We start from the raw sequence: 55,832 nt of genomic DNA, 5'->3' as shown, positions 1-55,832 counted from the left end.
ACATGCAGGACATCGGACACCCTGTAGTAGGCGATAAGAAATATGGTTCGAAAACGAAGGAAATTGGCCGTCTCGGACTTCATGCGCGTGTACTTGCCTTTTTGCATCCGACAACAGGTGAGCTGCTGCGTTTTGAGACGAACATTCCGAAGCTGTTTATGAACCCTTTCCGTGAATTGCCCGCAAAAAAATAAGCCATTAGGAGATCTCACAAAATGCGAATTGTTGTGCTTGACGGGTATACGTTAAATCCTGGCGATTTGAGTTGGGATGGTTTACACGCTCTTGGAGAGGTTATTGTCTATGAGCGCACCGCTGAATCACAGATTGTCGATCGCGCGACTGGCGCCGACATCGTGTTAACGAACAAGACTCCGCTTTCTGCTGCGACATTGCAGCAGTTGCCGAATCTTCGCTACATTGGCGTCCTTGCAACGGGCTATAACATCATTGACATACAAGCAGCTAAGGAGCACAACATTCTTGTGACCAATGTTCCCGCTTACAGCACGCAATCTGTTGCTCAGTTGGTTTTTGCTCTATTGCTGGAGTTTTGCCACCGAGTGCAGCAGCATAGCGACAGTGTTGTAAAAGGAGATTGGTCCGGCTCGATCGACTTCTGCTACACGGTATCTCCCCTCATGGAGCTTAGCGGCAAAACGATTGGGCTCATCGGCTTAGGTCAAATCGGCAAACAAACAGCCCTCATCGCACAGGCCATGGGCATGAACGTAGTTGCAACTGGCAGTGGTAGGCGTACTCCTGAGCCAGTCGATGGTCTTACTTGGGTACCGCTGGAAGAGCTTCTGCAGCAGTCCGATGTCATCTCTCTCCACTGTCCGTTGACCCCGGAGACCAAAGAGCTTATTAATACAGAGCGAATTGCACTTATGAAGCCTACGGCTATTCTCATAAATACGGCAAGAGGCGGTCTTCTGAATGAAGCCGATGTTGCGCAGGCCTTGAATCAAAGGCGTCTGGCAGGTGCCGGTCTCGACGTGTTGACTGTAGAGCCGCCAACATCGGATAATCCCTTGCTGCTTGCGCGAAATGTGCTTATTACGCCGCATATTGCTTGGGCCACCAAAGAAGCGCGTGCTCGGCTGATGACGACAGCCGTTAGTAATGTGCGTGCCTTCGTTGACGGGCAGCCACGGAATTTGATTGGGTGATAGATTCAAGGAATATGAAAAGAGGGCCGAGATTCCAAGGTTGTTGGAATTTCGGCCCTCTTTTTGGTGATGGTGCTGCCTGCGTGCATTGAAGGAACTACAGGGCGTTATTTGACGTGAACAGCTGGAAATAGCTGACTTGGCGGAACTGCAGGGCGCTATTTCCGTTCTCAAGGTTGATTTTCTCCGAGAACCGGGAGAATAGCGGACTCCAGTTCCCTTTGCTGCCGGGAATGGTGGCATAGGTGACTGTAGTTCCCCTATTAGGTACGGCGGGTGGTGCAGGGCAGAGCCAAGGTGAGGCAGAGATGAGCTAGGGTAAGGCTGGCAAGGCATAACCGAGCTGAGGCAAGCATAGATGAGCCTACTTCAGCAGTGCCGCATAATCCATCTGCGGCACAATGCCCGCCTCTGCTGCGCGCTGAAGCAAGGTCAACACAGCGCCATAACCGTCATCGCCAAGATTAGCGGTGAACTCGTTCACGTACAGGTCAATATGCGCCTGAGCGACCTGCGGGTCCATCTCCTGCGCGTGCTGCATGACGTAGTCGCGCGAAGCTTCCGGATGCGCCCACGCGTATTCCACAGAGGCGCGGGCCCAGCCCGCAAGCGCCTCAAGATCCATCGTGCGCCGCGCTACAATGGCGCCGAGCGGGATCGGCAAGTTGGTATCTTCTTCCCACCAACTGCCCAGATCTTTGAGAAGCGCTAACCCGTACGACGGGTAAGTAAAGCGCGCTTCATGAATCACTAGGCCGGCGTCAATCTGGCCGTCCCGTACGGCAGGCATGATCTCGTGGAACGGCATGACCACGATTTCACCCACGCCGCCGGGAACGTTCTGTTCAGCCCAGAGGCGGAACAGCAAATACGCGGTCGAGCGCTCGCTTGGCACTGCGACCCGGCGGCCGCTAAGCTGTGCCGGGTCAGGATCTGCTGCGCCGGACTGCGTCAGCACGAGCGGGCCGCAGCCTCTGCCCAAGGCACCGCCGCAGGGCAGCAGGGCGTACTCTTTCAGCACCCATGGGAGTGCTGCGTAAGAGATTTTGAGCACGTCGGGGCCAGTGCCTTCGGCAGCCAGCTTGTTCGTAATGTCGATGTCGGCATATAAGACATCCAGCTCTGGAGCGCCGGGGATTAAGCCGTGCGCCCACGCATGGAAAACAAAAGTATCATTGGGACAAGGTGAATACGCAATTTTCATTTTAAAGCACCTCCGCTAAGACTGAACTTGCTGCTTCTAAAGCTTGTAGAGCGTCGCCGATGCGCCAGGCATCGCGGTCACGTGGACCGACCGCGTTGGAAATCGCGCGGATTTCAATCACAGGCACGCCGCGCAGTGCGGCGGCCGTGGCAATGCCGAAGCCTTCCATGGCTTCGGCAGCAGCTCCGGGCACGCGCGCCGCTAGCAGGGCTGCGGTAGCCGCCGTCCCGGTGGCTGTCGCTACCGTGAGTACCGGCGCAGTGCGCGCGCTAAGACCGGCGGCGGTGAGCGCCGCCGTTAATCGCTCGGCCGTGCCCGTCGCAACGCTGATACGCGTTGTGCCGAAGCCGAGGTCGTCGAGGGAGCTGAAGCCGTCCAGCAGCTCCACACCAAGATCTGCGGCGATGATTTCGCTCGCGACTACAAGCGATCCGATCTCCGCTTGTCCGGGAAATCCGCCGGCAATACCCGCGATAACAACCAAATCATATTGTGCTGCGGCAAGCACCATTGCGCCATTAACGGCTGCTGCTGCAAGACCTACGCCGGCCAAAGCGAATTCAAACCTGCTGTCATGGCCAAGCCCCCGCTGCACAGCATCCCTTTCAGGCGCTACTGCCGTCATAATAAGTACACGCATTATTAGGCCAATCCCCTTTTTAATCAAAAACCATGATGATTATTTTATAGATTATTTTACATGACTAGGACCAAATAAGAAACTTTTGAACACTTCCGCTACAGCCGTCTTGACTTCCATAACTAATTTAATTATTATCTAATTAGATATTTGATAAATTAGTTTTGAATAGGAAGGTGCCCCTGCCATGCAGTTAGATAAAATTATCACCTACCACAAAGCGCTGTCCGACGCGACGCGTATTCGCATGCTCATTTTGCTCAGAGACGGGGAATTGAACGGTCAAGTGCTAGCGGAGAAATTAGGCGTTACACCCGCTACAATTACTCATCATGCTGCCAAACTTCGCGAAGCCAGCCTCATTCACGAACGCAGAGACAAGAATACGATTTACTTCGCGTTAAACGAATATTTTATCCGCAGCAACGCCAGCGCGACAGCTGACCTCATTTTCAAAAATCAGAAAGGAGAATCAGCATCCATGCAGACGGAAGACACGCGTCAGAACCTGAAGCAGTCCATTATTCGCAATTTCTTCACCCACGATGGTAAGCTCAAGCATATCCCTTCTCAACTTAAAAAGAAGCTAATCGTACTGGGGCATCTCATCGACCAGCTCGAAAAGGGACGCACGTATACAGAGAAAGAGCTTAACGAGTGGATTAAGCAGTACCATCCCGATTTTGCAACGATTCGCCGGGAGTTTATCATGCATCAGTTTATGTTCCGGGAAAACGAGATCTATGAGATGAATCCGCCCGAAATGTGGGCCAAATGGGAAACCTTATCCTGATCGGCTCCGCACCGCAACGTTAAATGGACACGTCCCCAAATAAAAATGATAAATATGGACATTCATCCATACACCCTCTAGATGAATGACATATAGTAATTTTGTGAAGGGAGGGATAGACATGAGTTGCGGATGCGGAACAACCTACAATGGAGCTGCTGTAGTCCTCGTTTTATTCATCCTCTTGGTTATCGTTCTAAGTACCTTCGGATTTGGTTGGTAATGACTTTTAAAAGCGGCTGGGACGATGAATTCGTCTCGGCCGCTTACTTTTTTGTGAGCTTTTACGTTATAATGGAAGCCTGTATCGTTCTTATTACCTACTCAGGATGGAGACGAGGAATTGTGGCTACTCCGATTTTAACCATTGTGGTCCCTTGCTATAACGAAGAAGAAGTCCTTCCGGAAACGGTATTCCGGCTCAGCGGCGTAATCGACGCCCTCATCACAGATCATCTAATCGCAAGCACGAGCACTATGCTCTTGGTTGATGATGGCAGCAAGGACGCAACGTGGTCGCTTATCGAGCGTTTTCACGCCTCAAACTCCTTTGTTACCGGGCTTAAACTGGCCCGAAATGCAGGGCATCAAAGCGCCTTGCTTTCCGGTCTCATGCATGCCAAAGCTTATTCCGATTGCGTCGTATCCATCGATGCGGATCTACAGGATGACACGGATGTTATCCGAGAATTCGTCCTCAAATTCCGTGATGGCTACGATATCGTATACGGTATCCGGCAGGATCGATCTGCAGATACTTTTTTCAAACGGGCAACGGCGCAAGGTTTTTATAAACTAATGACTTCCCTTGGTGTGAAAATACATTACAACCACGCGGATTTTCGCTTAATGAGCAAACGTACTCTCGATAATTTGGAGAAATTCCAAGAGGTTAATTTATTCCTGCGTGGGATGGTGCCGCTTCTTGGCTTCCCGTCTACTCAGGTGTACTACGACCGTAAAGAGCGTTTCGCCGGAGAGTCGAAGTATCCGCTGCGCAAAATGCTTGCCTTCGCTTTCGACGGCATCACGTCTTTCAGCGTAACACCGATCCGTTTCGTTACATTAATGGGTTTCGTCCTGTTCCTTCTCAGTGTCTTTGCTGGCTTATACGCCATTATCGGCAAACTGCTGGGAGCCAATGTGACTGGCTGGACTTCACTGGTCTTGTCGGTTTGGTTCATTGGGGGCGTACAACTGCTCGCGCTTGGTCTAATTGGCGAATACATAGGAAAAATATATAAAGAAGTGAAGCAGAGGCCGCTTTTTGTCATTGAAAAGGTATTGAAAGCAAGCTCTCAGGAACAGGATGAGTTACAGGTAAACCCTCCATCCGTCCCGGCTGCTTCGAACCGTCGCTAACATGATACAACAACGATTATTGAGATTGTTATCAAGCAGTTTCTTACGATTTTTACTTGTCGGTGTATTCAATACATTAGTTGGCCTTTCCGCCAGCTTCGCTTTCTTCAATTTGCTGCAAATGAACTATTGGCTCTCGACATTCGCGGGAAATACGCTAGGCGCTATCGTCAGCTATACGCTAAATCGTACATTTACGTTCCGTTCGAATGCCAGTGTAGGCAGCAGTTGGTGGAAATTTGCGATCGTTATATTAAGCTGCTACGGCTTGTCCTATAGCTGCGGTCTGCTGCTCTCTGAAGCCGCAGGCGCACTGTGGCCGGACTTGCAGGTAAACTGGCTGCACAATGTCGCTATTTTGGTTGGAAATGGCTTCTACACCATTGGTAATTATTTGGGACATAAATATTTTACATTTCGGGCTAATGGTCGCACCACCAGCGGGGTATCCTAATCACCAAGAGGTGATGCCTAATGGCACGTAGAAGAAGCAACCGGGCCATCGTGCCCGGATCCGAACACGGACTCGGAATTCTTAAAGCACAAGTCATGCGAAATCAAGGTTATAATGTGAATCCAGAGCGGCCTGATTTGGTCAAATATGAGGTCGCCAGAACGTTGGGTGTTCCCCTGCAGCAGGGTTACAACGGCCAATTGAGCTCGGAAGACGCGGGCAGGATCGGCGGTCCGATTGGCGGCGCAATGGTGAAGGAACTCGTTCGTATGGCGCAGCAGAAATTAGCGGAGCAGCGGCCCCCGCAATGATCCGCTTCACAGTAGATGCCATAATCCGCCGCGGCTATACATAAACTAATAGCAAGCTGCTTGCAGCGCTATTTTCTATGCAAAAGTCAGGTGATGATGGTCGATGAATCCTCCAGGCAACCGTCCGCCAAAGCCCGATTGGAAAGGGCTCACGGCGCAAGCCGGCGATGTGCTGGGCCCTGAATTCTGGCAGGACATTGCCAGTATCATCCCGTTAACCGGGCCAAGAATCGATATGTATGAAACACCGCAGGAGCTCGTTGTCGTCGCGGAGGTTCCCGGGTTGTCCGCCCCCGAGCAGATTCAACTATCTTTCCGCGATCAATCGCTGTTAATCCGAGGGCATCTTGTTCGGCCTTATCAAGTACTTGATGAGCAAATGAGACTGTCCGAGCGTTTCTTCGGGGCCTTTGAGCGTACCATTCGCTTACCAGGAAGAGCGTTGACTGAGCAGATGCGGGCGCAGTATCATAACGGTCTGCTTATCATCCGCATTCCTTTGGCACCACCCGATGGGGAGAAAGTTATTCCTATTCAGTTCACATAACGTTCAGCCACCCTAAGCTTGCCGGAGACACCGTCACCTGCCTGCAGTAGGATCAAGGTTGAGCGTTATTTGTTTTGAGATTTTTGGAAAAGAGAAATGAATCTTCGTTTGTCCCCATATAATGAAAAGAGAACATTCGGAAAAGCGGATATGGAGGGGATTATTGTGGTACGCATCCAATTTCAATCAATTCATATCGACAGCCTAGCGGCATCATCCAGTGTGAACAAAGGAACGAATCGGATCGTCGGCAGACGGCATTCCGCGAAGACCAATCAGGGACTCGGAGAAGTGAATGGCGAGGGGAATGTTGTGATCGGCGGTAAGCATCTCGTTAACGACGGGGACCTCTTTGATTTTAAACCATTTATCCGAAAGAGCTGAGAAACAACCATGTGGTTTCAAAAGAAAAAATCACCGCCTCCCAAACCGCAAGGAGCGAATACTGTGGCACCATCACAAGTCGGGGCAGCCGCTCCCAATAGACATGAGCCTGGCTCAGTCTCTGCATCTGCCTCTGCTCCCTCTTCCCTTACCGTTCAGCAATTAGAAAAGCGCATGAAGAAATTAGAAGAAGAGTTATCCAACCTGACCGCCAAGCATCCGCAGATTCATATAGATACCCTGCATGTTCATCAGCCAGTCTTAGAAAATCTAACCTTTCGTTTGGATCACTTGGATATTAAAGAACTGAGCGGCTCCTTAAATTTGGGGAACAACTTCGGGGCTAAGCCGAATGAGAAAAAAGGCCCTCTCGATGAGGCTTTTCAGCGTGCTCAAGTGTCAAAAGAGCCGCCTGCGGCAACTTCCCGACCAGCGCCCACTAAAGCCCCTAAGGGAGAGTCCCCCGCGCAGGCGGAGTCAGGCACCGACGGCGCGGCGTCATCGACAGCGCGAACCTCCACTGGCTACAAGTACACGCCGCCGCAATCCAAAACGAAATGAGGTGTTCCCCCTTGTCATCCTTCATGTCACCGACTTTTATCATCGGCTCGATCCGAATCGGATCGGTTGAAAGTGCTTCTTGTATCAATATGGGCAACAATTGGCCCACAGATTTCCAGAGCAATCAGAAGACTGTACAAGGCTTTGGCGCTGTAGAAGGCGACAACAATCAATTAGTTGGAACACGCTCCATGCTCAACGACTCCGACTTCCTCGATATGCTCAATGTCGGCGATAATGAAACACCTGACTGGCTCCAGGAGATGATAACTGCACAGGCGGAAGCCTCCGGCTACACGCCACCTTCAGGTGCCAAAAAGCCGGAAGAGTCCGTTAGCACGCCGCAAACACCAGACTGAAGGCGTGTTGAAGCTGTCTTTTATATCCGGCCAATAACGAGATCCCCTTTGGTGTAAGGCGCGTCGATAATGTCGTTATCGTGAACCGTGTTAATATTATTCACTACATAATTGTTCTCACCGCTTACTTCGCCAAGGCCGGAATTCGACTTCCCGCTTGTTGTCCAGTACACTTGCGTATTCGTCCCGATAAAAATACCGGAACCATCCGATATCGCATTCACATGAATAGAATCAAACTGAATGAGCGGCGGGTCTAGAGGAATGGCGGAAAGAGGTGCTCTCTGCATACGACTCACCTCACTCTATTAGACTTGATTCGTAACTGCTGGTTTGAAATCCTGATCATTAATTGGGGCATCAATAAAGTCATTATCATAGATGAAATTCACAATATTGGCGGATATCGAATTACCGATGAACTCACCGGTTCCGTAATTGTTTTTACTGTGCGAATCCCAGCTAGACTGTGCATTCTCACCGATCCCGATGGTTGCATTGGTGTTCTGATTGTTAATATTGATCATGTTAAAAACGATAGAACTCGGCATACTGCTCACTCCTATCATGGGTTGACAAGGCTATGGGATGAATCCTGTATGCTAGCCTATTCACTCGTCAACCAATTGGTGTACGAATAACATATACGCAAAAAAAGGGCTGCACCATTTCGGCACAGCCCTTACTTTTTAGCTTACTACCAAAAGCCGCCAAAGCCACCAAAGCCTGGGCCGAAGCCACCACCAAAGCCACCGAAACCAGGGCCAAAGCCTCCTCCAAAGCCTGGGCCAAAGCCACCATAACCAAAGCCGCCACCGTATGCATAAGGTGCAGTACCAATTGCTAATAGGTCAAACAGTACCAAAGGGATAATCGCTTTAACTTGAACTTTTTTACCTTTTTGTGGAGCAACGATCAACGTGTTTCCACTGATTCTTACCAATTTACCGGACACGCTTGTTCCGTCTTTCTTAAGAGCCACAATTTGTTTGCCGACCAATTTACGAACATCTGATTTACGAATTTGGGATGCCACGAACGTCCACCTCCTTTTAGCCACCAGGGATACATTGCTCTACAGTGTACTCCTGTGTAGGTAACATCGCTTGGATAGCTGTCCACCCAACCTGAAAAATAGTCGTTCGCCTATAAAAAATGCCGCTTTTCCAGGTCATACGCCTAGAAAAACAGCATTTTATCAATAAGTGCCTATCCCTTACGAATCTTTCCAAGCTCTGTTGTTATAGCATCGATCTCGCTGATACTGAATCTATCTTTACTTGCGACCATGTCGTACAAGTCTTTCAGATCCTCATACACTTCCTCTTTCACGTTAGAGGCCTTAATGGAGCCCCCCGTAGCCATGCGAAGCTTCTTCTTTATTTCTTCAAACATAAATTCCACATTTTCTTCCGACCAATTATTTAAATCCATGTTAGACCCTCATCCTTCCCAGCTGTTCTTTTCCCTATATTAATGCACATGAGGGCTAATGTAAAATACAAGCTTCACACGCGGCAAAAAAAAAAGAAGAAAGACCATCGTCCCTCTTCCTTAACTAGTTATATGGCATTGGTGATTGGCAAATGCGGTCCCACCATTTTGACAAGCGGGCGCTGCTGCTCATGAGAATCTAGGTCCAAGCTTACACAAATAAGACGAATGTGCTCATCAGCCAGCCTGCGGGCTTCTTCATAAGTAATTTTGAACTGGATGCAATACGATATGAGGCCGTGTAGAGACATAAACAAATTCCAAGGAAGAGTAAATCTTTTGCTTTCGAAGCCAGGCTGGTCCGTTACAACCTGACGAACGACGATGGAGAACATTTCGAGGCATTGCGCTTGTTCGGTACGGGAATACTGCTGCAGTTCAGGTTCATTCAGCATGAACATCATTTCATAGTGGTTCGGATTGGTAAGGCCAAACCAGACGAACTCCATCATTAACTTTTGAAGCAAATTCACGCTAAATCCATGTTCACGTACGATCATTTCCCGTTGACGCTGCATCAGCAAGGAGAAATCGTCTTTAATTAACGCGTAGAATAGTTCTGCTTTCTCTGTAAAATGGTAATATAATGCCCCATGACTGTACCCCATTGCTTTTGCGATGCTGCGCATCGTTAAAGCGCGATAGCCGAAAGTGGCGAATAATTCCCGAGCCTCGGTAAGTATCCGTTCTCTGCTAAGCTCTTGCGCGACTGCTTTCCTAGCCATTCCTATCCCTCCGCATCCTTAGCCTATTTAATTTTGTTTAGTCTTGAACCTGCCTATACGGGCAGGTTCTTGTGAACGATGTACTCGTTCTCTCCAGCGATAATAATACCTTGACCTTGCGTAAAATCTGTTGCCCAATTGATAAATGCATCCGCAGCTCCTGCTAAAGGATAGCAACTTACTGTTACTTTATCAGTAAAATCAATATCCCCGAGAAGCATTCCCTGATTTCTCAGTTCATTCTCGATTTTGCCATACCACGTATAATCAACCTCAATCATCACCCTCTGATGATTTACTTTGTAAACGGGTTGTGCAGCTTCAATGCCCACCACGGCTCCATCCGTATAAGCCCGAATGAGTCCGCCCGCGCCGAGCATGATGCCGCCGTAATAACGGGTTACGACGATAGCGATATTCTTGAGCCCTTGATGCTTAATCACTTCCAGAATCGGCTTACCTGCCGTGCCGCTCGGTTCTCCGTCATCAGACTGCTTCTGAATCTGGTCCCTGTCTCCGATGACGTACGCACTGCAGTTATGTGTAGCCGTCTTGTGTTCCTTCTTGATCGCTTCAATAAAGTGGGCAGCCTCTTCTTCTGACTCCACAGGCTTGGCATGACCGATGAAACGCGACTTCTTGATGATGATTTCCGACGATCCGTACGATTGGATTGTTTTGAAATTTGCTAGCATAGCCGACCTTTCTTGGTAGAAGGAAACAACTGTTTCATTACATTCTACACACTAGTTTTGACTTCGACAATATTGTAAGAAAATTTACCACATAAATAATGGTAATTTTCCATGAAAAAAACGATCTATCCGGTTGGATGGATCGTTTTTGTTCCTTACTTTCGTAAATTACTTCTCTAAACGTGCTTCCAGCTCCGCTTTTTCTTTCTCGTAACCCGGTTTGCCTAGAAGCGCAAACATATTCTTCTTGTAAGCTTCAACGCCTGGTTGGTCAAAAGGATTCACACCCATCAGATAACCGCTGATACCGCAAGCTTTCTCAAAGAAATATACCATATACCCGAAGGAATAAGGCGTCATGTCTGGCAGCGTAACGATTAGGTTCGGTACGTGTCCGTCCGTGTGAGCAAGCATCGTGCCTTGGAAGGCCTTTTTGTTCACGAAATCCATCGTTTTCCCGCTCAAGAAGTTAAGTCCATCTAAATCATCAGCATCTGTACCGATCGTAATATGATCAGCCACTTGGTCAACTTGAATCACCGTTTCAAACAAGATGCGGTTGCCGTCTTGAACGAATTGGCCCATGGAGTGAAGATCTGTAGAGAAATCTACAGAAGCCGGGTAGATACCTTTGTAGTCTTTCCCTTCGCTTTCGCCGAACAGTTGCTTCCACCATTCCGAGACGAAGTGCAAAGATGGCTCGTAGTTAACGAGAATTTCGATCGTTTTGCCTTTGCGGTAAAGCGCGTTACGAACAGCTGCATATTGGTAAGCTTGGTTCTCGCTAAGCTTCGGATTCGCGTACTCGCGCTGAGCATCCGCAGCACCTTTCATGATCGCTTCTACATCAATACCAGCTGTCGCGATTGGCAGCAAGCCAACAGCAGTCAGAACGGAATACCGTCCGCCTACATCATCAGGAATTACGAAAGATTCATAGCCTTCTTCATTGGCTAGTGTTTTCAAAGCTCCTCTAGCTTGATCCGTTGTTGCATAGATACGTTTGCGAGCGGCTTCTTTACCATATTTCTTCTCGAGCAGTTCACGGAAAATACGGAAAGCAATCGCTGGCTCTGTCGTTGTTCCGGACTTCGAAATTACGTTCACGGAGAAATCTTTGCCTTCCAACAATTGAAGAAGGTGTGTTACATATGTAGAGGAGATGTTATTTCCAACGAAATAAATCTCTGGCGTTTTTCTTTTATCTTTAGGCAAAATATTATAGAACGAATGAGACAGCATTTCAAGCGCAGCGCGCGCTCCCAAATAAGAACCGCCGATTCCAATAACAACAAGCGCTTCAGAGTCAGACCCAATTTGTTTAGCCGCCGCTTGAATGCGAGCAAATTCCTCACGATCATACTTCTCAGGCAGTTCCACCCACCCTAAATAGTCAGAGCCGGCACCTGTTTTGTTATGCAGCTGATCATGCGCCAGTTCTACCTGCCCAGACAAATAATCAACCTCATGTTGGGATAAAAAGGACAATGCCTTGCTGTAGTCAAATTGTAGCTTAGAGCTCAATATGCTCGCCTCCATCTCTATTTTTTTCCTTTTCCTAGCATACTTATTTGCTTGTACAAAAGCAAGTAAAGAAGGCATTCACAGGTTAGATTTCCCATGATAAAATGATTCCAGAGGTGAATGATCATGAAACGTATCGGCTTTATCGGACTTGGCACAATGGGCAAACCCATGGCTGCTAACCTTATTCAAAAAGGTTTTATGGTAACCGTTTATAACCGTACTCCTGAAAAAGCGGACGAGCTGGCTCGTCTTGGCGCTGAAGTGGCTTCAACACCTGCCGATGCTGCCCGTCATTCGGATGTACTGTTCACCATGCTTAGCAATGATGCCGCTTTGTTGGATATATTTTACAGCGAAGAAGGCGTTCTAAGCGGTATTCATCCCGCTCTTACGATTATTGATTCCAGCACCGTTTCTCCACAAACAAGCCAAAAGCTGGCTGAGGAGCTTGCAGCCCATTTCGTCGACTTCCTCGACGCGCCTGTCACAGGCAGTAAGCCTGCAGCCGAAGAAGGCTCGCTTACGTTCATGGTCGGCGGTAGTCAGGAAGTGTTCGATGAACATGAGCAGCTCTTCCTTGCAATGGGCCGTAAAGCCCTTTACCTAGGCCCTTCCGGCTCCGGTTCCTATGCCAAGCTTGCCAATAACACCATGGTGGGCATTAACTTGCTTGGGTTTGCCGAAGGCTTATCTATCGCATCCAAAGCAGGGGTTAACCTTGAGAAGTTTCTAGAAATCATCCGCTCTGGCGGAGCAAACAGCAAAATAGTCGACCTCAAAGGCGATAAAATATTGAACCGCGATTTCAGCAATCAATTCTCATTAAAGCTGATGCTCAAGGATCTCTTGCTTGCTCAAGGACTGGCAAGTAATTTCCAATTGCCGGTTCCCCTGCTGCAAACAACGGCAGGCTTGTTCCAAATGGGATTAAGCAAGGGCCTTGGCGATGAGGATTTGAGCTCGGTCATCCAATGCTACGAAGACTGGATGGGGCAACAAATCGCAAGAACTAGCGAGCCTGTTGTCGCTCAAGAGAAGCCGGCATCGCCGCTTTCAGGTCGTGAGCGCCGTCGTAACACACGTGTGAAGCTGGACATCAACTTGAAATTGTCCATCTATCAATGGGAGCAGGAAGGTTCCTTCTCCGGCCAAAACATCGACGGCACACTCTTCGACCTGTCGGAGAGCGGACTGCAGATCACAACTGCTGCACCACTTGCGCCGGACATGTTCATCGTCATCCACTTCCCGCAGGAAGCGGAGCTCCCACCAATCACCGCTCGCGTGATTCGGATCGAGACGGATGGCGATAAGTTCCGCTATGGCTGTATGCTATCTGGCTTGCCGCCTTATGTGCGGATCAAGCTCGAGAAGTATATTGATGAGCATATTGAGAACGCTTTGTAGCGGTTATTGGAAGTACTTGAAAATATGAAAATGTAAATACAAGGATACATGTAAACTCATTGATGCGTGAAGAACACCGTCTTTCCTATTGGGAGAGGCGGTTTATTTTGTTTGGAGGGGATTGGCTTGAGCTTTGATTTGGAGTATGAAGCTTTAATAAACTCCCATAGAGGGAAACGCTCAGGAGAACGGATGCGTAGATTGCTAGAAGGACACGGACATGCGGAAACATTATTTTTGCGGCAGGTGTGGTGGACAGCTATCGGACACTTTCGTCAACTGCATCCCGAATATGAAGTAAAAGATTTTCAAGACGGCACTCGTTTCATCGATTTCGCCTATCTTCGCCCGCCGTACCGAGTAGCCATTGAAATTGATGGCTTTGGTCCTCATGCCAGAGACATTGACCGCTCCCGCTTTGGAGATAATCTCATGCGTCAAAACCAACTCGTCCTGGACGGATGGAAAGTGCTCCGCTTTTCCTACGATGACATCACTCACAAGCAGCGACGCTGTCAGCAAATGATCTTGCACTTTATGGGACGTTGGTATGGAGATGAACAGTCACCTTCCTTGTCGCTTGCTCATCGGGAAAAGGAGATCGTTCGCCTAGCAGCCAGCTCCACGTCTCCTCTTAAGCCACGTGACGTGGCGGAGCAACTTGGCATTCGCGTTGAGCATGCTCGCAGATGGCTGCATTCGCTGCACCAGAAGGGGATTATTCGACCGGCGAGCGGAGAGAAGCGGATTCGCTCCTATGTGTGGGATGCTGCTGGAAAGAATTTGTTTCTGTAGGGTGAGACGGAACCTTTGCTCGTTGCTCCCCTGATGGATATCAAATTGGAATAAGAGTCTTTGGAGACTCTTATTCCTTTTCTATTGTGGTTTTGGGTAGAGATAAGAGTCTCTAGGGACTCTTATCTTCTAAAAACTGCTCCCTAGACGGGTGTTTTGTAACGAATAAGAGTCCTTGAAGACTTCTATTTTTATACATTTTAGCTTAAATGCAAGAATAAGAGTCGGTAGAGACTCTTATTCTTGCATGCTCCTCACAGTTGTCCAGATGCTTTTCTGAGTTCGTTGGCCAAGCGATGAAACTCAGCTCTAGCTTCCGCAACCTCAGTGCTTGTCCAGGCGGCGGATAGGAATGTGATTATTTTATTCGCGTCATCGGTGCTCATGATATACTCCCCTTTCTCTTTGGTTGAATCAAACCTCGTGAGATCGCTCCCTTCAATAATACGAATTAGTTTGTCCGCATACAGCGGATCGGTTGCGTATCCTGCGTGCTGCAACTTTTGGCAGGCCAATCGGTAGTCCAGCTCGTTCAATACGTTGGCATACCTGGAATTTTGGGAGAGAAAATACGAATGATCACGAATACTTTCGTACCAACTGTCGTAAACACAGAAGCCATCTACAATTTGAAGCCATCTGCCATTAATAAACTCCTGAGTAACTAACAGTTGCCCGCTCCCCTTGATGCCAAACAGATTGTTGCCTGGTGCATGGCTTCCCCAACCGCTTTCTAAAATAGCCTGTGCCAATGTCACACTTGCCAGAGTGCCAAACTCCCGCATATTCGCTTGCGCAGCTGGTGCTATTTGCGCGATAAAACTATCCTTGTTCATAATCCTTCACTCTTGTTGCGAAGCACTTGAATCATTTGTTTCAAAAAGCTAGGCAGTGGCAGTCCTAACCGACCGTAATTTTCAGTGATCGATATAAACTCATTTGCCAAGTAAAAATAAATCGCCCCCGTCATCATGAGATTCGTGTTTAATAGAAGATCCATGCGGTGAGCCAGCATAATGACAAGCAGCATCATGCCTTTGCGGGTTAACCCCCAGAAGCCAACTTGGCTATTTAGACCGCGCTGTTCCTTCATGGAGGCGGCAATGCCTGTGACATAATCAACGGCGATTGCCATCAAGAATAGGCCCATCAATTCACTCACCCCGCCGAAGGCATAGGTTACACACGCGCTAAGCGCGGCCAAAATCGAGCTGAACATAATTTGATTCATCGGTTTCGCTCCTTTCTTTTGAGATGGGAGTAAGAATGGTTGTGTTATCAAAATATTTACCATGATATAGATGCCACACCCTCCATACTGTTTGCTGCAGTAACTGTTGTTTTTAACTCCCAATACTTGTTGATGTTGGTCGTTTTGTGCGTGAGACTGTCTGTGAACAGTGACTTGAATTGTTCAATCGTATGCGGCTGGAGCATGTTGCTAGCTTTCCAAATGATAGGTTCAGAGACTAGACCAGCTATCATTGCGTTTAGCATCGTGTTGAGATTCGTTTGCGCCTCGTAGTCGAAGTCGTAGGTATGGTTTGCGCCCAATGCGTTGGAGGTAAAGCCTGATAGTATTGCTGCGTTGCAAGCTGTGTCGAGTTCGGTGATTTTTGAGAGTTTCTCACTGGAGATTAAGGATTCAGGTGTTGGCTGCATAGCTACCCATGCGGTTTGCAATTCTTCCTCAGTTGGTTGGGCGGCTTCGAGGTTCCATTGGGCGATGTAGGGCCCGCTGCCATCTGAATCGTCTTGGACGATGAAATCCATCATAGGATTGGCTTGCGGTAATAGGTGAATAATTGCTTGTGCTATGTTCATGGGGATTTCCTCCTTTATGCGATTCTTGTAATTGAAAGGAAATTGCTTCCCGTTGCAATTGTTGAGGCTGTGGCTGTATTTACGTAAACTTCCAAGTAGTCCCCTGCGTTAAGTTTAATTTGACCACTGCCGATTAGTACTGTCGCGTTTGTGTTTGTTGGCTGATAGTTCAAATACTGATCTGCAGAACCATTTTTGTATAGAAGTAAACTCATGCTGCCTGTAGTGTTTGCCGAAAACGACAAAGTTACGTTAACCTGATACACACCCGCTTGTATAGCTGTGAATCTACTTGCTACTGTTGAAAACTCAGCTAAATTGTCATGAATTATAGTGTTCCAAGTTGTTTTACTATTAGTAGCCGCACCAATTGATTGCCCTGCTGAGTTTAACACCCTGAATGAACTTCGGGACGCTGTAGTGTTATCTCCCCATGGGTTAAGCACATTGCCGTTTTGCCGCTGAATATCATATGTCCGTCTCGCGACGATCTCATTGGCTCTTACTCGCGCATCAATGTCCGCCTGATTTGTTACTAGCGCATCAACAACGGTTTTCAAGTTACTTGGGACTTCTCCAGAAATACTTGTTATTGGAGCAGACAATAGATACTGATCCGTTGCAATGTATGAGACTTCATACGCTGCTGATGGGTCAAATCCACTTTTGTGTAAAACAGGCTTAACAATACCTCTAGTAACTGCATCAAAGTAATTCAATGTCCACAATGAGTCACTTGATAGAGAACTTCTATTTGACTGAGAATCAAGTTTACTATTTTTAAAAACATTGATTATTTTAGATATTGGGCTTTTTAAATAAGTAGTTGTATCCCTTGTATCATTTAAAGTGTAATATATGCCATCAACACTTTTTAATGGCATTTTCTCCCGCAAAACAAACCCTTGCCCCACTTCAATTTGGTTCAAACCCTCATGAAGTGACATGCTGCCGTCGGCTTGAATTTCCTCGAACGTAGGTATAGCTAGTTGATAAGTGAGTTTATAAGGCGAAAATACTCCCGTATTAGGTGCGGGTGACGTTGGAAGTATAGCTACCACCGGCCATAGTACTCGCGGTAGGCGCACCATTATATGCAGTTAATCTGTAGCACCACCCCTTTATACCCGCCCCATTATTTTTATTTGCCGGATTGCCCACCGAAATATCGTACATGACCCAACCGTTGAAATAAGCTTGAATCTCTTGTGAAGTCGGGGAGTAATCTTCGCCCCAACCACTGTCTGTGTTGGCAATCCCGCTAAACAATATTTTATTGCTAGTATCTGCCCACATTACGTCAGGCGCGTTTACGTTTTTTGCTAATATTTTTCCGTCGTACTTTATACCTATCGGATATATTTCAGCAATATTAGGTAGTGATAAAGCAACCGTTTTACATCCAGTCATGCCAGATCCAATAGTCCAATTCAAACTTCCATCAAGCACCATGTCCTTATACCGTCCCTCAACAAAATACCTTCCATCACGTTTAAACAACGTTTCATAAACCGTTCCATCTATACTTGACGCAAGTTGTGTGTTAGGGAATGCCAAAATATCATCATTGCGTGACTTGAAAGACTTAGCTGTTGAGCCAAGGGTTAGCATTGGGTTTGATACAGTGCCACTTCCAAATCCATTAATAAAAACACATATACTTGAGTTGTTACCTGTATTAAATGTTCTTTCATTTGTGGAATATGCTGATATAGCTGTAGAAGATGTAGCATCAAAAACGGCAACAGTTAATCCCGTTGGTGTAAATGATAAGAAATAGTCTTCATTCGGTATTACAGGGATGTTTATGTTAAGCCAAGCTCCTGACGGGATTGTTGCAGGCTGATTATAAACATAAGGTGAAACAACCATTGTCGTGGAATTAACTGTTCACTCATTAAAAGACGGTAGTAGGTTTTCACCATATTTAATTACATAAGGTGCATTAACATGTTTTATATCGTCTACGTACGGGTATTTAGCTGCCACCTGCGCGTCTGTCATTGCGTCAAATTCGTTATATTCTGTTTGAGAAACTTCGTACACTCGAATGCCATCAAAGTATGAATTTTCCCCTGTTGCCGTAAACACATCGGCATTTGTTGAATTTATAAGTTGCAGTCGTATTTGAGCGCTTATCTCTGTTGAACTTGTAGCAAATTTTAATCGTGTAATACTAAATTTGGTCGTGTTCGAGATTATATTGGAATAAGGTGTCTTAACGGTTGCGCTTGAGGAAGTGTACGTTACAAGACGTAAAGCAGCTTTACCTAAAACTGGTTTAACGTTCCCTATCAATACATAGTATTTAAAGCAGCAACCGATGCCTGAATGCCCGTATCTGTTACGCCGTCCAGCGCAAGCACATGGAATTCCTGCGTCTCCAATGCGCTCAAAGCATTCAAGTAATCTGCTGAGGCAACCCCGCTGATACCAGAGCTGCCGCCAGTAATGCACTGCCTGATACGGGGCAGCCAGGGTACCATTGCCTGGAGCAAGAACAGTCGCTGTTAGCTAAATATTTCCACTATCTTGATTTAGAGCATCCGCAGCTGCCTGAACGGAGCTACCCGAGAATGTAAATGTCTTCAGAACTGCGGAGCCTTCAAGCAGCTTCAAATCCTTTTTCGACGCATCTACCGGATTCGTCTGAATAATGACCGAGAAGCCATTGCCTCGTGCACCTTCGTACTTCGCTTCTAGCTTCAGTACATTGGCAGAAGCCGAATCCTTCAGTGTTAAGGCAGCTTTGGCTGCTGTTGCATCCGCAATACGGTAAGCAAGCACCTTCTTCGGCTTGCCGAGCAATGCCAGTTTCAAGATCGCTTGCGCAGAAGCCGAGCCGCTTTGATCGCGACCGAAAGCATCGTAGATACCTTGCTCACTCGTAATTTCAACAAACTGTCTCATAGCTCCCCAATTTGCTTTCACCGGGACGGCTACAACGCCTTGACTTCCAGGCAAGATCGCACTTAACGCCGCAGCCTCAAAATTCATATAAAATCCCGGTAATACCGGTCGATCCGTTCCACTCCAAGTTCCACCCGCCATTATTCCTGCACCTTCCTTTGTAAAAAGTTTTGAATTGCTTGATTAACGTATGCGATCGAAAACATCGTTTCAGAATCGACCTGCAAGGCACCAACAAGCACTTCCGGGGTACAATCAAAAAGCGTTTTTGAATTCGCCATTAGTTCTTCTTTGTCATACAACACGATGTCTTCATCCGCATTACCGTTTGCTTGAGTTTTGCTCTGTCTCAAATCAGTCACCTCATTCTTAAATTTTTGTTTCTGTGTGAACGCCAGCTATCAATGGTGTTGAACCTTGCGCTGCCCCAGCAGCACCTGTCAACGTCACCGTCAGCACGCCCGTAGACAAATCGCCTGAGCGAATCGCAGCTTGAGCATCCAGCACCGTTAACCATCTGCCGCCCAATCCACCAAGTGGCAATTTGGCCTGTTCAGCCAAGCCAAGCATTAGCACTTGCGCTGCCAGCTGGTATTCACTTGCCGACCTAGCAGCTATATGGCCAACGAATTGCTTGGACAGCTGTTGAACGCCTCTCGAGGCTGCTGCGCTATGCCAACCCGTGCACTGCCATGAGACTGCCGGTCGACAGGTTCCATTGAAACCGCGATAGACACGCCATTGCCCGCCAAGTGCGGTTTCCGTGAACTGGGAGATAGCTTCCAGCCACGATTCGACGACAGGCTTGATTTGCTTAAGCAGGAAGACAGCTTTCATAGCGTATCTGCCTTCTGCATCCAAAGCCTGTACAGCTGGCAGCGACGTAATTTGCGCCGTAAACTGCCCGCCGTCCACCTGAATGGTGCCTTCCTCCGGTTCTAGCATCCGACCAATGATGCGCCAGATTCTCTCCTGCGCGCCCTCAGTGGTTGCACTTCTGACCAGCAGGCTCAACTTGCGCCAACTGCCAGGCGCATCCAGTTTGAATTCAGCGCTGCCTCCGACATGGCAGATTGTAACTGCCTCATCGGGGTTCTGAGATTCGCTATCCACGAACAGGTCAGTGCCGAGCGTTCCCTCTCCTTTCGCTTGTAAAAACAGCGCCAATTGTTTGGCCATGTTATTCATTCATTCTCTCACCTCTCTTCGGTTATTTGTTTTGAAATTCAAAACATTTTTTTCTTTACAACAACCACTTCCTCGCTTCTGCTCCCGCTAAGCCTTGCTTAAAGGCCTTAAGAGCTTAATCACTTCAATCTTCTTCAGCAGCATCACCGCCTTCTTGGTCTACACATCGATCTTACCATGCCTCCAATCGAATGCATTGCCAACAAGCGGCCAACAAACAACCACACTAACCAAGCGTTCGGAGCACCTCTGCCCGCAGCATGTAAGCCAGCTTCTCCATCGCGCGTGCCTTCACCCTTCGATAGGTACGCTCGCTCAAATTCACCTCGTAACATAGTAAGTAATCTAACATTTTCTCCTTCTGCAAATAACGTCTACGTATAATCTCTTCCTCTTGCTCATCCAGTCGCGACAGCGCCTGCTCAACCTCAGCAAGCAAGAGCGCTGCCTGCTCCTCTGACGCGAAAGCCACGTTATATTCAGCAGGCTCCTCCGCCACTTTTGGCGCATAATGCCTGCCGTTATCTTTACGCACGCCTCCAAGTGTCTGGTACAAACGAACCGTCTCAAGCAGGCTCTCCACCTTTTTCCGTGTAGCCCGCTTGTCCACCTGATCTTGATCTATATGTAATATTTGTTCCAACATCCTCATCATCTCCCAAAATTTGTCGTTTTGAAATTATAAACAAATCATACGCTAATCTTGTTTATAATTTCAACACAAAAGTTTTGAGAAACGAAAAAAACGCTTGTTTTTTGTACCTCAAACCATTTACAATAAGTAGCAGGTGATGAATCGATGAAAGATATGGTCCAGTTCGGCCTTCGAATCCGGCAGCTGCGCAAACAGAATCATTTTACCCTTAGAGAGCTTGGAGAGCGGTCCGGTGTTAGTTATTCGTTTATTAACTCCATAGAAAATAACCGCTTCAGCCCATCTAGGGAAACGGTGATCGCGCTAGCTGACTCGCTTAATCGCGCTGACAAGGACGAGCTCTTGCTGCTTGCTGGCTTTGCGCCGACGGATGAAGAGTCACTGGAAGCGCCTACCGGACCCGGAGTTAGTAACATCGATGATCCTGAGGTCAGCCTATTCTTTAAGGACTTCCAAAGTGCGCCCAAGGAACGACGGGACGAAATGCTTCGTTTCTGGCACTTCATCAAAGAGCAGCAGATCAACCGTACGCCGGATAGCGAGCAATAGTACATATGATATGAAGTTAAGCCCAACGGGCTTTTCTTTATCCTTATAAATCGAACATATATTCTCATTTTAATCATATCGAGGTGTTTACCCTGTTTACTCACTATCACACTACCCCTCTGGAACAATGGGTCGAAGCGTTATATGAGCAGCATGAAATCACAATGCCAGCTCAGCTTTGCATGACTCATTTGGCGGCTAAGCTGCGCATTTGGGTGTATACCATGGATATGAACAGTATGGCGGTCGAAAATAACGGGCAATTCAGCATTAACGTTGACCGTCGTCTCTCCCCTAAGGAGCAGTGGGAAGATTTCTTGCACGAGCTCTGCCATGTTCTCCGGCATTCCGGCAACCAGATGGCGATGCCTGATCGTTATGTGAATTGGCAGGAGCAGGACGCATCCGCCTTCCAGCTCTACGCTGCCATTCCCCTCTCCATGCTGAAGAACCTCGCGCTGCCCGAGAACAAGAATGAAATGATCGCGTATCTATCTGAAGAATTCCAGGTCACTTTCCGTCTGGCCAAAGCGCGGATTGATCAAATTGAAAGGCGTGTTCTACAGGGGTTACTCGACTATGAATACCAACAAAATACACAAGGCCAGACAAACAAGAAATACGATTCGTCTAATTGGTCCGAAGGAACCCGTTTGATCATGAACAAGCTGGAGTTTTTAAAATCCAAGGGGGTGCCTGCAGGTGGCAAAACTAACCGTCTTTTATGATTATCATGATGAGGGCATCGTGCCGATCCTCATATCGCTGCGTTTTCGCCCAAACGAGCTTGATTTTAGCAAAAATTCGCTATATATACCGCTGGGAGCACCTTTTCAACAGCTGAACATGGAAGACATCAACGAACTCGATGTCGGTATCACTGTGTTAATGGAGGACCTCATCGTCAATCCGGAACGCCCCCACGCTATTGGCATCTCCCTCTCCAGCTTGAAGCTTCGACATGCCGCACAACTGGAAGGACTCTTCGATATCCAGCAGCTATGGCTGCGGATGAATGACATCGAGGAAGTACTTCAGATGGATGTTCGCACTTTATACCCTTGGAATGACTCTCGCAAGCCCCCAAAATAAAAAAATCCCACACATCCATGAACAATGTTCACCAGATGTATGGGATATTATGATCTATTCACTAATATAAGAGCAGATATAATCGCTAACTGTTTTCACTTCAAGCTTGAATTTTGCATTAGCTGGAACGGTGAACTCACCTTGTCCATTGATGCTGATCCATTCGCTGCTACCTGGAAGAAGGACGTTCAGCTCACCAGCTTGGATTTCCATAATTTCTTTCACATCTGTTCCGAATTCATACTCACCCGGAAGCAAAATACCCAAAGTTTTTTTCGTGCCATCGGCGAATTGCACCGTGCGGCTGGTTACTTTACCATCAAAATAAACATTAGCTTTCGTCAATACCGTTACATTTTCAAAGCTGGACATGATCAATAGTTCCCCCTCTAAAATGGCTATAAAATAAGGCCAAGCCCACGCGAGGTGGGCTATGGCTTTGTGACTAACGCGGCTATGTTTGTTCTAAGCGAGTAGAGCTTTGACTCTAGCTACAACGTTCTCTGCTGAGAAGCCGTATTCTTTCAGAACCAAATCGCCAGGCGCGGATGCACCAAACGTGGAAATGCCCAAGATAGAACCTTCGTCGCCAACATAACGTTCCCAACCAAGTGGGAATGCCATCTCAACAGCTAGGCGCTTTTTGACATCTGGAAGAATGACGGAATCTTTATATTCTTTGGACTGTTTCTCGAACAGTTCCAAGCTCGGCAAGCTGACAACGCGAACGTTAATACCTTCAGCTTGTAGCAGCTTTTGCGCCGCGACAGCCAATTGTACTTCGGATCCTGTTGCAAGAATTTGAGCATCTGGCTTACCGTTTGCAGCATCGGATACAACATATCCACCTTTGCTCAGGTTCGCTTTCGCGCCTTCAACTGCACCTTCAAGAATCGGCAGGTTTTGACGAGTCAAGACAAGGGCAACTGGACCCGTTGCTTGGGAAATCGCATAACGCCATGCTTCGGACGTTTCGTTTCCGTCAGCAGGACGAATAACCGTAATACCTGGAATAACACGAAGCGCAGGCAATTGCTCAATCGGCTCATGCGTTGGTCCATCTTCACCAACTGCGATACTGTCATGTGTCAGAACGTAGATAACCGGTAGCTGCATAAGTGCCGCTAGACGGATGGACGCACGTAGGTAGTCGGAGAACACGAAGAATGTTGCACCGTATACTTTAACGCCACTATGCAGAGCCATACCGTTCATTGCCGTACCCATACCGAACTCACGAACGCCAAACCATAAATTACGGCCAGCATAGTTGCTCGCGCTGTAATTGGATTCGCCTTTGATCATCGTATTATTGGAGCTCGCTAGATCCGCGGAACCACCAATTAACTGTGGAAGCAAAGGAGCAATCGCGTTGATCGCATTACCGGAAGCAACACGAGTTGCCATAGGCTTGTCCGATGTGCTGTAAACCGGAAGGTTCGCATCCCAGCCTGCTGGCAGTTCGTTATTAACCGCAGCGCTGAATTGGTTACCCAATTCCGGATAAGCTTTGATGTAATCATTCAAAAGAGTGCTCCAAGCTTGTTCAGCTGCAGCGCCTTCTTTACCAATTTCCGCATAGTGGGCACGAACTTCATCAGGAACCAAGAAGTCTGGTTCTTCTGGCCAGCCGTATGCTTGTTTCGTCAATTTCACTTCGTCGCCGCCAAGTGGGGAGCCGTGAGGTCCAACGTGACCGCCTTTTCCACCTTTGTTCGGGCTACCGAAACCGATTGTTGTTTTCACTTCAATCAAAGTCGGACGAGTTGTATCAGCTTTCGCTTCAGCGATCGCTTTGGAGATTGCAGCAAGATCATTTTGCTCTTCTACGCGCAGTACTTGCCAGCCATAAGCTTCAAAACGTGCATGAACGTTTTCTGAGAATGCCATATTCAGCTCGCCATCAAGCGAGATATCATTTGAATCGTAAAGCATAATCAATTTGCCCAGTTTCAGGTGAGCTGCTAAGGATACCGCTTCCGAGGAAACGCCTTCCATCATGTCACCATCACCACAAATCGCGTATGTATAATGGTCGATTACTGGGAAGTTCTCTTTGTTATATGTCTCTCTCAGGTGAGCTTCTGCCATAGCCATACCTACTGCCATACCAATCCCTTGTCCAAGTGGACCGGTTGTTGCATCGACACCTGGCGTGTGACCGTATTCCGGATGTCCTGGTGTTTTGCTTCCCCATTGGCGGAAGTTTTTGATCTCTTCAATCGGCAGATCATATCCACACAAGTGAAGCAGACTGTATAGTAACATGGATCCGTGACCCGCAGAAAGTACGAAACGGTCACGATTGACCCATTTCGGATTAGCAGGGTTGTGCTTCATATGCTGTTTCCACAGCACGTACGCCATTGGAGCAGCCCCCATGACCATACCAGGGTGTCCTGATTTAGCTTTCTCAACGGCATCGATACCTAAAGTACGAATCGTGTCAACTGCTAATTGTTCGATTGTTTTATTTGTTGCTGTCATTTCGAAAATTCCCTCCTATATGTCTCTACTTACCTAAGTCTTAACTTGTACATACAAGTGACTTTTCTCGCTTGCATTATTGTACCATTTGCTTTGAGGCTTTGCCACAATAAACCGTTAAAACTCGTCGGAATTGCGCTCACCAGCAAAAAAGACTGTATCCTTATTGGATACAGCCTAGTTTTCCCATCAATTGAAAACGACAGTCTTATTATTATGAACAATAATGCGATCTTCCACATGCCAAGCAACAGCCCTGGCAAGAACAATGCGTTCAATATGGCGGCCGATTCGCTTCAAATCCTCTACATTATCGCGGTGGCTAACCCGTTGAACGTCCTGTTCAATAATAGGTCCACCATCTAATTCCTCCGTCACATAGTGCGCGGTTGCACCAATAATTTTCACGCCGCGGTTATGCGCTTGGGCATACGGCTTACCACCTACAAAGGCTGGCAAGAACGAATGATGAATATTAATGATGCGATTCGAGTAATGTTTGATGAAAGACGGCGAGACAATCTGCATGTAGCGTGCCAATACAATAGCATCCACTTTGTCTCCCACGACTTCAAGCTGGCGGCGTTCCGCTTCAGCCTTCGTATCCGCCGTAACTGGAATATGGTAATACGGGATGCCGAAAGGCTCTACCAGCGATTGCATGTCTGGATGATTAGAGATAACCATCGCAATATCCGCATTCAAATCGCCAGCGCGCCAGTGCCAAAGAAGCTCAAGCAAAGCATGATCTTCCTTCGAGACGAAGATTGCGATGCGCTTCTTCTGACTAGCTAGTGACAGACTCCAATCCATGGAGAACTTATCAGCAACAACAGAGAAAGCCTCTTTCAATTGCTCTACACGGCTCTCCAACTTATCCAAATCGAACTCGATCCGGATGAAAAACATACCGCCTTCCGGATCCATCGTATACTGGTCGGATTGCACGATATTCGCGCCATATTCAAAAAGAAACTGTGACACTGCCGCCACGATGCCCGGCTGATCCGGGCAGGAGATCAACATTCTTGCTCTATTCGCCCATTCGCTCTCCCTACGAGACAGGCTATTTGCATTTCCCCGTTCCATGTGAATCCCCCTAGTTGCTTTCTACTCTCTATGCTATCTGTATTAAGCCTTTTTCAGTATATCCTGACCTGCAAGCCAAACGATAAGACGTTGGTTAAGCTGTTCCTCACTTAGGTCGGACAACAATCTTTCTTCATGCAATATATCATACAAGCGCTCTAGCGGCTCTCGACCGTCTGCTTTTTTGGCTTTCGCATCGTTTTTCAAAATGTCCCAAGTTTTCAGCACATAATCGCGGAAATGAATATCCTTTTTGCCAAACAAATGGTCAATTCGCTCTACATGATCCAAGAACTCTTCACCGAAGCGGCCTTTGAGGTTGCCGGATAAGAGTGCAATCTCCGCCTCGTACATCGGACGCTGCGTTTTGTCTTCTTTCCCGATCCACGGCGTCTCTAGAATCATCGGTAAATGCTGCAGTTTCTCATGATTAGCGATATTATTCATCGCCTCAAAGCCAATCCAGCCCGAGCCTAACGGCGCATGACGATCTTTCGAAGCCCCCCGAGAGTTTTTACTGTCGTTTAAGTGAATGACGCCAAGCTTCTCTAAGCCAACTACTTTATCAAAATGATGCAATACGCCATCCAAATCGTTAACAATATCATAACCAGCATCATGAATATGGCAAGTGTCCATACAAACCGTAAGTTTGTTGTTAAACTCCACGCGCTCCATAATTTCTGCTAGTTCCTCGAAGCTGCGGCCGATTTCGGTGCCTTTGCCAGCCATTGTTTCCAGGGCAATATTCACGTCTGTGTCCTTCACGCCAGCCAGTACTTCATTCAAACCTTCAGCGATCCGAGCGATGCCATACTCCGCATCCTTGTCCGTGTAGGCACCTGGGTGAAGAACGATATTACGCACACCAATGTATGCAGTCCGGCGAATCTCTTCTTGAAGGAAGCGAACAGCTAGTTCGAAGGTATCCTCTTTATAGGAACCTAAGTTAATGATGTAAGGAGCATGAACAACAATTTCGTTCATTGCATGCTTGTCCATCAAGGCCTTGCCTTCTTCAATATATTGATCCTCAATCGGTTTGCGGCGCGTATTTTGCGGTGCGCCTGTGTATATCATAAACGTGGAAGAACCGTATGAAACTGCTTCTTCTGCTGCATTTAATAAGCCTTTATCTGAGAACGAAACGTGTGAGCCAATTTTGGGCATGATCCATTGCTCCTTTATTGAGTGTCTATCTACTACCTTCCTATTTTACTCGCATTGTCGCAAGAAATCTAGAAATAAGGTATAATTCTTATCATATATGACTGTTTGGTAGTGAGGTGACAAATATATGGCTAACGATTTTTTCATGTGGTTCATTATTTTCTGGGTTTTTGTCCTGCTGTTCTTCATGTCTGTAGGCGGATTCTTCATGTTTCGCAAGTTCCTGAAGGTGCTCCCCAAAGAGGACGGGAAGTCTAAGCTTGATTGGCAAAATCATTATGTCGACAATTCTCGCCATCTATGGACAGAAGACTCCAAAGCATTTCTGGATCAGCTAGTTTCTCCCGTGCCAACACCTTTTAGAGATATTGCTAAACATTCCATCGCCGCTCGAATCGCACAGGTTGCTTTGGAGGCTAAAGCTAATGAAGTGACGAGAGATCATTGTATCGAAGGGTACATTCTGGCGACTCCGAAGCGTGATTACCGCAGCTTGACCAGCTTCCTTGAGAAGGAGCAGATCGACTATACCGCTTATAAGCATTTGCTTCAGTAAAAATGAAGAAGCCACCCCTTTGGATCTAGGGATGGCTTTATTTATTATGACGGCTGTCAAACGGACTCATTGTCATGCCTCCTGTGTAGTAAATAAAAATCCGGAGGCTTCAAAACCAGAATAACAAATCTGTGAATCTTCGGACAACTCAGCACTTAATTTCGCCAATCGCTCATTAGCGCAGTCCTTACAGTGACACAGTGGGATAGTGGTCTTATAATACCCTGTTTTGAACACTTTCTCCGCATTGTTTCTGGACATCACTGATTCACATTTCACGCAATACACCATATCTAAGTTAAACATAAATCTCTCCCCTTTACTGAATCTTATTGTCGTTTATTGTTACATTATGTATATATAAATGATTATAAGATACATTTCGTAACTTAACAAGGGGTTTCTTCCTATTAACACATGTAATTGACAATTACGTCATCGTAATATCGGTCTGGATCATAACTTTTAGTTAGCCTAGCAAATTCCTTATTATGTAAAGTTGCAAGTTGATTTATTTCATAAAGCAATTCGAATTCTACGTAGTTATTCGGTTGAATTGCCGCTTTATACAAATAAATATCTTTGTTCTTACTCACAAGGTCTATGCAGCCCTCGCAATGGAACGTTCGATTCGCAACGATAAACTCAAAACCGTATATGATTTCGTTGTCGGTAGGTAAAATCAATGAGCTTTCGAAGGTAAATTGAGACTTCTCTAATTCCAAAATATCAATCATTGCATATTTCGTATGAATATTTCTCGCATACATTTGAACGATTGTTAATTTACCACCTAAGGGGGAAGTAAGTGTTAATTTGCTTCTTTTTCCGATAGTCAAAGCCTTCACACCACCTTAATACATATTGTATCTAGTCAAATGAATCTTTGCTTTGTTATAATGGTTTTCTGGTATATTTGGTTAAACACAGTGGATATAATGGTAGAAAAATAAACAGTGAGGAATGATCAAGCTGAAGTATGGAGACCGCATTGCCCTCTTACGTGAAAAGAGAGGACTAACCCAAGAAGAATTATCCATTAAAATTGGAATATCTAGGGCATCCCTTTCTCACTATGAAACAAGTCGCCGTGAGCCCGATTACGAAACCATTAATAAGATAGCGAACTTTTTTAATGTTTCCATTGACTATTTGCTTGGACGCACGAACCTTCAGCAAACTGTTCTTGATAACGATGTTCGGGACTTTGTAGAAAATCTTGATTTAACAGATGAAAATATTTTACAAAAGTTTTCATTGACCGTTGATGGCAGAAAGCTTTCACCAGATGAAGCAAAACGGTTTATTGCCTTTGTAAGGGCTGAGCGTTCGTTGGAGTAGTTGATTGTAAAGCAAATTTTACATGATGAGCCTGAAATTTCTGTTTCTCGATGCCAAGATAGAGAAGAATCTGATGAATATCGATTGAAATCTTAAGTTCTTGATTCATAAATGCGGACCTACTCCCAACGCTCAGCTTTTCTTAAAAAGTAAAAAAACATGATCACACCATTCATGATACGTTATGTATCCCACGCGAGGCGGAGCGGCGATGATCGCCTATTTCTACTTATTTACACCGATATACTTCAAAGTTACGGATGGGGCGGATTGATTAAACAAATCTCTAAGCACAGAGACATTTTTCGTTTTTAAATAGTAATGATAGCCATATGTTTTACGGAGTGTGTGAGTGCCGATATCTGTTAAACCTACCTGCTTCGCTGCTTGATTTAAAATGCGATAGACTCGAATTCTTTTGATAGGATTACCAGTTCGTTGTGACGGAAATAAGTAATTATCCTCGTCCATATATTGAATATACTCCTTGATAAAAGCCTTAAGCTGTGGAGATAGCTGGAACGTCTTGACTTTACCCGTTTTTTCCTCCCGAACACTTACCACATTTCGATCCCTCACATCTTTCACTTTCAGTGATAGAAGATCGCTGAGATGGAGTCCGGAATTAATCCCGATTGTGAAGAGAAGCCAGTCCCGAATCGATTGTTCTTTTAAAACCTCTTGTAATTGTTCAATTTTCTCTTGATCTCTTATCGGTTGAACAACTTGCATGAATAGCACCTCACATGACCATAATCAAAATTCACTGTATGTATCTACTTTTTGCTATTGCATATAAACTTAATTATTTTTTAATCTATCAATCCTCCTAATTATTGTATGTTACATATTGTATCACAAATTTGATAAATGATCTATGCCTTTTCCTGTTCTCAAAACCTAATATCTACGGTATAATTCTTAATAAAGAACGTTTTCATACTTTAGCAAATCATGGAGGGAGGCCACGTACATTGTTAAAAGTTGCTAGGTTCCTATTTATCGTTCTCATTTGCAGTGCAATTACGTTTCCTGTGTCAGCTTATGCTTCGGGTCATGAATCAGGAAATTCTCAGAAAAATAGTTTTTTATCACAACTCACTTCTTTGTTTAATCTGAGCAAATTATGGAGTACAAGTACCAACCAGAACAACAATAACAATAACAATAGTAATAACAACAACAACAACAATAATAATCAAAATAATAACAATAACAGCAACAATAATAATAACCACAACAATAACAACAGTAACAATAACAGCAGCAATAATAATAATCACAACAGCAATAACAATAACAATAACAACAACAACAATCACAACGACTGGGATGACATCGACTGGGACGACATTGATTGGGATGATAACGATTGTCTAGATTCATACGATATTTGGAAAAAGTGGTTCTGCTATTAACCAAATAAAAAGCTCCGTCAGCATCAGCTGACGGAGCTTTTTATTAGTTATGGCTTCTTCCCGTCTATGACAAACACCGTAATTTCAGGCCGACAATTAAACCTTATTGGCAACAATGTTGTTCCTATCCCTCGGTTTGTGTAAACGTGAAACTCACTATTCTCGAAGGTATAAAGTCCTACCTGGTATTTTTGTCCTAGGTCCGGTGTGAACAGGCTCCCGTAAAAAGGAATCCGAATTTGTCCGCCATGACTATGACCAGAGAGTTGCAAGTCTACCGGAAATTTCAAAGCGGTATCCGCGAAATCCGGCTCGTGTGCGAGCAGCAGCACGAACTCATCTTCCTCCGTCCCCTTTAAGGCGAGAGGTAGATCTGGTTTACCATGGAACATTTCATCTATTCCGACTACCCATAAACGGCTATTTCCCTGTTCAATCGACTTGTTTGCATTGACTAGCACAGTAAAGCCGGATCGTTCAAGCACATCCTTTACTCCACTGGGGTCCAGACGCATATCGTGATTGCCCAGAACCGCATATTTCCCCAATCTGGCTTGAAGCCGCGATAGAATTGGGATCACATCATCACTTAATTCACCATAGTTAGAATCAAATAAGTCTCCTGTAAAACAAATCAAATCAGGCTTTTGCCTCTGAACCAGCTTGACTACTCGGGCCAATTGTTCCAAGCTGTAGTACTTGCCGAGGTGAGTATCGCTGAACTGAACAATTCGCATGCCTGCAAATGCTGCCGGGTACCGGCGGTAGGTAAGTTGAACTGTTTTCAACTGAATCCAATACCGCTCTCCGAAAATGCCATATATACCGCTTGCTCCCGTAAGCATCGCCAACGATCCAATAGCAGACATACTATGTTTGAGAAACGTCCTGCGATCTATACGCTTATTGATCACTTTATGTCCCCCTTCTTCACGAGTATCTCTAGGTCTAACTACGGATGCTCATGCGGAATTTGTCGAGGGGAGTCACATAAGCGCCGATACAATTTGTATAATTTTAATATGAACGGGATTGATTTCACATAAAAAACGTGCGATAATAAATTACCAGATACGATTTGTATCACAAAGAATGCTTTGGAGGGGTCACTTGTGAATCAGATGCATCAGACGGATTTGGAAGAACTTGATACGGAGTGGATAGATCTTATTATGAGCGCTCGTAAGATGGGTTTTACGATGGATGAAATTCGCGCATTCCTAAGAAGCCCTTTCCAAACGACTCAAAAGTCACAAAATTCAACTGAAAATGACCCTTGTATGTCCCCATAGAGCTACAGGGTTATCTCGCCTATTCGTCGTTTGGTCGCTTCATTCTCCATTTGTTAAAATCCAGAAATTCACGAAACTGCTGCTTATCCACCCCAGATGACATAGCTTCTTTAATAATGTCATACCATTCCTGATCGAGCTGAGGTCCATCCTGCGCTGTCTCATCCTGTTCATCAATTAATCTCTCGACGGGTACTTTAAGTACAGCTGCAATTTTCTCAAGAAACTGAATAGAAGGATTCTTCTGAATATCCCGCTCCAAGCTGCTAATATAGGATTTAGCAACCCCTGCACGTTCAGCGAGTTCTGTCAATGACAGGCCCTTCTCTTTCCTCAATTGTTGAACACGTTTTCCAATCATTTCATATCTTCCCTTATCTTAAAGTGATAGGTGCTCTTATAATTATATCAGAATTCCCTGCAAAGAACAAATATGTATCTTATTAAGAACAAAAAAGCCCCCTAAGGGGCTTTTAGGCCTTGCATGAATCATCTTCTTGTTAGCCACACCATAACTCTTAGAAATAATAACGCAGCGAAAGAATCCAACATCACATCTAGAAGTGAAGAGGATCTTCCTGGTACATAAGCCTGATAACATTCATCTATAGCAGCAGTCAGTGTCGTGCAAACCCATGGTAACCAACTCGTTCGCCTTCGGAACGCTAGGTAGAAAAGGATACTTAGCATGCCAAACATAAGCACATGTGCAGTCTTACGAATAACGGCATTGGTTGCATAGGCATGCTGTTCATCTGCACCTGTTAGGTGCTGAACGATGACTTTGGTATGCTCACTAGTAAAAACCTGAAGAGAAGTGATTAGAAATAGGGCACCTAAGAATACAGCTAATAGGCACCACCAGATCAACATCTTCGCCCTAGTTAACTTTATCATTATGCCATTTCATAAACTCTATCAAAATTTTCAATTCATGTATGCGTTCCTTGGCGATACCTGATTGTTTCAAATCAGTTATGAAATCCATCCATTCTTGATCCAGTTGATGATTGGTTCCCGTATCTTCGGTAATTTTCAGTAAGAGCTTAAGATCAACGTTAAGAACCTCTGCGATTTTTTCTATGACATGAATCGAGGGGTTTTGTTTGAGATTTCTTTCGATATTGCTTAAATAGGACTTGGAAATACCTGTCCGCTCGGAAAGCTCAGACAATGTGTACCCCCTTTGCTTACGAATACTTGAAATATTTTGACCGATCATGGTTATCATCACTCCACAGTGACACTTTTGGCAAGATTTCTTGGCTTGTCAACATCACAACCTCGATATACGGCTGCATAATAAGCAATTAATTGTAACGGAATGACCGAAACCAGCGGGGTAAGATGCTCATGAATGGCAGGCAGGACGATTTGATCGTTCTTTTCCTCTGTCCCCTCCATGCTGATCATACAAACATGGGCACCGCGTGCTAGAACCTCTTGGACGTTGCTTCTTATATTTCCCTTAATATGGGATTGGGTTAGCAGTGCAATGACAGGAGTTCCCTCTTCAATCAAGGCAATCGTCCCATGCTTCAGCTCTCCACCTGCAAAACCTTCCGCTTGAATATACGAAATCTCTTTAAGCTTTAATGCGCCTTCCAGACATGCATAGTAATCAATGCTCCGCCCTATAAAAAAGCAGCTGCGTGACGCGTTCAAATACTTCCAGACATTCTCTTCCATCATCTCCTTCTTGTTAATCATAATTTCCATCGCATTCGCGGCAAGGCTTAACTCGTGGAAAGGATTGATATCGTGCTGGATTCCTTTGGCACGTGCGCTATCGAATGCGAGTATCGCTAATACAGCAATTTGTGCTGTATAGGCTTTTGTTGATGCTACCGCGATCTCTGGTCCGGCATGTGTGAGTAAAGTGAAATTCGCTTCACGCGATAAAGTGGAGCCTGGTACATTGGTAACCGTCAATGTTGGATAACCCAGCCGCTTGATGGCTACTAATACTCCTCTGCTGTCCGCTGTCTCTCCACTTTGAGAAATGAAGATAAAGAGCGGATTAGTGGACAGGATGGGTCTGTTATATAAAAATTCACTTGCGATATGAACTTCAACGGGGATCTCGGCTATTTTCTCAATCAACTGTTTACCAACCAACCCAGCATGATAACTTGTTCCGCAAGCAATGATATAGATACGATCCGCTTCCTTCATGCTATCGCGAATGTTCGGATCGATGATCAAATCTCCATTACCATCTTGATATTTAGAAACGATTTTACGAATGACAAAGGGCTGCTCATCAATTTCCTTCAGCATATAATGCGGGTAGAGCCCTTTCTCGATATCACTAGCATCAAGCTTTACTTGAAATGGCCTCCTCTGAATGAGCTCTCCGCTCAAATTTTTAATCGTTTTTGAATGTTGGCGAAGGATAACCATCTCCTCATCCATTAATTCCACGAACTGATTCGTTAGTTGCAGCATCGCCATAGCATCACTTGCGATTACATGGAAGTCTTGGCCTAGTCCAATGAGCAAGGGACTTTTATTTTTACCAACATAAATCGTATGGATGTCTTCGTTATCTAATAAAGCGACCGCGTAAGAACCTTTGATTGCCAAGAGCAATTGCCCAAAAGCTTTCTCAACCTCTAATCCGCTCCCCACTAATTTCTCCATCATCTGAACAATAACTTCTGTGTCCGTGTCGCTTGAGAAAGGCACTCCAGAAAGATAATGCTGCTTGATTTCTTCGAAATTCTCAATAACCCCATTATGTACAATGGTGAAGCGGCCGCTGCTACTTTGATGAGGATGTGCATTTCTGCGGCTAGGTTTGCCATGTGTTGCCCATCGAGTATGACCAATGCCAACTACCGCCGTCTCCTGATGATCGATGACTTCGCTCAGTGCCGCTATCCGTCCCTGTTCTTTGTAAATATGTGTACCTCTTTCATTCAATAAAGCTATTCCGGAAGAATCGTATCCTCTGTACTCCAGTTTTTCTAATCCTTTAATCAAGATTGCTTTCGCATCCTGATTACCGATATATCCTACAATTCCACACATTTTAAATCTCCTTTGAAATAAAATTCTTAATAAAGAACATCCAGGGAATAAATTAGCTTTTCATTGAATACATGATGCAATTCCCTCATAAGTTTTTACAAAGGGAGGGATTATGTCATGTATTCACTTTCGACGAGTGTATGGAAAAAGGCGCAGCGTACTTACCATAAGGTCTTGCATGCATACAATTCTATACTCTATAGAGACTGCCTTGATGTAGAAATGAAAGAAGCTTTGTTTGAAAAGATGCAGCATCATGGACAGAAAATGCATGAAGGCACTTAAACATGCAAGTGTTAAACACTGATGCTTTTCGCCTTAATCAATGACTCCTTGATGCATTCGATAACCCGCATTTGCTCATCTTCCGACATACTAGATCCGGATGGTAGGCAAAGTCCCGTTTCAAACAATTGCTCAGATATATGCTCATTGTCACTATGAGGGTAGAATGGAACCCCTTCAAATAAAGGTTGCATATGAAGAGGTTTCCAAACAGGGCGGGCCTCGATATTTTGTTCCGCCAATGCTCCGAGTAAGGCCTCAACCGATATACCAGCTTCATTTTCGTCCAAAGTTAACACTGTAAGCCAACGATTCGAACGCGTATCGGGCAGCTCAGGCATAAACTCGATTCCTGGAACATGGGCCAACTCTTGAACATACTTTTTGAAAATTGCTCTTCTAGCGTTAACTCTCTCTTCCAGCACCTCTAACTGAGCTCTTCCGATTCCTGCCAATACATTACTCATCCGATAATTATAGCCAATCTGGCTGTGTTGATAGTGTGCCGCATAGTCGCGTGCCTGGGTTGCCAGGAAACGAGCTTTGTTCAGCTCCTCGCCCTCATTGGATACCAGCATTCCCCCACCTGAAGTCGAAATAATCTTATTCCCATTAAAGGAATAGATGCCAAACTTACCAAATGAACCGCTTGCTCTTCCTTTGTAAGTGGAGCCTAATGATTCTGCCGCATCCTCAATAATGGGGATATTAAACTTTTGACAAATCGCCAGGATTTCGTCCATCTTCGCACTTTGACCATATAAATTAACGACGATGACCGCTTTAGGCAATTTCTTATTCTGGGCGGCATCATACAAAGCATGCTCTAACGCCTGAGGGGACATGTTCCATGTTTCCGGCTCTGAATCAATAAAAACCGGTGAAGCCCCCAAATAAACAATCGGATTGGCACTTGCGACAAATGTGAGGCTTGAACAAAAAACCGTATCTCCCGCTTTAACATCTAGCAGCCGAAGCGCCAAATGGATGGCCGCCGTTCCGGAGCTGACCGCAGCCGCGTCATTTACACCAACGTAGGACGCAAGTTCTTTCTCAAATGCATCGACATGCGGGCCTAGTGGAGCGATCCAGTTCGTATCGAAAGCATCTTGAATATAGGTCATTTCATTCCCACTCATGTGGGGAGGGGAAAGATATATTCTCTTTTTATTCGTGAACACTTGTTAGGCCACTTCCTTTACATAGGTTCTTGGGACAAAAAAAAGCGCCTTGGGCGCTGTTAGGCAAACCTTCTGCTGCTGATGATTTTGGCCGGGGTTCCTACCGCCGTACTATTCGTCGGAATATCACTAATGACTGTGGCACCCGCTCCGATAATCGCCCATTCTCCGATGATTTTCCCAGGAATTACGGTAGCTCCGGCTCCGATCATAGTTCCTTCATTTACAATTACGGAGCCAGTAAGTGTGGCTTTAGGGGCAATGTGGACATAGTCCCCTATGTGATTATCATGCTCCACGATTGCACCTGAGTTAATAATCACATGATCGCCAACGACTGTATCTGCACTGACAATGGTATTAGCCATAATAACCGTCCCACTCCCTATAGAAGCGCTTGAACTGACAATCGCTGAATAGTGAATGAGTGAAATATAGTTTTCCTTGGCTAGGCCAAGCTTCGTCACAATCGACTTGCGAACCTCATTATTCCCGATCGCAATCACAAACTTAAGATGATTCATTCGGCTTAATAAAAGATGTGCGGAGGAGGTCGGACCTATGTATACCTCATTAATTAAAGTTAACTCATCATACTTGTCATCCAAAATGGCTATGATCTTAGAATCACTTTTTGAATGAATCAAATCCCTTATGACCTTACTATGGCCACCCTCACCAATAACGACTAAATCCAACCTGTACCAAACCCTTCATGATAGATTTGATCCGGAGAATTTCTCCATGGTCACATGATTACCGTGGCTGATTCCATCCGATTTAATCACTTTAACAAAAGTTAAAGCTAGAATTTTGAAATCGAGGAGGATGCTTTGATTTTCCACATACCATACATCGAGCCTAAACTTCTCTTCCCATGAGATCGCATTTCTACCGTTAACTTGAGCCCATCCCGTAATTCCAGGACGTACTTGATGACGTTTGGCCTGCTCTTCCGTGTATAGTGTCAAATAATCCATTAATAATGGCCTCGGCCCTACTAAACTTAGGTCTCCCTTAATGACATTCACCAACTGGAGTAATTCATCAAGGCTGTATTTTCTAAGAAATTCCCCAAAGGACGTTAATCTTATCGAGTCGGACAATAAATTCCCTTCGTTGTCCCTTGCATCTGTCATGGTTCGGAATTTATAAATATTAATAGGTTTGCCGTGCAATCCAGGCCTCAGCTGTGTGAATATAATCGGAGATCCTAACTTTACTCTAACCAAAATAGCGACAATACCGATAACAGGTGAAAACACCAATAGTAAAGGAATTGAGATTAGTAAATCACAGAATCGCTTCATCAATGATCATGCTCCTAAAGTCTTAATATGTCATTACCTTAACGCCGAAATGATCTGTTGTTTTATTTCTTCTACTAGTTCTTTTGCACTCATGTGTTCTTCTTCGTTACCGATTTTGTAAGCATGAATAAGGATCTCTTTCACCTGTTGTTGCGTTAACTCGGAAATATCCATTATTTGACCTCTTCTAAAATATTTCTAGTGCCTTGTCTTCTACACGGTAACCATTCGGGTTGTTTGACTGCCATCGCCATGCGTCTATACACATCTCTTCGATTCCTTTTTCGGCAATCCAGCCCAGCTCACGTTCTGCCTTGGATGCGTCAGCGTAACATATCCCAATGTCGCCTGGTCTCCGATCTGTAATCCGATACGGAATGTGTTTTCCGGTAACTCTTTCGAAGGCAGAGACCATTTCCAGCACACTGTATCCTCGACCAGTTCCAAGATTGTACGCTTCTATTCCTGTAGTTGCGATCACTTTCTCTAGCGCCTTCAGGTGTCCCCATGCCAAGTCGACCACATGAATATAGTCCCTTATCCCTGTGCCATCCAAGGTAGGATAGTCGTTGCCAAATACGCTTAGTTCCGCCAACCTCCCAACCGCCACTTGAGAAATGAAAGGCATTAAATTATTAGGCTTACCATTCGGATCCTCTCCGATTAGTCCGCTCTTATGAGCTCCAATTGGATTAAAATAACGCAAAAGCGCAATGCTCCAATCTTTATTTGAGAGATATAAATCATTCAAAATTTCTTCAATCATTAGTTTCGTTCGACCATAAGGATTGGTTGCACTTAGCGGTAAGTTCTCAGAGATAGGTACATGTTCCTGCATGCCGTACACGGTTGCTGATGAACTGAATACGATTTTGTTCACCCCGTACTTCCTCATAACCTCACATAATATGAGTGTGCCAGTGATGTTATTCTGGTAATAAAAAAGAGGAATCTCAACAGATTCCCCAACTGCCTTAAGCCCGGCAAAATGAATGACGGCTTCAATTTTATTTTCTGCAAAAACATGATCCAGTTCTGTCTGATCTAAGAGGTCAACTTGATAGAATTTGAAGTCTCTTCCCGTCAGTTCTTTTACTCGCCTCAAGGACTCTAGGCTGCTATTGCTTAAGTTATCAACAACAACAATTTCATGCCCTGCATTCAGTAACTCAACACAAGTATGACTTCCGATATAGCCGGCTCCTCCGGTTATAAGTATTGGCATCTCTATCCTCCTATTGTTAAAAATTTCAAGTAATCACTACGATAAAAAAGGTGTAAAGTAACCACATTTTCATAGTAAAAGTATATTAGATAAAAACCTAAAATAGCGTAATAAATAAACTTCCGCTCTCTTTTTACAAATAAACTAATTACCCATGACATGAGAATGACATTATATAGTCCAAAATAAATGGTAAACCTGGCAAATATCCAATTTTGTGTTGCGACCGCCATAACAATGAAATTTATTAATGACATATTCACGACATAGTCGCCGTAAGTAAACATCTCTCTTAGTTTTTTTCTTCCTAGGTAAGAGAGAATCAATGGAACCGCACCGACCGCCACCCTAATTATACTGGCCCCGCCTTCTTGGATATTCTGATATTCACTGTACTGGGTATCGGCAATCGCAGTGAATATTGCATCCGATATCACGCTATATCCAATAATTAGTAACATCGCAAAAGTTATGAGTATAAGAGTAGATGTTGTCCACGCCCTCCTTCTAACTATGAAATATATAGGAATAAGAATAAGGGCACTCTGATGAAACATTGAGGCAAATGCTACTACTAAAAAGTATTTTTTCCAGTTTCCTTTGAACAAATATTGGGTAGCAGCAAAAACGACGGCAGAAGCCAAAAATTGCCTGACCCCGTTCATCGAAACAATGTAAAGTCCGGAAGTTATATAGAGAAATATACTCATTTCAAATAATTTTGAATACTTGTATAACACATAAACAATAAGGACGTTAGTAACTAAGGCAGTCAAAAATATTAACAACTGCGGATCTGCCGTATACGACTTTAAAATCATCTGTAAGATCCCAAAGCCAATATCTTTCTCAGCTTTAATTTGTTCCCATGTGAAATCATTCCGTGTGTAAGCATACATATAAAAGAAGGTATCACCAATATTATTCCGGAGCCCAGCTACTACTACGAAAGTTGCCATAACGATAGCTGCCAACCATTTATTGGGCTTCATCGATATAGCCCCAGCGCCGATTGCCACAGGTTTGGCCAAATGCCTTGAAAAATACGAAGCGATATAGACGACAATCAGATTAACCCACAGGATGGCCATTTTTGATTTCCTTTCGAGTACTATGTAACACTCGTTTTTCTGATTACATACCAATAAAGCATGACGCCAAGCGGGATAGCGAGAAACGTGAGCAATTTCGCAGGTGTTTCCTTCATGAAATTACGATTACCAGAAGTCAGGCTGCTAGACACATAATGGATAGACTGCCTGAATTTAAAGAATGAGCTAGCAAACGGCAACTTCATAAGCTCCTTGCGATAAAAGGCGAAACCTCTAGGGTTCTTGCGGTATTGCTTCAGCATGTTCATTGAGGAGCCATCCGGTAGATACTCCACGCAGCAAAGCACTTCATTCATAAGAAGCAATTCATACTGCTCGTCTAACTTGTAGTACTTATAAGCTAAGCCTACATATTTTTCATTTTCGAATAGAGGATATGGATACTTCCGCGTAAGTTCCGTACGATAAACCAGCTTCTTATCCCCGGTTACACGATGTTTGCTGTATAGCCCAAAAAGCGTTGAACTCTTGATATTCTCAGGCAATTTCGTACCAATAATGCGACCATCTGTAAAAGAATCAAGTCCAACGATTCCACTAACTTGCTCATTTCCGTGAAGTTCCCAGTAAGTATTTATTTGTTCCACAGCATGATCAGTCATATAATCGTCGGAATCAATACATACGTTTAACTCTGTATCGATTAGCTTGTAAGCTGTATTATGAGCTCCATGCATACCTTGATTGTCCTGGCGGTGATAACGAATATGGATCTCATTCTCCGCTATCCAGCCAGCCACTAGTTGTTCTGTGTTGTCCGTCGAACCATCGTCTATGATCAACCAAACGAAATCTCTGGACGTCTGTCGCTTAAGGCTTTCATAACAAACAGGAAGGCAATAAGCTCTATTATATGTAGGTGTAAAAATAGTAAGTTTCTTCATACAATCACCTCGATATGCCTAAATAAAACCCTTCAGTCCATGCTGCACTGTTCTTAATATCATATCCGTTGTTCGATAAAGAGAACGATGGGATATGCCTCGGCGAATTCTTTGAAATAACACTATTTATACGATCTATCCAAACCGATTTATTACTTAGCGATATCCGCTCTACCAATTGAATACCCATATCCACTTCTTGGGTAATCTCATCTGATACGAGACAAGGCAATCCGGCCCCCTGCGCTTCGATGAGTGTAACAGGTAAACCTTCATGCAAGGAGGGGAATACAAACATATCAAAAGCTTGGAGTAACCGTGTAATGTCACTTCGTACACCAAGGAACTTTACTTTATTCTGTAGATGTAGAGTTTCCACTTTTTGTTCAATCTCTGCACGCAGGGGTCCATCTCCTGCTAAGATTAGGACAGCATTCGGCTTCTCTTGGTGCAACTGCGCGAAGATATCAATAAGAAACGAATGATTTTTCTGATGTGCAAACCTCCCAACATGCCCTAAGACATAACTCTCGGAAGGAAGCTCCAGTTCTTGTCTGACTTGCTCTCTAATCGCTGGAGAAAATGCAAACTTTTCACTCTCAATCCCATTTTTTAAAATCATCGCTTTATTCACCTTGTTCGCAAACAACCATTTTGCTGCTTTATTGGAGCATGCCACAAAGTGAGTTGCACAGGATGTTATGAATGTTCCCGCGACCCACTTATATGCTCTGGCTGCAACTCCGCCTTCACTACTTGTATTATGACTGTGCGCAATCCGCACCGGTGTTCCGGCCTTCTTGGCGGCCCGCAGGACGAATCCACTCATTTTGTCCATGTGGGCATGCACAATTTTGTAATTGGGATGAGTTTTAAAGAAATGTTCCAGAGCTTGAATATATTTGGCATGACCGATATCCGACACATAGGGAATTCGATGAATAGTTCCACCCATTTCTTCGATTTCAGTATCAAAGACTCCCGGTTTACAGGTCAGGAAATCAAACTGAACCTTTGAGCGATCAATATTTCGATATAAATTCATGAGGAGGGTCTCTGCTCCACCTCGATTCATATTGACGACTACTTGTAAAATCCTTATTGGATCGCCCACATGACATCCACCTTTTCGTTCATGTATAGGGAATATATACTTCTCTTCTCATTTAGCACAGTTTGAACTGCATATCTGATCTCAACCATATCTCTGCCATGATTGCCTAGCTTTGATCGAAGATCCTTGTTCTGAGCTAAAAGTTTGATCTTCATTGCCATTGCCTCATAATCATTTGGCTCTATAATCCAACCATTATGATCATTATGAACTAGTTCTCTATGTCCTCTATTGCTGCTAGCGATTACTGGGAGAGCACAAGCCATGGCCTCCATCATATTTACTGGTAACCCTTCACGCAGACTCGATGCAACAGCGACATCGCATATTGGCAATAAGAGGTGAATATCATCTCGATACCCCAGAAAATCAACTTGATTTTCCACGCCTAACTCTCTAGCAAGATTGCTGCACCGCTCTTTTAGCGGCCCCTCACCTGCAAGTAGCAGTTTGACATTCGGGACATCATTTTTAATCCGTGCTAATGCTTGAATGAGCATTTGCTGATTCTTGTTCAGGTTAAACTCTGCGGCATAAAAAAGGAGGATGTCCTCAGAGCTGTAACCAGCCTTTACTTTCAACTCATACTTATGCATGTCATTTATGGGATGGAATCGAACCGTATCTACGCCTACACCATGCACATGCTCTATTCGGCCTGCTCTGAATCGGCGGTCAACTGCCAATTGGTAATCTTCCTTATTGATAGTTATCAGGCAATCTGTTACATAAGAAAGAATTTTCTCAAGTGGGTAATAGACCATCCAGTTTATGAAAGAAGCTCCCTTGCAAAAGTGAAATCCATGCGCGGTATAGATAACTTTCGTTCCAATCTCGCGTGCTTCCCGCGCTGCTAAACGCGCAAGTACACCGCCCATTGGCGTATGGCAGTGAATGATATCATACTTATTCTCATCAATAATTGCCTTCAACTCGCCGTAGGCTTTTACATTTTTAAATTTAAATGGTGATCTTTGAATTGCAATATTGAACTTTGCGTCGACATAAGGAAGGTCCATCTCACCGTTAGCGGCAACATGGACCTCCCACCCCTGCTCCTTAAACCACTTCATGTAAGGCAAGTGAAATGCTTTAAAATGATAATCAACAGTCGCACATAATAGGACTTTTTTAGACATCTATATCCCCTACTTAATTAATTCTTTCTCAAGAGTTGAAGAAAGATATTTGAGTAATTCGTATCTTAAATCCTCACGTTGCAGGGCGTAATTGATCGTCGTTTGTATAAATCCTAGCTTTTCACCAACATCGAATCGTTCACCATCAAATTCGTAAGCATAGACCGATTCGAGAGCATTTAACTCCTCAATGGCATCCGTAAGCTGTATTTCCCCTCCAGCGCCTGGCTTCTGATCATTAAGAATATCAAAAATTCTTGACGTCAGAATATAGCGGCCCATGATGGCCAGGTTAGACGGAGCTTCTTCTTTCTTCGGCTTCTCAACCAAATGATTGATGCTAAATAGCTGCTTTTCAATTTGCCTACCATCGACAATGCCGTATCGGGATACTTCATCATCAGCTACGTGCTTGACACCAATGATGGAAGAATGACGATACTCATATTGTTCTATCATCTGCTTCAGACAAGGCTTATCCGCACGAACAATGTCATCCCCCAACAACACAGCGAATGGTTCGTCTCCAATGAACTTTCGTGCACACCAGATAGCATGCCCCAGCCCTCTAGGCTCCTTTTGGCGGATATAATGAATATCTACTTTGGATGACTTCTGAACTTCCGTTAATAAGTCAAACTTTTGTTTTTCAAATAAATTCTGTTCAAGCTCAAAGGAATTATCAAAATGATCCTCAATCGCCCTTTTCCCTTTACCCGTCACAATAATAATATCTTCAATTCCCGACTCCACAGCTTCTTCGACGATATACTGGATGGTTGGCTTGTCGACAATAGGAAGCATCTCTTTGGGCATGGCCTTGGTTGCAGGCAGGAATCTTGTACCCAGACCAGCTGCTGGAATAATGGCTTTACGTACCTTCATGGATTCAAAACTCCTTTTAAACGATTGAAATTAATTTTTTTGGAATTGGAATGACATGACTATTGGCTAGATTTAGTAACTGAGTCCTTAAGTTGTCTTTATCTAATGTGGTATACGTGGATATCATTTCTTTTATTTCTTCCATGTACAGTTCTGATGTTTTCCCGATATAAATCTTAGGATAAACCTGTTTTTCATTGATCTCGTCGCTATTTAACAACTCTTCAAAAAGCTTTTCCCCCGGCCTCATACCGGTAAATTCAATTCCTATTTCTTCTAGTGAGTTTCCTGAAAGCTTGATCAGGTTTTTGGCCAAATCAACAATCTTTACGGGTTCTCCCATATCAAGAACGAATATTTCCCCGCCTCTGGCTAAGGCACCTGCTTGAATGACTAATCTGGAGGCTTCTGGAATCGTCATAAAATAGCGAATCATATCAGGATGAGTAACAGAAACCGGACCACCTTTTACAATTTGCTGTTTAAAACGAGGAATGACGCTGCCACGGCTCCCTAACACATTGCCGAAACGCACAGCCACAAACTTCGTGCTGCTGTTTCGATCCATATCCTGAATAATCATTTCGGCCATTCTTTTGGTGGCTCCCATGACGCTTGTTGGATTAACAGCTTTATCTGTGGAGATCATGACAAACGTATCTACCGCACTTTGGCTTGCTGCAATAGCTACATTCATCGTACCTATTACATTGTTCTTAAATGCCTCTTCAGGATTTCTTTCCATCAAAGGCACATGTTTATGAGCAGCGGCATGATAGACGACGTCTGGATGATATTTGTTCATGATCGAAATCATCTTCTTAACATCTTGGATATCTGCGATTTCCGTAATGAGTTCAATGGAAGTAACCTCGTACAAATCCTTTAATTCCATTTCAATGGAATAAATACTATTTTCGCCATGGCCTAATAGAATAAGCTTCTGAGGAGTAAACTTGGATATCTGACGGCAAATTTCAGACCCAATTGATCCACCGGCACCAGTCACCAATACCACTTTGTTCGTGATATATTCTGAAATACTTTCAATATCCAAATCGATTGGATCTCGGCCTAATAAGTCTTCTACCTGTACATCCATAAAGTGATTAACCGAAAGTTTTCCCGATACCAGGTCTTCTAACTTGGGGAGCGTTTGCGTCTTTGCGTTGGTTTTCGTGCATTCCTGGAAGATAAGGTTTAAATCTTTTTTGCTAAGGGATGGGATTGCAATAATGATGTTATCGATATTCAACTCTTTAACCGCTTGTTCGATATGCTCAATTCCCCCAACTACAGGAATCCCCAGAATATCTAGATTGTGAATCTTTACATTGTCATCGATAAATCCTACAGGAAACATTTCCGTATCGTTATTTTTGACCAATTGTCTGACTACCATAGTTCCAGCTGATCCAGCACCAACAATTAGTGTTCTTTTCTTAATCACTGACTTCTTGATATATGTATTCCGAATGATCCGCCAACAGAAACGAGAGCCTCCAATAAGAATCATATGCAGCATCCACGTCACCGCAAGTAACCGGAAGTAAATATCATGAATGATCAACTGCTGAACACAGGCGACAGTAATTAACGAGTAGGTGGTAGCTTTTACAATAAAAATCAGTTCCCCAATGCTCGCATGTTCCCAAGCTTTCTTATAAAGCTTATACACGAACGAAAATACATGATGACTAAGAAGCAAGGTAATTGAGCTAACAACCAAGGGCGACGTGATAACATCAAAATCTGCGCTTAATAAAAAACGACTGAAGAAAATGGAAGTGAAAACAATAAAGGAGTCAATGAAGACTAATAAAGATAATCTTTGCCGATACGACAAATGAATGCACCCTCTCACTAAAGTTCTTAAGTATAAGGCCTTTGTAAAAAGACCATATAATTAAATCCTTTAATCTTATTAGGGGCATCTAACCCCACCTCGCACCACACTTTTGACGACTCGCGTCTAAGGTTGATTCAACCCACAGCATGGCCGAGTGCCTCCGTTGATAACGGTCAGGAGGCATCACCGAAGGTTGTGTGTTATTAAGAACAATAAGGCGAATTTCCTTGAATACAACGTTACAAACAACCATGAAATTCTTAATAAAGAACAATCTTATATGTTCATTTTAGTTCTTTATAGAGAACGTGTCAACATCGTTTTCAAATCCCCTTATGTGCTAAGCTCATCTATAAAGTCAAAATAGGCCACACTCTGCATAGGGTGGCCTCTCTGCTAGTATTCTTCTAGCTTATTAATCCAAATGGCTTGAATTCTGCTAGCAAATCAACAAACTCCCATATTATGCTTCCATCTGTTGAAGTACCGCTGGTTTGCGATGGTGGTACTTTACCGCTTTTACCTGCCACATTAGATTTATAAACTTTCCCATTCGCAAATACATAGGTATTAATTGGATATGATGTATCCGCTGCCCAAGCAGTATCCTCTGCTGTTCCAGCCAGTGTGGTAACCCATCCAATATAACTGCCAGTAAGTGGAGCGGTGTTGTAAATGATTTGGCCTCGTCTATAACTTCCTGAAGTTGGTGGACTAGCAAGTTTATAATAAGGATCTACAATACCATCTATATAATTGTTTAACTTTACGTGATTTTGATGCTCTAGTATTTCTATCTTGGCTATCTTTACTACATTATTACTAAATAATATTTCAGTTAATGCTGACTTGGGATCGCTTGCATTTATTGCTTTCATAACTTTACTTGACTTAATAATATTACCGTCCATCATAAATGATTTAGCGACAAAAGTAGGCCACCAAAAATCAATCATTGTTCCCGTGTTCGTTGGATTATAGTTAAACGTATTATGACTTAATACGAATTCACCACCCAAATCCCTAAAAAGGAAGGCAGTGCTTTCTTTACTAGAGAAAATACTATTATTTATATTTAGTAAGGAAACCTTACTGTTTTGTTCAATCGTAACTAAGGTATATCCATCCCATTCAAATGAACATTCATTAAATACATACTCAGCCTGAGAATTGTTTAGAATAGATATTGGTCCAGAATTTTTGAATTTACACCCTAAATAATTGCCCGGAGGTAAACCTGTAATGATATTTTGCCCATGCTTACTGTTTACAAATGTTACATTATTCAGAACATTACCATTTTTTGCTGCACTAGATATCCAAGTTAAACTGCTACCTTTTGCGCCACTACCCTCAATTATACAATTTGAAAACGTTTGTGGTTCAACTGAAAATGTTAGCGTTGCTCCTAAACTAGAATATGAACTAAAAAAGTCATTATCATTAAAAAAGTTGCAATTATTTATTAATACACTATATGCTTTAGTCCTATTTATACTTAGTGGACTATTATGGAAAAGGCAGTTAGCAACTACAGCCTCCTTACTTCCTTGAGCTAAAACTAATTTAGATCCATAAAGATGATTATTTGAAAAAATGACTTCTGCTGCAATTTGAGCACCGATATCCCTAAAATCGTTTCCACTTATTAGCCCCTTATCGACGCTTTCATTAATTGCAAGTGTTCCACCTCGTATAGCATTATTTGTAATACTTATGTGTCTTCCAGCCACCGCAATAATATTGTAAAAAGTATTATCGTGTAAACTGTTATTTTCAATATATATATATTGATTAAAGTCATACATATCTTCAATATCAATTGCCCCTTGTGGAGCCGTTCCTTTGATATGATGAATCTCGCACTCTTTAATGTAAACGTATTTTGCTCCATTAACACTTATTCCCAATCTTCTACAATCATGAATATTACATTTTTCGATGTAGACCTGCTTAGCGAACTCAACAACCTTGAGCGTAAGTGTGCTTTGACCAATAGAAGGCACTGCGCTCTGATGGATAACAAATTTTGCATAACTAGCCCCTAATGGAACTTCTACTTCGTCAAAAAACTGTACATTCGTTTTCGCTAAGAGAAAAGCGTTATTATTATTGTAAAATACTAAATCATATAGATTTGATGTAATGCCTGAACCCAATCCCCCATAACCATCCCCATATAGCCCAAAGTAACCCCACTTAGCAATATTAGCTTGAGTTAAGTCAATCTTCACTGAGGATCTAATCCTATTCCCATCAACTACCATCGTTCCATCAGTAAGGTTTATTCCCCCTGCCTCAAACTTACCATCGAAATTATAACCTGGAATCTGACCGTACAGACTCTCAAGAGAAATACCGTCGCCGGTACAATTTAAAATCTCTAAATTATCTATAGAAATATACCTAATGTTTGCGCCAATTATAGGAGTATTATCCACTCTTATTCCATGGCCCCATTCATGCGTACTTTTTATAGTTGTATAGTCGTGTGAATCCTTATCACCTTCTATTTTCCCATTGGTTATTCTAGAGTACTGCTGATTTCGTTGATATAAAATAATTGCATAACCTGTTAACCCATTACTTCTCAACCTTAATGTAGCCCCACCTAGATTAAAGGTCATATAGCTTTGAGGTTCTATAGGATTGTTTTCATCAACCAAGTAAATGCCTTTTGGCAATATCGACTCGGTGTACCCCTGTTCAAATGCAAATTTCAGTGCTTCATTAATTCCCTTACTAGTTTTAGTTGCGTCAGTTCCATCATTCTTTATGCCCCAACGATCTAGTTCAATCATGTAAACATTTTCAATCGCCATCTTGTAACACCTCCTATTTGATAGGATATTCAATAGATTGAAAAATTGACACAAATACTTTTAATTGATTGACCCAAATTTATCAATATAATATTATTTATTTTTATTAATATAATTGATTTATTTGATGAAATAACCATTTAAATATAAAACAAAAATAACTCTTGATTTAGTCTATTGAAAGAAGTAATATACAAATATGTTCTTTATTGAGAACAAATACACTTTAGGAGGTATCTATGTCTAAAGTTAGTGTAATTGTGCCTATATACAATGCTGGAGAAAAACTTCATAAGTGTATAAAAACAATAATTAATCAAACGTTCAGAGATATTGAAATAATTTTAGTAAATGATGGTTCTACAGATAATAGCCTGAGTATTTGCAATAAATACAAGCAAAGAGACAGCAGAATAACAGTCATCAACAAAAATAATGAAGGTAGCATTGCTACAAGAGAAAAAGGTATAGAAGCATCGACTTCAGAATATATCATGTTTGTTGATGCTGACGATTGGATAAGCACTAGTACAATCCAAATACTTTTTAATACATCTTTATTAGATAACGCGGACATCACTGTATGTAATATGTACAAGGTACTAGGGAATGGAATGTTAATTAAAAGGAAAATTAAAAGTTGGTACTATAATGAGGATAAAATCTATAATGAAGTTGAAATTAAAAGAGATTTAGTAACTGCTTACTTCCATGGACATCCGTTCCCATCATCATTATGTGCAAAGTTATATAAGAGAGAACTACTTCTAGGAACCGGAAAATACACAAGAAAAATACGCTTTCTTGGAGACGATTTATTCTATAACCTTGAAGTTTTATTAAAGGCTAAAATAGTAAAAATGATAGATAGACCTCTTTACTACTATAGACAAGGTGGATTTACAAGTAAATACCAACCTTACTTATTTGAGGACATGATTAATGGATTTTTAATACAAAAGGAAGTAATTGACCATTATTATCGAGATACAGAAGAAATAAGCTATAATGGAATTAGCATAATGCTACTAAATACATTTAATACTTGTCTATCAAATTTATTCAGAGGAGATTATAACGAAATTGAAATTAAAGAATTAATTCGATCATACGTTTCAAATGAAACACTAGTAACTTGCACATTTAATGGTGGTTCTATAAAATACTTCTCTTTTGAGTATTTAAATGCAATAAAAAATAAGAAGATTGATTATCTATATATTCTGGGGGAACGATTGTATAAGAAAGCAATACCCAAAAAGATTTTAATGAATATACTTTCAAAAGTTTGTTGATGTTGACTTGGTGAAAATGAGACAAGAGCTCATTTTCACCAAGTCAACGAAAGTAATTAAACATAGTTATTCAGATATAGAGAAACCACGTTTATTCAAAACGGCGGGTTTCTCTTTTGTTTTTGAGAGAGCAACTTGTCAAGCATCCGGGGATTTTATACTGTCTAGTCTATATGTTCTAATTGAAGGGCAATCTTGTTCATGTTCTGTCCTATAGTAGTCATCTACGTTTTGTTCCATCACGTTGTGTAACCTCGTAAACAGCAAAAGAAGAAACCCTTCGGCTGTCTAGTTTCCGTAAGGTTTCACTCAATTTTTTCTTTTTTCCTGACTTACTCAGGTGCTTCAAACACACTTTTCCTTCCTGTCCCCCGAGATACTCCTGGTGACCATCTTTATTTGTTACTAAAGTTATTGTTTGAATCCGAAGTATAGCCGCTGATACCTCTCACGATCAATTGTTCGGCGACCCACTCTTGTTGTGGAGATATGTACACGTTTCATTCTGCATTAAGGGTAAACCTCAATTTTCAAAACAGCATCTAAATGGGAATTCTGATATAACCTGAATTAATCCATCCAGTTTACTTCTTGGAACATTTATCAATGGCCGTCACACAACCTTTTTTTATACTCTTCATCTTGAGCTGAATTCTGCTGATACTTCTGGATTGACGCAAAGTTTTCCGTATTTTTATGCAACTTTATTTATTTTTTTAATCTTTTTGTTCGTACCAATCTTCACATTTGTAGCCAGTAATCTGCCCATTTTATTACATGGGTTCTCTATTAATGCCCAAGCCAGCGTGGATACCGAAACGCTTAGTAATGTTGCGATAATACATAAAGAGAATATAGAAACTTTTCCGTACAACACATAAACACAACTTAACAGTACAGGCATGTGAAACAAATATAAACTATATGATATTTTACCTAAAAATGTAATAGATTTCCGCATTAATATACTTGAAATTTGCGACGATCCCATTGCTGTTATTATAAATCCAATAGCTCCAATAGAAGTTCCATGTTCTATTAATACTAAACTATACGATGTAAATATTCCCAAATTTATTTTTCCTGCTAAATAATATATTATATACCCGAAGTAATTGTAAAAACAAAATGACAATCCCAATATCGTCCACTTCAACTTAATATTTAAACTAAGATAATGCGTTACAATCAGTTCTCTGTGTTTAGCGACAAGTGACCCTAGTATAAATACGGATAAATAAGTAATAGAGTCAAAATAGGTGACAAGATAACCGCGTGGTGTTTGGATGTGAAATATATTATTTAAGCCAGCCAACGCTGATAAGAGTAAACATAATAGAATACTTACTTTCCAATTATAGCGTTTCACTAATATTAATATGAATGGAAAGATTAATGATATCCTTAGTTCATGAATTAAGGACCATATAACACCATTGAATGCGTCTGTAGGCGTATTTCCCATTAGATAAATATGATTAATGATTAGTTCAGCGGTAAGTGGAGTCTTCCATAATTTATTTGACCAATCCCCCAAACCACTTAAACTAACATTGTAAAATATCTGTGATAAAACTATGGCAAATACCATAGCTACTAAGTACGGAAGGTATATTCTAAATATTCGTTTTATTACGTAAGGAAAATAGTCTATTTCATTTCTTTTGAAAAATGGTATTGACAGCACAAAACCACTTAGTACAAAAAAAATAATAACGGACGCATGTCCGTTTATTATTCCAATTACCTTTAATAAATTAATAGCAACAAGTGGCAACCCAATCATTGGTATGTGACTAAAAAAAACAATCAACGCAGCTAATCCACGTATTGAATCTAGTTGTTCGATACGATTATTCATTTCCTTTAAAACCTCCGTTTAATTATTAGAAAAATTTCAATTCCTAACTACAATAGCCTTGAGATACCTAATTATTAATTTTATGACTATTTGTCACTGTATTTACCACTAATTTCAAGCTACAAGATAATTGTAGGAAAATTGAAGTCTAAAAATAAAACATGCATTAAATTCAAGTCTATATAGGATCGTGAGGAGAAAAGTATAATATGAAAATAGGTGGTGTAACCAATTTTTAGTACATTACTTTAAACTCCAATATTTAAAAGAATTTCATAACCTTTTTTCTTCATGCAGATGTAGCAGTGTATGCCTGTGACTTGTGCTTCTTTTTTCCCCCCCAAGTAAGAATGATGAGAATGGAACTCTTTTTATCATCTCAACGCTCCAATAGGATCCAATTATTGTAATAAATGTACTCAAGACTATTAAAAATATATTTGAGAATAATACTGAATTGATTAGGAAAATCACCCTAATAATAGCCACATGAATAAGATAAATACCAAAAGAGTTTCTATATAGTTTTGTAAATAATTTCTTTTCATATGTAATACCAATTTTTAATAGTAGCGCCATGGAGGCCAGTGAATAAATAATGATAGTCACCCTAAAATAACCCATTAATTCCACTTGTTTTACAACTCCAAAGCTTAGTAAAGTCTCAGTAACTAAAGTGATTGCAGAAACTACATAAATTGCAATAAATATGGCTATTGGTTTTGTTTTTATAAAATTAAGCAATTTTGAATAATATTGTGCTGCATATAAACCTATACAGAAGTAACTTATCCAAATAAATAATGAAGATTGCAAGATTGAGCTCGCTGATCCAACTAAATCCTTGGGTAAAACAGTCCTCACTAATAACATTTGATATCCGACATACATTAAAATATTTATAAGCAGTAAACTGATTACTGCCTTTTTACTTGCTGTTATTTTGATTATCAATGGCAAGAAAATAAACATCTGAAACAGTAAGGGAATATAATAAAGCTGATAGAATGGCCCATTACCTGTTAGAAAAATCATAATAATACCTTTGTAATTACTGGAATAAGAGAGGAAGAAAATTAAACCTAAACTAGTCCAAACTAGATAAGGAATAATTAAATCCCTGATCTTTCCTTTAATTAGCTTCAAATAGCTATTCCTCATATAGCTCTGAAATGCCAACACGCCAGAAACAAATAAAAACGCCGGCACACTAAAGCGACTCAGTTGATTTATAACAACGCTTGAAATAAATGTGAATTGGTCTGAAGGCATTTTCGTCAAGTTAATACTGGTCACATGAATAGCAATAACTGCGATTACAGCTATTGCTCTTATAAAATCTAATTCTGGAAATCTACTATTGCTCTTTACCTCTGATGTCATGTCATTCACCTCCGAGAATGAGAAATAAAATAGTAATTAATAATTCTTATGTCTCAAACGTATTGAGTCAATTCGAATTTTAGATTCTTTAATCAGATTGCTGAGAATACCTCTAAAATAAATAAACTCTTCGTTCTTCCTAAATATGAGGTAATAAATAATATTAATCAGTATGATATTGATCATACAGTTACTCATGAGTGCATATACAGTTTTCGTATCTTTTACAGGTATTGTTGCAAAGTAAGTCAATATTAGAGGAATACAAGCAATGAGCAGGTATTTGACATACATTTTGAAATATTCGACTAAATTAACCTTGAAAATATACTTATAGACCATTTTGGGCTTTATCCAGAATATAACCGTCACATTACTTAATAAGGTCCCCAAAAGCACTCCAGGTAAGCCAATTAACTTAACCAAAATAATTGATGTACCTAAATTTATAGTGGCCTCTGCTAATGGCGCATATCGATCTTGAACATAAATTCCTCCACCCTCTTTAAAGCGTTCAACAGATCCTCGCATCAAAAAGAAATAGAAATTAACTACTAACAGAATGACAGTTAACTGATTTAGTACTTGGCCGTCACCTAACCATAATAGTACAAATTGTTGTATCGTATTCAACAATGAAATGGTTGCAAAGGAAGCTAACCAGAAACTCAAGAAAAATAGTCTTTTGTGAACTTTATATATCGTTACTTTATCTCCGTCCACCAATAGATTTCCAACACTAGCTGAAACACCTGAAAGTGAGCTGGAAATTAGCCCTTGAGCAGCACCAAGTATCATGCTGTAACTATTAAATATGCCTACAACCGTAAGATTGATAAAAGCTGATATCACTATGTTACTTGTCCCTAGTACTAAAATACCGCCAATTTTATGCATGAATAATGCTTTGACATTCTTGATTAATGATGATCTTTCCTCTAAGGTTATCTCACCCGATGTCTTCTTAATCCATGGATATTTACTCTTAATGTATAAATCCATAAATAAAAAATAGAGTAAACTTACCACTATTTGAGTAGCTAAAAATACGTATAAACTAGGATAAAATTTCAACAATACTAATTGTAAGAAAGATACTAACAATTTACTTGCAGTAGTTCCTATTGCTACTTTATAACCATCTTGTGCCACGTTTAAAATACATATCTTATAAGAGAAAAAGTAGGTAATTATCGTATTTACTAAAAATAATAGAAAATAAAACTGTGCATCCAATAAGTTAACTTGATCCTTGATAAAAAACTCTAAAAAGAAAGTCATGATTATGCCTAGCAGTAAAATGATAAGACCAACCACATTATAAAATTTGGAGTAAAACTGTAAATATCCCTTTACCTTAACCTGGTCATTCTCAGCAAAGGGTTTATACAAGGAATAAATAATGGCACTCCCGATACCAAGTTCAACAATGGAGAGTAAACCAATGATATTGGTATACAACGAGGTTAGCCCTAATAATTCATTTCCTAGTGAATCCAAAAATGCCTTCCTCACAATAAACGAAGGCAATAACCCTAGCATGAAGGTTAGTAAATTTACGATAACGTTAATACTTGCTTTACGGACTCTCATTCATAGCTCACCATCTTTAGTTATGACTCAATCATAGCGTACACTTTATTTATTTCATCTTCTGTGCCTATGCTTTCTTTCCTTAGATTCCCGCGAATATGTTCCCTTAAGCCGCTGTCAGCTAAAACTTTACTTACACCTACATACAGATCATCAGAGTTCATATTTACAATTAATCCGTTCACGCCATCCTTAATCTGACCATGAATAACAGTGAAGTTTGTGGCAACAACAGGTCTTTCCAGTATTTTGGCCTCTGCAATAGCCAAACCAAAACCCTCGAATCTGGATGGTTGGACATAAATATCACATTGTTTTAAGTATACATACGGATTATGAAAGGTACCCAGTAAGATGAATGTATCTTCTAAATCATATTTCTTGATCATTGCTTTCAAATTATCCTTCAAATGCCCTTCACCAATTACATACCACTTGTGTTTAAAACCATGATTTTTTAATTTATAAGAAGCTTCAATTGCCATGTCGTAGCCTTTAGCATCTACCAGTCTTCCTATGGTTAATATCCGTGCGCCATCGTATTCATCTGTGAAACCACCTAAATCATTAGCCATTGAAGTAACTAAATTCGGTGAAATAATATCGTATACGACATTAGTTTTACCTTTTGCAATTGGCATCTCTTGAATGAATACCTCTTTGTTTAACTCTGATACAGCCGTAACATAGTCAAAATATTCATAGTACTCGAGATCAAAATTCTTATTGTACGGAGCAACTTTATAATCTGTATTAACCCAACAAATCTTTTTCTTTGCAATGACTTTTTCAGCTACAAAGTAAGTTGGTGTACCTTGACTGTAGGCTATCGCTACATCATATTTTTCTGTCAAATTATC

General features: G+C 42.7%; 68 protein-coding genes (2 of these 68 cut by a window edge). 21 read left to right on the top strand and 47 right to left on the bottom strand.

Annotated elements, in window-relative coordinates:
- Together AC58VC_RS23650 and AC58VC_RS23645 are read left to right on the top strand one after the other, a co-directional pair.
- A protein-coding gene (locus AC58VC_RS23650) for an RluA family pseudouridine synthase (RefSeq protein WP_497371932.1) crosses the window boundary here: on the top strand, window positions 1–194 show its end. 817 nt of this gene lie to the left of the window's left edge; 194 of the gene's 1,011 nt are visible here — the last part of the coding sequence; its start codon lies beyond the left edge, outside the window; its stop codon occupies window positions 192–194.
- Between the two features lie 21 nt (window positions 195–215).
- Entirely contained in the window at window positions 216–1,172 is a 957-nt protein-coding gene (locus AC58VC_RS23645) for a D-2-hydroxyacid dehydrogenase (RefSeq protein ID WP_497371930.1), read from the top strand.
- 364 nt (window positions 1,173–1,536) lie between these two features.
- Here AC58VC_RS23645 and AC58VC_RS23640 read toward each other — a convergent pair whose 3' ends face one another.
- Together AC58VC_RS23640 and AC58VC_RS23635 are read right to left on the bottom strand one after the other, a co-directional pair.
- Window positions 1,537–2,376 (bottom strand): 1,4-dihydroxy-6-naphtoate synthase, encoded by an 840-nt coding sequence (locus AC58VC_RS23640; protein ID WP_497371928.1) that lies wholly within the window; start codon window positions 2,374–2,376, stop codon window positions 1,537–1,539.
- Between the two features lies 1 nt (window position 2,377).
- Entirely contained in the window at window positions 2,378–3,016 is a 639-nt protein-coding gene (locus AC58VC_RS23635; protein ID WP_497371926.1) for a futalosine hydrolase, read from the bottom strand.
- A gap of 187 nt (window positions 3,017–3,203) precedes the next feature.
- Between AC58VC_RS23635 and AC58VC_RS23630 the strand changes: the two genes are divergently transcribed.
- The 9 genes from AC58VC_RS23630 to AC58VC_RS23590 all read left to right on the top strand — a co-directional run bounded on the left by AC58VC_RS23630 (window position 3,204) and on the right by AC58VC_RS23590 (window position 7,787).
- Complete coding sequence (locus AC58VC_RS23630; RefSeq protein WP_497371924.1) at window positions 3,204–3,809, top strand: DUF2087 domain-containing protein; 606 nt, start codon at window positions 3,204–3,206, stop codon at window positions 3,807–3,809.
- Window positions 3,810–3,930: 121 nt separating this feature from the next.
- Window positions 3,931–4,032: a YjcZ family sporulation protein gene (locus AC58VC_RS23625; protein WP_157317989.1), complete on the top strand. Its 102-nt coding sequence runs from the start codon at window positions 3,931–3,933 to the stop codon at window positions 4,030–4,032.
- A gap of 71 nt (window positions 4,033–4,103) precedes the next feature.
- Window positions 4,104–5,171 (top strand): glycosyltransferase family 2 protein, encoded by a 1,068-nt coding sequence (locus AC58VC_RS23620; RefSeq protein ID WP_497372142.1) that lies wholly within the window; start codon window positions 4,104–4,106, stop codon window positions 5,169–5,171.
- Between the two features lies 1 nt (window position 5,172).
- Complete coding sequence (locus AC58VC_RS23615) at window positions 5,173–5,625, top strand: GtrA family protein (protein WP_497371922.1); 453 nt, start codon at window positions 5,173–5,175, stop codon at window positions 5,623–5,625.
- 20 nt (window positions 5,626–5,645) lie between these two features.
- A complete protein-coding gene (locus AC58VC_RS23610) occupies window positions 5,646–5,936 on the top strand; it encodes an alpha/beta-type small acid-soluble spore protein (protein WP_477500208.1) in 291 nt (96 codons plus the stop codon).
- 103 nt (window positions 5,937–6,039) lie between these two features.
- Entirely contained in the window at window positions 6,040–6,483 is a 444-nt protein-coding gene (locus AC58VC_RS23605; RefSeq protein WP_157317986.1) for an Hsp20/alpha crystallin family protein, read from the top strand.
- Window positions 6,484–6,648: 165 nt separating this feature from the next.
- Window positions 6,649–6,867 carry a hypothetical protein gene (locus AC58VC_RS23600; RefSeq protein ID WP_497371920.1) on the top strand — a complete coding sequence of 73 codons (219 nt, stop codon included), beginning with the start codon at window positions 6,649–6,651 and terminating at the stop codon, window positions 6,865–6,867.
- A 63-nt stretch (window positions 6,868–6,930) separates the two neighbouring features.
- Window positions 6,931–7,428 carry a hypothetical protein gene (locus AC58VC_RS23595; RefSeq protein WP_497371918.1) on the top strand — a complete coding sequence of 166 codons (498 nt, stop codon included), beginning with the start codon at window positions 6,931–6,933 and terminating at the stop codon, window positions 7,426–7,428.
- 23 nt (window positions 7,429–7,451) lie between these two features.
- Window positions 7,452–7,787 (top strand): hypothetical protein, encoded by a 336-nt coding sequence (locus AC58VC_RS23590; protein ID WP_497371916.1) that lies wholly within the window; start codon window positions 7,452–7,454, stop codon window positions 7,785–7,787.
- Window positions 7,788–7,807: 20 nt separating this feature from the next.
- Here AC58VC_RS23590 and AC58VC_RS23585 read toward each other — a convergent pair whose 3' ends face one another.
- From AC58VC_RS23585 to AC58VC_RS23555, 7 genes are all read right to left on the bottom strand, one after another.
- Window positions 7,808–8,077, bottom strand: coding sequence for a hypothetical protein (locus tag AC58VC_RS23585; protein WP_497371914.1), 270 nt, complete (start codon window positions 8,075–8,077; stop codon window positions 7,808–7,810).
- A gap of 18 nt (window positions 8,078–8,095) precedes the next feature.
- Entirely contained in the window at window positions 8,096–8,338 is a 243-nt protein-coding gene (locus AC58VC_RS23580) for a spore germination protein (protein WP_497371912.1), read from the bottom strand.
- A 146-nt stretch (window positions 8,339–8,484) separates the two neighbouring features.
- The gene (locus tag AC58VC_RS23575; RefSeq protein ID WP_497371910.1) at window positions 8,485–8,823 is read right to left on the bottom strand and encodes a hypothetical protein; all 339 of its coding nucleotides are present in this window, start codon (window positions 8,821–8,823) and stop codon (window positions 8,485–8,487) included.
- Between the two features lie 173 nt (window positions 8,824–8,996).
- Window positions 8,997–9,221, bottom strand: a complete 225-nt coding sequence (locus AC58VC_RS23570; protein WP_497371908.1) for a DUF1128 domain-containing protein — start codon at window positions 9,219–9,221, stop codon at window positions 8,997–8,999.
- Between the two features lie 128 nt (window positions 9,222–9,349).
- Window positions 9,350–10,006, bottom strand: a complete 657-nt coding sequence (locus tag AC58VC_RS23565; RefSeq protein ID WP_145658145.1) for a TetR/AcrR family transcriptional regulator — start codon at window positions 10,004–10,006, stop codon at window positions 9,350–9,352.
- A gap of 53 nt (window positions 10,007–10,059) precedes the next feature.
- Window positions 10,060–10,701: a YigZ family protein gene (locus AC58VC_RS23560; RefSeq protein ID WP_497371906.1), complete on the bottom strand. Its 642-nt coding sequence runs from the start codon at window positions 10,699–10,701 to the stop codon at window positions 10,060–10,062.
- A 168-nt stretch (window positions 10,702–10,869) separates the two neighbouring features.
- A complete protein-coding gene (locus tag AC58VC_RS23555) occupies window positions 10,870–12,225 on the bottom strand; it encodes a glucose-6-phosphate isomerase (RefSeq protein ID WP_497371905.1) in 1,356 nt (451 codons plus the stop codon).
- Between the two features lie 126 nt (window positions 12,226–12,351).
- On the opposite strand from AC58VC_RS23555, the gene AC58VC_RS23550 reads away from it, so the two are divergent.
- Complete coding sequence (locus AC58VC_RS23550) at window positions 12,352–13,635, top strand: NAD(P)-binding domain-containing protein (RefSeq protein WP_497371903.1); 1,284 nt, start codon at window positions 12,352–12,354, stop codon at window positions 13,633–13,635.
- Window positions 13,636–13,761: 126 nt separating this feature from the next.
- Window positions 13,762–14,430, top strand: a complete 669-nt coding sequence (locus AC58VC_RS23545; protein ID WP_497371901.1) for a putative endonuclease domain-containing protein — start codon at window positions 13,762–13,764, stop codon at window positions 14,428–14,430.
- Between the two features lie 254 nt (window positions 14,431–14,684).
- Here AC58VC_RS23545 and AC58VC_RS23540 read toward each other — a convergent pair whose 3' ends face one another.
- From AC58VC_RS23540 to AC58VC_RS23495, 10 genes are all read right to left on the bottom strand, one after another.
- Window positions 14,685–15,266 carry a glycoside hydrolase family 73 protein gene (locus AC58VC_RS23540; RefSeq protein ID WP_497371899.1) on the bottom strand — a complete coding sequence of 194 codons (582 nt, stop codon included), beginning with the start codon at window positions 15,264–15,266 and terminating at the stop codon, window positions 14,685–14,687.
- Complete coding sequence (locus AC58VC_RS23535) at window positions 15,263–15,661, bottom strand: phage holin family protein (RefSeq protein WP_497371897.1); 399 nt, start codon at window positions 15,659–15,661, stop codon at window positions 15,263–15,265. Before AC58VC_RS23535 ends, AC58VC_RS23540 begins: the two co-directional genes overlap by 4 nt.
- Window positions 15,662–15,717: 56 nt before the next feature.
- Window positions 15,718–16,254: an XkdW family protein gene (locus AC58VC_RS23530; RefSeq protein WP_497371895.1), complete on the bottom strand. Its 537-nt coding sequence runs from the start codon at window positions 16,252–16,254 to the stop codon at window positions 15,718–15,720.
- Window positions 16,255–16,268: 14 nt separating this feature from the next.
- The gene (locus tag AC58VC_RS23525) at window positions 16,269–17,183 is read right to left on the bottom strand and encodes a complement C1q domain-containing protein (protein WP_497371893.1); all 915 of its coding nucleotides are present in this window, start codon (window positions 17,181–17,183) and stop codon (window positions 16,269–16,271) included.
- A gap of 97 nt (window positions 17,184–17,280) precedes the next feature.
- Window positions 17,281–18,126 carry a hypothetical protein gene (locus tag AC58VC_RS23520; RefSeq protein ID WP_497371891.1) on the bottom strand — a complete coding sequence of 282 codons (846 nt, stop codon included), beginning with the start codon at window positions 18,124–18,126 and terminating at the stop codon, window positions 17,281–17,283.
- A gap of 422 nt (window positions 18,127–18,548) precedes the next feature.
- Window positions 18,549–18,740: a hypothetical protein gene (locus AC58VC_RS23515; RefSeq protein ID WP_497371889.1), complete on the bottom strand. Its 192-nt coding sequence runs from the start codon at window positions 18,738–18,740 to the stop codon at window positions 18,549–18,551.
- A gap of 28 nt (window positions 18,741–18,768) precedes the next feature.
- On the bottom strand, window positions 18,769–19,305 hold the full coding sequence (locus tag AC58VC_RS23510; protein WP_497371887.1) for a phage tail sheath N-terminal beta-sandwich domain-containing protein: 537 nt from the start codon (window positions 19,303–19,305) through the stop codon (window positions 18,769–18,771).
- On the bottom strand, window positions 19,305–19,517 hold the full coding sequence (locus tag AC58VC_RS23505) for a YqzN/YkzM domain-containing protein (RefSeq protein ID WP_497371885.1): 213 nt from the start codon (window positions 19,515–19,517) through the stop codon (window positions 19,305–19,307). Before AC58VC_RS23505 ends, AC58VC_RS23510 begins: the two co-directional genes overlap by 1 nt.
- 16 nt (window positions 19,518–19,533) lie before the next feature.
- Window positions 19,534–20,352 carry a minor capsid protein gene (locus AC58VC_RS23500; protein ID WP_497371883.1) on the bottom strand — a complete coding sequence of 273 codons (819 nt, stop codon included), beginning with the start codon at window positions 20,350–20,352 and terminating at the stop codon, window positions 19,534–19,536.
- A gap of 226 nt (window positions 20,353–20,578) precedes the next feature.
- Window positions 20,579–20,998, bottom strand: a complete 420-nt coding sequence (locus AC58VC_RS23495; protein WP_497371881.1) for an ArpU family phage packaging/lysis transcriptional regulator — start codon at window positions 20,996–20,998, stop codon at window positions 20,579–20,581.
- A 153-nt stretch (window positions 20,999–21,151) separates the two neighbouring features.
- Between AC58VC_RS23495 and AC58VC_RS23490 the strand changes: the two genes are divergently transcribed.
- From AC58VC_RS23490 to AC58VC_RS23480, 3 genes are all read left to right on the top strand, one after another.
- Window positions 21,152–21,556, top strand: coding sequence for a helix-turn-helix domain-containing protein (locus tag AC58VC_RS23490; RefSeq protein WP_497371879.1), 405 nt, complete (start codon window positions 21,152–21,154; stop codon window positions 21,554–21,556).
- 182 nt (window positions 21,557–21,738) lie between these two features.
- Complete coding sequence (locus tag AC58VC_RS23485; protein WP_497371877.1) at window positions 21,739–22,284, top strand: ImmA/IrrE family metallo-endopeptidase; 546 nt, start codon at window positions 21,739–21,741, stop codon at window positions 22,282–22,284.
- Window positions 22,259–22,648: a hypothetical protein gene (locus AC58VC_RS23480; protein WP_497371875.1), complete on the top strand. Its 390-nt coding sequence runs from the start codon at window positions 22,259–22,261 to the stop codon at window positions 22,646–22,648. The genes AC58VC_RS23485 and AC58VC_RS23480 overlap by 26 nt, the downstream gene beginning before the upstream one ends.
- 54 nt (window positions 22,649–22,702) lie before the next feature.
- On the opposite strand, the gene ppnP is transcribed toward AC58VC_RS23480, so the two are convergent.
- The 4 genes from ppnP to AC58VC_RS23460 all read right to left on the bottom strand — a co-directional run bounded on the left by ppnP (window position 22,703) and on the right by AC58VC_RS23460 (window position 27,394).
- Entirely contained in the window at window positions 22,703–23,020 is a 318-nt protein-coding gene (ppnP, locus tag AC58VC_RS23475) for a pyrimidine/purine nucleoside phosphorylase (protein WP_145658187.1), read from the bottom strand.
- Between the two features lie 93 nt (window positions 23,021–23,113).
- The gene (gene tkt, locus AC58VC_RS23470) at window positions 23,114–25,135 is read right to left on the bottom strand and encodes a transketolase (protein ID WP_497371873.1); all 2,022 of its coding nucleotides are present in this window, start codon (window positions 25,133–25,135) and stop codon (window positions 23,114–23,116) included.
- Between the two features lie 189 nt (window positions 25,136–25,324).
- Window positions 25,325–26,224 (bottom strand): formyltetrahydrofolate deformylase, encoded by a 900-nt coding sequence (purU, locus tag AC58VC_RS23465; protein ID WP_497371871.1) that lies wholly within the window; start codon window positions 26,222–26,224, stop codon window positions 25,325–25,327.
- Between the two features lie 42 nt (window positions 26,225–26,266).
- The gene (locus tag AC58VC_RS23460) at window positions 26,267–27,394 is read right to left on the bottom strand and encodes a deoxyribonuclease IV (RefSeq protein WP_497371869.1); all 1,128 of its coding nucleotides are present in this window, start codon (window positions 27,392–27,394) and stop codon (window positions 26,267–26,269) included.
- 127 nt (window positions 27,395–27,521) lie between these two features.
- Between AC58VC_RS23460 and AC58VC_RS23455 the strand changes: the two genes are divergently transcribed.
- Window positions 27,522–27,950: a DUF2621 domain-containing protein gene (locus AC58VC_RS23455; RefSeq protein WP_497371867.1), complete on the top strand. Its 429-nt coding sequence runs from the start codon at window positions 27,522–27,524 to the stop codon at window positions 27,948–27,950.
- Window positions 27,951–28,360: 410 nt separating this feature from the next.
- Here the strand turns inward: AC58VC_RS23455 and AC58VC_RS23450 are convergent, their stop codons facing one another.
- Window positions 28,361–28,798 (bottom strand): hypothetical protein, encoded by a 438-nt coding sequence (locus AC58VC_RS23450; protein ID WP_497371865.1) that lies wholly within the window; start codon window positions 28,796–28,798, stop codon window positions 28,361–28,363.
- A 124-nt stretch (window positions 28,799–28,922) separates the two neighbouring features.
- Here AC58VC_RS23450 and AC58VC_RS23445 point away from each other — a divergent pair, with 124 nt between their 5' ends.
- Entirely contained in the window at window positions 28,923–29,291 is a 369-nt protein-coding gene (locus AC58VC_RS23445; protein WP_174806797.1) for a helix-turn-helix domain-containing protein, read from the top strand.
- Window positions 29,292–29,516: 225 nt separating this feature from the next.
- Here the strand turns inward: AC58VC_RS23445 and AC58VC_RS23440 are convergent, their stop codons facing one another.
- The 3 genes from AC58VC_RS23440 to AC58VC_RS23430 form a co-directional block, all read right to left on the bottom strand.
- Window positions 29,517–30,023, bottom strand: coding sequence for a tyrosine-type recombinase/integrase (locus AC58VC_RS23440; RefSeq protein WP_497371863.1), 507 nt, complete (start codon window positions 30,021–30,023; stop codon window positions 29,517–29,519).
- Between the two features lie 392 nt (window positions 30,024–30,415).
- On the bottom strand, window positions 30,416–30,613 hold the full coding sequence (locus AC58VC_RS23435; protein ID WP_497371861.1) for a hypothetical protein: 198 nt from the start codon (window positions 30,611–30,613) through the stop codon (window positions 30,416–30,418).
- A 143-nt stretch (window positions 30,614–30,756) separates the two neighbouring features.
- Window positions 30,757–31,623, bottom strand: coding sequence for a metallophosphoesterase (locus tag AC58VC_RS23430; RefSeq protein WP_497371859.1), 867 nt, complete (start codon window positions 31,621–31,623; stop codon window positions 30,757–30,759).
- Window positions 31,624–31,830: 207 nt separating this feature from the next.
- On the opposite strand from AC58VC_RS23430, the gene AC58VC_RS23425 reads away from it, so the two are divergent.
- Window positions 31,831–32,001 carry an anti-repressor SinI family protein gene (locus AC58VC_RS23425; protein ID WP_145659097.1) on the top strand — a complete coding sequence of 57 codons (171 nt, stop codon included), beginning with the start codon at window positions 31,831–31,833 and terminating at the stop codon, window positions 31,999–32,001.
- 19 nt (window positions 32,002–32,020) lie between these two features.
- Here the strand turns inward: AC58VC_RS23425 and AC58VC_RS23420 are convergent, their stop codons facing one another.
- The 4 genes from AC58VC_RS23420 to glmS form a co-directional block, all read right to left on the bottom strand.
- On the bottom strand, window positions 32,021–32,362 hold the full coding sequence (locus AC58VC_RS23420) for a helix-turn-helix domain-containing protein (RefSeq protein WP_145658206.1): 342 nt from the start codon (window positions 32,360–32,362) through the stop codon (window positions 32,021–32,023).
- Between the two features lie 128 nt (window positions 32,363–32,490).
- Complete coding sequence (locus AC58VC_RS23415; protein ID WP_497371857.1) at window positions 32,491–32,874, bottom strand: VanZ family protein; 384 nt, start codon at window positions 32,872–32,874, stop codon at window positions 32,491–32,493.
- 7 nt (window positions 32,875–32,881) lie between these two features.
- Window positions 32,882–33,223, bottom strand: a complete 342-nt coding sequence (locus AC58VC_RS23410) for a helix-turn-helix domain-containing protein (protein ID WP_497371855.1) — start codon at window positions 33,221–33,223, stop codon at window positions 32,882–32,884.
- 8 nt (window positions 33,224–33,231) lie between these two features.
- Window positions 33,232–35,034 (bottom strand): glutamine--fructose-6-phosphate transaminase (isomerizing), encoded by a 1,803-nt coding sequence (gene glmS, locus AC58VC_RS23405; RefSeq protein ID WP_497371853.1) that lies wholly within the window; start codon window positions 35,032–35,034, stop codon window positions 33,232–33,234.
- A 117-nt stretch (window positions 35,035–35,151) separates the two neighbouring features.
- Here glmS and AC58VC_RS23400 point away from each other — a divergent pair, with 117 nt between their 5' ends.
- On the top strand, window positions 35,152–35,319 hold the full coding sequence (locus tag AC58VC_RS23400) for a hypothetical protein (RefSeq protein ID WP_497371851.1): 168 nt from the start codon (window positions 35,152–35,154) through the stop codon (window positions 35,317–35,319).
- A gap of 11 nt (window positions 35,320–35,330) precedes the next feature.
- Here AC58VC_RS23400 and AC58VC_RS23395 read toward each other — a convergent pair whose 3' ends face one another.
- The 12 genes from AC58VC_RS23395 to AC58VC_RS23340 form a co-directional block, all read right to left on the bottom strand.
- Window positions 35,331–36,458: a DegT/DnrJ/EryC1/StrS family aminotransferase gene (locus tag AC58VC_RS23395; protein ID WP_497371849.1), complete on the bottom strand. Its 1,128-nt coding sequence runs from the start codon at window positions 36,456–36,458 to the stop codon at window positions 35,331–35,333.
- A 101-nt stretch (window positions 36,459–36,559) separates the two neighbouring features.
- The gene (locus AC58VC_RS23390) at window positions 36,560–37,198 is read right to left on the bottom strand and encodes an acetyltransferase (RefSeq protein ID WP_497371847.1); all 639 of its coding nucleotides are present in this window, start codon (window positions 37,196–37,198) and stop codon (window positions 36,560–36,562) included.
- Between the two features lie 15 nt (window positions 37,199–37,213).
- Window positions 37,214–37,810: a sugar transferase gene (locus tag AC58VC_RS23385; protein ID WP_497372139.1), complete on the bottom strand. Its 597-nt coding sequence runs from the start codon at window positions 37,808–37,810 to the stop codon at window positions 37,214–37,216.
- Between the two features lie 33 nt (window positions 37,811–37,843).
- On the bottom strand, window positions 37,844–37,984 hold the full coding sequence (locus AC58VC_RS23380) for a YwzD family small protein (RefSeq protein ID WP_497371845.1): 141 nt from the start codon (window positions 37,982–37,984) through the stop codon (window positions 37,844–37,846).
- 13 nt (window positions 37,985–37,997) lie between these two features.
- Complete coding sequence (gene galE, locus AC58VC_RS23375; RefSeq protein WP_497371843.1) at window positions 37,998–39,035, bottom strand: UDP-glucose 4-epimerase GalE; 1,038 nt, start codon at window positions 39,033–39,035, stop codon at window positions 37,998–38,000.
- A gap of 2 nt (window positions 39,036–39,037) precedes the next feature.
- On the bottom strand, window positions 39,038–40,126 hold the full coding sequence (locus AC58VC_RS23370) for an EpsG family protein (protein WP_497371841.1): 1,089 nt from the start codon (window positions 40,124–40,126) through the stop codon (window positions 39,038–39,040).
- Between the two features lie 20 nt (window positions 40,127–40,146).
- Complete coding sequence (locus AC58VC_RS23365; RefSeq protein ID WP_497371839.1) at window positions 40,147–41,031, bottom strand: glycosyltransferase family 2 protein; 885 nt, start codon at window positions 41,029–41,031, stop codon at window positions 40,147–40,149.
- Window positions 41,032–41,035: 4 nt separating this feature from the next.
- Window positions 41,036–42,145 (bottom strand): glycosyltransferase family 1 protein, encoded by a 1,110-nt coding sequence (locus tag AC58VC_RS23360; RefSeq protein ID WP_497371837.1) that lies wholly within the window; start codon window positions 42,143–42,145, stop codon window positions 41,036–41,038.
- Window positions 42,130–43,284 carry a glycosyltransferase family 4 protein gene (locus AC58VC_RS23355; protein ID WP_497371835.1) on the bottom strand — a complete coding sequence of 385 codons (1,155 nt, stop codon included), beginning with the start codon at window positions 43,282–43,284 and terminating at the stop codon, window positions 42,130–42,132. The genes AC58VC_RS23360 and AC58VC_RS23355 overlap by 16 nt, the downstream gene beginning before the upstream one ends.
- 9 nt (window positions 43,285–43,293) lie before the next feature.
- Window positions 43,294–44,169 carry a UTP--glucose-1-phosphate uridylyltransferase GalU gene (gene galU, locus AC58VC_RS23350; RefSeq protein WP_497371833.1) on the bottom strand — a complete coding sequence of 292 codons (876 nt, stop codon included), beginning with the start codon at window positions 44,167–44,169 and terminating at the stop codon, window positions 43,294–43,296.
- A gap of 16 nt (window positions 44,170–44,185) precedes the next feature.
- Window positions 44,186–46,015, bottom strand: coding sequence for a polysaccharide biosynthesis protein (locus AC58VC_RS23345; RefSeq protein ID WP_497371831.1), 1,830 nt, complete (start codon window positions 46,013–46,015; stop codon window positions 44,186–44,188).
- Window positions 46,016–46,425: 410 nt separating this feature from the next.
- Window positions 46,426–48,840 (bottom strand): right-handed parallel beta-helix repeat-containing protein, encoded by a 2,415-nt coding sequence (locus AC58VC_RS23340; RefSeq protein WP_497371829.1) that lies wholly within the window; start codon window positions 48,838–48,840, stop codon window positions 46,426–46,428.
- 239 nt (window positions 48,841–49,079) lie between these two features.
- Here AC58VC_RS23340 and AC58VC_RS23335 point away from each other — a divergent pair, with 239 nt between their 5' ends.
- Window positions 49,080–50,135 carry a glycosyltransferase family 2 protein gene (locus tag AC58VC_RS23335; protein WP_497371827.1) on the top strand — a complete coding sequence of 352 codons (1,056 nt, stop codon included), beginning with the start codon at window positions 49,080–49,082 and terminating at the stop codon, window positions 50,133–50,135.
- Window positions 50,136–50,829: 694 nt separating this feature from the next.
- Here the strand turns inward: AC58VC_RS23335 and AC58VC_RS23330 are convergent.
- The 4 genes from AC58VC_RS23330 to AC58VC_RS23315 form a co-directional block, all read right to left on the bottom strand.
- Window positions 50,830–51,996 (bottom strand): acyltransferase family protein, encoded by a 1,167-nt coding sequence (locus AC58VC_RS23330; protein WP_497371825.1) that lies wholly within the window; start codon window positions 51,994–51,996, stop codon window positions 50,830–50,832.
- A gap of 273 nt (window positions 51,997–52,269) precedes the next feature.
- Window positions 52,270–53,379, bottom strand: coding sequence for an acyltransferase (locus AC58VC_RS23325; protein WP_497371823.1), 1,110 nt, complete (start codon window positions 53,377–53,379; stop codon window positions 52,270–52,272).
- Window positions 53,380–53,415: 36 nt separating this feature from the next.
- Complete coding sequence (locus tag AC58VC_RS23320; protein WP_497371821.1) at window positions 53,416–54,972, bottom strand: lipopolysaccharide biosynthesis protein; 1,557 nt, start codon at window positions 54,970–54,972, stop codon at window positions 53,416–53,418.
- 20 nt (window positions 54,973–54,992) lie between these two features.
- Window positions 54,993–55,832, bottom strand: the 3' portion of a protein-coding gene (locus AC58VC_RS23315; RefSeq protein WP_497371819.1) for a glycosyltransferase. It continues 342 nt past the right edge of the window; only the last 840 of its 1,182 coding nucleotides appear in the window; the start codon falls outside the window, past its right edge; the stop codon is at window positions 54,993–54,995.

Source organism: Paenibacillus sp. J22R67, assembly GCF_059692175.1.
The sequence above is the reverse complement of the archived record's forward strand: the minus strand, read 5'-3'. Positions and strand labels throughout refer to the sequence as shown.

What these genes read in the sequence shown, in the direction of transcription:
- AC58VC_RS23550 (WP_497371903.1), top strand. Translation starts at nt 12,352, where the DNA reads ATGAAACGTATCGGCTTTATCGGACTTGGCACAATGGGCAAACCCATG.
- AC58VC_RS23585 (WP_497371914.1), bottom strand. Translation starts at nt 8,077, where the DNA reads ATGCAGAGAGCACCTCTTTCCGCCATTCCTCTAGACCCGCCGCTCATT.
- AC58VC_RS23535 (WP_497371897.1), bottom strand. Translation starts at nt 15,661, where the DNA reads ATGAATCAAATTATGTTCAGCTCGATTTTGGCCGCGCTTAGCGCGTGT.
- AC58VC_RS23455 (WP_497371867.1), top strand. Translation starts at nt 27,522, where the DNA reads ATGGCTAACGATTTTTTCATGTGGTTCATTATTTTCTGGGTTTTTGTC.
- AC58VC_RS23355 (WP_497371835.1), bottom strand. Translation starts at nt 43,284, where the DNA reads ATGTCTAAAAAAGTCCTATTATGTGCGACTGTTGATTATCATTTTAAA.
- AC58VC_RS23335 (WP_497371827.1), top strand. Translation starts at nt 49,080, where the DNA reads ATGTCTAAAGTTAGTGTAATTGTGCCTATATACAATGCTGGAGAAAAA.
- AC58VC_RS23580 (WP_497371912.1), bottom strand. Translation starts at nt 8,338, where the DNA reads ATGCCGAGTTCTATCGTTTTTAACATGATCAATATTAACAATCAGAAC.
- AC58VC_RS23630 (WP_497371924.1), top strand. Translation starts at nt 3,204, where the DNA reads ATGCAGTTAGATAAAATTATCACCTACCACAAAGCGCTGTCCGACGCG.
- purU (WP_497371871.1), bottom strand. Translation starts at nt 26,224, where the DNA reads ATGGAACGGGGAAATGCAAATAGCCTGTCTCGTAGGGAGAGCGAATGG.
- AC58VC_RS23370 (WP_497371841.1), bottom strand. Translation starts at nt 40,126, where the DNA reads ATGGCCATCCTGTGGGTTAATCTGATTGTCGTCTATATCGCTTCGTAT.
- AC58VC_RS23420 (WP_145658206.1), bottom strand. Translation starts at nt 32,362, where the DNA reads ATGATTGGAAAACGTGTTCAACAATTGAGGAAAGAGAAGGGCCTGTCA.
- ppnP (WP_145658187.1), bottom strand. Translation starts at nt 23,020, where the DNA reads ATGTCCAGCTTTGAAAATGTAACGGTATTGACGAAAGCTAATGTTTAT.
- galU (WP_497371833.1), bottom strand. Translation starts at nt 44,169, where the DNA reads ATGAAGGTACGTAAAGCCATTATTCCAGCAGCTGGTCTGGGTACAAGA.
- AC58VC_RS23605 (WP_157317986.1), top strand. Translation starts at nt 6,040, where the DNA reads ATGAATCCTCCAGGCAACCGTCCGCCAAAGCCCGATTGGAAAGGGCTC.
- AC58VC_RS23425 (WP_145659097.1), top strand. Translation starts at nt 31,831, where the DNA reads ATGCATCAGACGGATTTGGAAGAACTTGATACGGAGTGGATAGATCTT.
- tkt (WP_497371873.1), bottom strand. Translation starts at nt 25,135, where the DNA reads ATGACAGCAACAAATAAAACAATCGAACAATTAGCAGTTGACACGATT.
- AC58VC_RS23365 (WP_497371839.1), bottom strand. Translation starts at nt 41,031, where the DNA reads ATGAAGAAACTTACTATTTTTACACCTACATATAATAGAGCTTATTGC.
- AC58VC_RS23620 (WP_497372142.1), top strand. Translation starts at nt 4,104, where the DNA reads ATGGAAGCCTGTATCGTTCTTATTACCTACTCAGGATGGAGACGAGGA.
- AC58VC_RS23540 (WP_497371899.1), bottom strand. Translation starts at nt 15,266, where the DNA reads ATGAACAAGGATAGTTTTATCGCGCAAATAGCACCAGCTGCGCAAGCG.
- AC58VC_RS23490 (WP_497371879.1), top strand. Translation starts at nt 21,152, where the DNA reads ATGAAAGATATGGTCCAGTTCGGCCTTCGAATCCGGCAGCTGCGCAAA.
- AC58VC_RS23340 (WP_497371829.1), bottom strand. Translation starts at nt 48,840, where the DNA reads ATGGCGATTGAAAATGTTTACATGATTGAACTAGATCGTTGGGGCATA.
- AC58VC_RS23560 (WP_497371906.1), bottom strand. Translation starts at nt 10,701, where the DNA reads ATGCTAGCAAATTTCAAAACAATCCAATCGTACGGATCGTCGGAAATC.
- AC58VC_RS23410 (WP_497371855.1), bottom strand. Translation starts at nt 33,223, where the DNA reads ATGATCGGTCAAAATATTTCAAGTATTCGTAAGCAAAGGGGGTACACA.
- galE (WP_497371843.1), bottom strand. Translation starts at nt 39,035, where the DNA reads ATGCCAATACTTATAACCGGAGGAGCCGGCTATATCGGAAGTCATACT.
- AC58VC_RS23565 (WP_145658145.1), bottom strand. Translation starts at nt 10,006, where the DNA reads ATGGCTAGGAAAGCAGTCGCGCAAGAGCTTAGCAGAGAACGGATACTT.
- AC58VC_RS23515 (WP_497371889.1), bottom strand. Translation starts at nt 18,740, where the DNA reads ATGGTACCCTGGCTGCCCCGTATCAGGCAGTGCATTACTGGCGGCAGC.
- AC58VC_RS23610 (WP_477500208.1), top strand. Translation starts at nt 5,646, where the DNA reads ATGGCACGTAGAAGAAGCAACCGGGCCATCGTGCCCGGATCCGAACAC.
- AC58VC_RS23500 (WP_497371883.1), bottom strand. Translation starts at nt 20,352, where the DNA reads ATGAATAACATGGCCAAACAATTGGCGCTGTTTTTACAAGCGAAAGGA.
- AC58VC_RS23520 (WP_497371891.1), bottom strand. Translation starts at nt 18,126, where the DNA reads ATGGTTGTTTCACCTTATGTTTATAATCAGCCTGCAACAATCCCGTCA.
- AC58VC_RS23400 (WP_497371851.1), top strand. Translation starts at nt 35,152, where the DNA reads ATGTATTCACTTTCGACGAGTGTATGGAAAAAGGCGCAGCGTACTTAC.
- AC58VC_RS23625 (WP_157317989.1), top strand. Translation starts at nt 3,931, where the DNA reads ATGAGTTGCGGATGCGGAACAACCTACAATGGAGCTGCTGTAGTCCTC.
- AC58VC_RS23570 (WP_497371908.1), bottom strand. Translation starts at nt 9,221, where the DNA reads ATGGATTTAAATAATTGGTCGGAAGAAAATGTGGAATTTATGTTTGAA.
- AC58VC_RS23495 (WP_497371881.1), bottom strand. Translation starts at nt 20,998, where the DNA reads ATGTTGGAACAAATATTACATATAGATCAAGATCAGGTGGACAAGCGG.
- AC58VC_RS23590 (WP_497371916.1), top strand. Translation starts at nt 7,452, where the DNA reads ATGTCACCGACTTTTATCATCGGCTCGATCCGAATCGGATCGGTTGAA.
- AC58VC_RS23530 (WP_497371895.1), bottom strand. Translation starts at nt 16,254, where the DNA reads ATGAACATAGCACAAGCAATTATTCACCTATTACCGCAAGCCAATCCT.
- AC58VC_RS23645 (WP_497371930.1), top strand. Translation starts at nt 216, where the DNA reads ATGCGAATTGTTGTGCTTGACGGGTATACGTTAAATCCTGGCGATTTG.
- AC58VC_RS23510 (WP_497371887.1), bottom strand. Translation starts at nt 19,305, where the DNA reads ATGGCGGGTGGAACTTGGAGTGGAACGGATCGACCGGTATTACCGGGA.
- AC58VC_RS23380 (WP_497371845.1), bottom strand. Translation starts at nt 37,984, where the DNA reads ATGGATATTTCCGAGTTAACGCAACAACAGGTGAAAGAGATCCTTATT.
- AC58VC_RS23635 (WP_497371926.1), bottom strand. Translation starts at nt 3,016, where the DNA reads ATGCGTGTACTTATTATGACGGCAGTAGCGCCTGAAAGGGATGCTGTG.
- AC58VC_RS23640 (WP_497371928.1), bottom strand. Translation starts at nt 2,376, where the DNA reads ATGAAAATTGCGTATTCACCTTGTCCCAATGATACTTTTGTTTTCCAT.
- AC58VC_RS23615 (WP_497371922.1), top strand. Translation starts at nt 5,173, where the DNA reads ATGATACAACAACGATTATTGAGATTGTTATCAAGCAGTTTCTTACGA.
- AC58VC_RS23325 (WP_497371823.1), bottom strand. Translation starts at nt 53,379, where the DNA reads ATGACATCAGAGGTAAAGAGCAATAGTAGATTTCCAGAATTAGATTTT.
- AC58VC_RS23485 (WP_497371877.1), top strand. Translation starts at nt 21,739, where the DNA reads ATGACTCATTTGGCGGCTAAGCTGCGCATTTGGGTGTATACCATGGAT.
- AC58VC_RS23415 (WP_497371857.1), bottom strand. Translation starts at nt 32,874, where the DNA reads ATGTTGATCTGGTGGTGCCTATTAGCTGTATTCTTAGGTGCCCTATTT.
- AC58VC_RS23395 (WP_497371849.1), bottom strand. Translation starts at nt 36,458, where the DNA reads ATGAGTGGGAATGAAATGACCTATATTCAAGATGCTTTCGATACGAAC.
- AC58VC_RS23320 (WP_497371821.1), bottom strand. Translation starts at nt 54,972, where the DNA reads ATGAGAGTCCGTAAAGCAAGTATTAACGTTATCGTAAATTTACTAACC.
- glmS (WP_497371853.1), bottom strand. Translation starts at nt 35,034, where the DNA reads ATGTGTGGAATTGTAGGATATATCGGTAATCAGGATGCGAAAGCAATC.
- AC58VC_RS23440 (WP_497371863.1), bottom strand. Translation starts at nt 30,023, where the DNA reads ATGCAAGTTGTTCAACCGATAAGAGATCAAGAGAAAATTGAACAATTA.
- AC58VC_RS23385 (WP_497372139.1), bottom strand. Translation starts at nt 37,810, where the DNA reads ATGAAGCGATTCTGTGATTTACTAATCTCAATTCCTTTACTATTGGTG.
- AC58VC_RS23330 (WP_497371825.1), bottom strand. Translation starts at nt 51,996, where the DNA reads ATGAATAATCGTATCGAACAACTAGATTCAATACGTGGATTAGCTGCG.
- AC58VC_RS23460 (WP_497371869.1), bottom strand. Translation starts at nt 27,394, where the DNA reads ATGCCCAAAATTGGCTCACACGTTTCGTTCTCAGATAAAGGCTTATTA.